Source organism: Mesorhizobium sp. M0410 (assembly GCF_040321435.1).
Taxonomy (GTDB): domain Bacteria; phylum Pseudomonadota; class Alphaproteobacteria; order Rhizobiales; family Rhizobiaceae; genus Mesorhizobium.
Window position 1 is genome coordinate 1 of the sequence record NZ_JAMYRN010000026.1, and the last position, 57,261, is coordinate 57,261.

Consider the following 57,261-nt stretch of genomic DNA (forward strand, 5'->3'; position numbering starts at 1 on the left):
AAGACGTTCCTCCATCACCGAACACTCTCTCCACGGCATCAACACCTCCCGGCAAAAACCGAAAAGTGTTACCTATGTGTCCGGTCCAAATCGTCAGCTATGTCTCGGGCCGCTCAATGTGGCCAACCCGGAGACATTAGGTAACAGCATCTCTCATCGCGCCGGTAATGGCTCAAGATGGCACGCTATGCAGCTTTCCGCCGCAATTGGCTCACGCTCAGCCACACCGCCGAAACCAGGAAGTAGAGGGCGCCTACTGCGGCATAGCCGGCCACGTTGGTGATCGATGGCGGCATCGGCATCCGCGCCTGTGCGATGAAAAACGTGCCTGCCAGTGCTGACTGCCCTCCGCTCAGGACCATCGCCCACTGCGCACCAGAGCTCTTCCAACGGCGGACAGCGGTACCGAGTTGAAGCAGGCCGGACAGGATCGCCCATAGGCCGAACACGCCCAGCACCCAGTTCATGCTCATCTTCTGCGCAACAACGACCGCGAACGTTGTCGCCACACTGACCACGACGTTGATGGCCTGGGTGCGATTCTGTCCCAATCCTCCGCTGCGCGATGCGTCGACAAAATTGGCCAGGGCATCCCATGCAGGATAAGCCACGAGCAAAACCGCCGCGACCACCCCGGAATGCTGCCCCACCGTAAAGGCAGCCGCCACCCAGACAGCCGAGAACGCCGTCCGAGCGAAGTAATAGAGCTTGAGCCATTGTTCCTGGCTGGCGCGGAAAAGATTGTTACTGTAAGCCGTCATTGGATAAACCTTTCGACTAGTAGGTAGGGACTCTCGACGAACGTCGCGGAGTGATTGCTAATTATGGTTAGTTGAGATCTAGGCTGGTATCCGGGGGGAAGCGCGGAGCCGCTCCAGGAGCGGGCCGGTCACGACGGCGAATATCTTCGGATCGCCATAGGCCCGGGCTGAGAGCATCGCGCCGTGAACGGTCGCCATGAACGCTTCAGCCTCGGCACGAGGGGTACTCATCAGTCGAAATTGGCCGTGCCGCGCACCGCGCTCCATCACCGATGTCAGCCAAGCCGACAGCGAGCGGAAATGCGCCCGGACCTCAAGGCTAACTTCCTCGGGCAGCACGGGGAGCTCGCTTGCCAACAGCGCGCAGATACAAAACGGGGCGCTGGCGTTCGCGATGCAGGCTTCCCAATACCCGGCATAGATCCGCAACTGTTCGAGCGGATCGGATTCGTGAAGTTCGACATTTGCCATCCCCGCTTCAGTTTCTTCGCGATACCGCGCAACCAGCGTCCGAACCAGATCGACCTTGCTTGGGAAATGGTGATGGATGCTCGCCTTACGGATCCCGACCACTTCAGCAATGTCGGCATAACTGAAACCGTTGTAGCCGCCAGCCACGATCAGTGAACGTGCACAAGCCAGGATGTCGTCAGAGGTGGTAGACAAGTTGCTCATGCTTTTACCTACCTTCTGGTAGGATGGCAGTCAAGCCTCCTTGCACCGCGAGTAGCGTGAATTGCGTGGCTATGGCGTAGACCTCATTCGATCTTCATTGTTTTCGGCCCGCCATCAATTCAAAAAGCTCCGGGTGTTTGTCGATCGAGGTAGCCATCCCACTTCGAGGACGAGCCAACACCCTCCGGCCGACCGGACCACCCGCTAATAGCCGTGCGGCACTAGGCGTCTGCACCGACTGCGCTATCTCCCCATCGTTAGCTTGTTCTATCGCTGGTTGAAGACTGGGAGGTTTCCATGGATCGGCGACTATTTTTGACAGGAATGTTTGGCATTGCCGGGGCCGCGGCCCTTGCAAGCACGGTTCGGCCAATCAACGCAGTGGCCGGCGTTCCAACTGCCAGAAGCGGCATTCTCGATGAACTCGAGGCGCCGGATGTCGAGACCTTCGACGACGATGAAACTCAAGCAGAGTTGCAACCAGTCTATCATCGCCGGTGGCACATGCCGCGCCGGCGCCGCCGGCGCGCTTGGAGAAGGGTCTGTCGCGTTTACTGGCGAAACGGCTATCGGCGCAGGCGGTGCTTCCGCAGGCGCGTCTGGGTCTGGTTTCGATTTTAGCAACTGGCCGGCTTGAACCCTGGCCATCGCGGCCGGGGTTTTCGCCTCAGGCGGCCGTTAGCGCCCTTAGGCAGCTTTCCTAAGGGCGCGGAGGAAGCTGACGGTGTTTGCAGGTTTCAGAGCCACCAGCCTACGACTGGACGATACGACGATTTTCGCAAGGGTCGGAGGCACCGGTCCGCCGCTGCTGCTTCTTCACGGTTTTCCAGAAACGCATCTGATGTGGAGGGATATCGCCGCAGCCTTGGCGCTCCGCTTCACGGTGGTCGCCGCCGACCTTCGAGGCTATGGGCAAAGCGGATGTCCGGTTTCCTCTGCCGATCATAGCCCATACGCCAAACGCGCCATGGCCGGCGACATGGTTCAGGCCATGAAGCAAATGGGGTTTGAGCGGTTCATGGTTGCCGGGCATGATCGTGGCGGGCGGGTTGCCTATCGCCTGGCGCTGGACCATCCCGACAACGTGCTCAAAATCGCCGTCCTCGACATCATCCCCACCGCCGCAACATGGGATCGGGCGGATGCCAGACTGGTGCTTGGCTTCTGGCCCTGGAGCCTTCTTGCCCAGCCGGAGCCCCTGCCGGAGCGTCTGATCGGCGCGGCTCCCGATGCCGTCGTCGACGATGCAATAACGCAGTGGGGATCGTCGGCGAAAATGGTCTCCAAAGAGGTCAGGAACGCCTATGTTGATGCGCTTCGCGATCCCGCGCATATTCATGCCATCTGCGAAGAGTATCGCGCCGCTGCGACGATCGATCGTGAACATGACGCGTTGGACCGCGCAAACGGTCGTCGCATCGACTGTCCGCTACTGGCGCTATGGAGTGGCGAAGGCGCCCTGGAGAACTGGTATGCGCAAGAAGGCGGGCCGCTGGCCATCTGGAGGAAATGGGCCGACAGAGTGGCAGGACGCGCTGTCCAAGGCGGGCACTTTTTCCCGGAAGAGCACCCCGACAAGACGGCAGCGGCTCTCTCGGAATTCTTTGAAGACAAACAGGTCGGTCAGCACAGGGTATTGTAGAGGTCACATGCTTCAGTTACGCGGAACCTCGGGAGCGCTTCGCCGCCTGAGATCGAGAACCTCCGGAAATGCGCCCGTCCGGCATCAATGTGCTTGATAAGGGAATGAAGGCGATCTCCACGGCCGCGCCTCTGATATGCAGCCTCATGTTTGTCGGAAGTTGCGCATCGCCTTTGCCGGCATCCTTTGATGCTGCGAAATACGACAAGATGAGTTGCGTCGAGCTCAACGTGGCGATGGGCGCTGTCGCCGACGAAATGTCGGCGACAGCCATCGCTCGTGGCAAAGTCGTCCACACCAACATTCCGGGCTGGCTGTTGGGAGGGCAGCGTGTCGCCTCGACCGTGGCTGCCCGCCAAAGTGCGAAGATCGAGCGCTTGCGGCAGCAGGAGGCTGCGATTGCGGCGGCGAGACGAAGCCGGTGCTGATTGCGTCACTGAAGTGGGTCTTCAGCCCGCCACCCCGGATTGATGCGCAGCGATCGCGCCGAGGAATATCTCGCCGAAATCCTTGAGCTTGGCGGCGCCGACGCCGTTGACCGCGGCGAAGGCGTCCAGATCACGCGGGCAGCGTTCGGCCATATCGATCAGCGTACGATCCGAAAAGATCACGAAGGCCGGCACCTGGCGTTCCCGGGCAAGACGCAGCCGCACAGCCTTGAGCGCGGCCAGCAGCGCCGAATCCAGACCTTCCGTGCCCGCTGCGATATCCTCAGGACGTATCTTGCCTCGCGATGACTGGCGCGCGTCCACGCGATACCGGAACGAGGCCTCGCCCCGGGCCAGCGCACGGCCCTTCTCGGCAATGGCGAGGCCGCCATGGCCGGCTGAGTCCAATGTCAGGAACCCTCCCGCGACGAGTTGGCGGAGCAGCGACAGCAAGAAACTCTTTTTATGCGCCACACCGGTGCCGAAGCTGGCAAGCCTGTGGTGGTTCCTGTCCAGGACCTTCTCGGTCTCATGGCCGAGCAGGACATCGACGACATGGGCGACGCCGAAGCGCTCGCCGGTCTGTGCGATCGCCGCCAGGATGAGCCGTGCCTCCGCCTCGCCATCCGCATGCGGCGCCTGGTCGAGGCAGTTGTCGCAATTGCCGCAAGGCGAAGCACTTTCGCCGAAATAGCCAAGCAGGATCTGACGGCGGCACTGCGTCGTCTCGCAATAACCGATCAGCGTTTCGAGCCGGCCATGCGCGCGCCTTTTGTGCTCAGCCGGTGCGTCCTCGTCTTCGATGAAAAGCCGGCGCATGCGGATATCGCCGAGACCGAACAGCATATGTGCCTCGGCCGCCCGCCCGTCGCGGCCCGCCCGCCCGATTTCCTGATAATAGGCCTCCAAGCTGCCCGGCAGGTCGGTGTGGAAGACATAGGCGACGTCCGGCTTGTCGATCCCCATGCCGAAGGCGATGGTCGCCACCATCACCACGCCGGACAAGGTCATGAAAGCGTTTTGATTCGCTTCACGCGCGTCCTTGCTCATGCCGGCATGATAGGCGAGCGCGCGTACGCCGTTCCGCTCGAGGAACGCCGCCATCTCTTCGGTCTTTTTGCGTGACAGGCAATAGACGATCCCGCTGCGGCCGGCATGGCGCTGCACGAAGTTTAGCAATTGGCGCTTGCTGTCCTGCTTGGGCTCAATGCCTAGCTTGATGTTCGGCCGGTCGAAGCCGAGCACCACGGTATCGACGCGCCCGTCGAACAGTTGCGCGGCAATGTCGGTGCGCGTCGTCTCGTCCGCCGTCGCCGTCAACGCAATGATCGGCACTTTCGGGAAGATATCACGTAGTCTCGACAATTCTTCGTATTCGCGCCGGAACGCCGGTCCCCATTGGGAGATGCAATGTGCCTCGTCGATGGCGATCAGCCGGACATCGAGCTTGGTCAACGCCTCGAGCATTCGCACGGTCATTAGCCGCTCCGGTGCAAGATAGAGCAGGCGCGTCTGGCCTGCCGCGACACGGCGCCATGCAGCGACATTGGCATCGCGGTCGAGCGAGGAATTGATCGTATCGGCCGCCACGCCGGCAAGGCGCAATGCGGCGACCTGATCCTGCATCAGGGCCACCAGCGGCGAAACGACAATTGTGAGCCCGCCCAGCACCAGTGCCGGGACCTGGTAGCAGAGCGATTTGCCGGCGCCGGTCGGCATGACAGCCAGCACATGATGCCCGGCCAGTAGCGCCTCCATCACGGCCGCCTGGCCGAGACGAAAGTCATCGAAGCCGAATACATCCTTCAGGACGCGCCGCTTGGAATCCTCTGTCGGGATGCTCGCTGCTACCTGCATTACAGAACTTTCGGGGATACGACCTGCCGAAATTCCCCGGCGAATCGCCAGGTGATTGCCTGGACAGCAGATTCGAACATTTATCGACCCCTCTGGTCCTGTCCGCGGCACCGCCTGAGGCGAACTTCTCACTCATTGGCCGATATGAGGCCGTCGTTCCAGCCCCTATTCGCTTTGACTGTGAATATCGCACCGCTTCGGAGCGGTTAATCCTATCTTCACCATCATTCGGCAGGTTCAGGTTCTGCGGTGATGTTTTGAGTACCGCGGCGCCACAAGCGCCCAGGCAACACGCCCGCGTCTCTCCGGAGGCGCGGGTTTTTTCGTTCTGAGAACCGGCTGCCTGATCTTCGGGCCCGCAGCTCAGTCGAGGAAATCGGCGCGGTGCGGCGTGAAGCTGTCGACCAGCCGTCCCGCCTGCAGCGCCTTGACGCCATGGACAAGGTTGGAAGGAACGATGAAGCTGCTGCCGGTTTCCAGGATCTCGGTCCTGCCGTCGATGGTCACTTCGAAGCGGCCTTCGGCGACGTAGCTTGCCTGGACATGCGGGTGCGAATGCAGCGCGCCGACCCCGCCCTTGTCGAAACCGAACTCGACCATCATCAGTTCGTCGGTGTGCAGGAGCACGCGCCGGCGGTTGCCATCCGGCGTCGGCGTCCACGCAGCCTCGCCGGCATGCGAGAAGATTTTGGTTCCGGTCATCGTCAGACTCTCATCGTCGCTGTTCATCGCGCCAGCCAGCCGCCATCCACCGGCACCACCGCGCCATGCATATAGTTCGACGCCGGCGCCAGCAGGAAGACGGCTGCGTCGCCGATGTCTTCCGGCGCGCCCCAGCGTCCGGCCGGGATGCGCGCCAGGATCGAGGCGCTGCGGTCGGGATCGGCGCGCAGCGCCTCGGTGTTGTTGGTCTCGATATAGCCCGGCGCAATGCCGTTGACATTGATGCCCTTTGCCGCCCATTCGCAGGCAAGCAGCCGGGTGATGCCGAGCACGCCATGTTTGGAGGCGGTGTAGGAGGCGACGCGGATGCCGCCCTGGAAACTCAGCACCGAGGCGATGTTGACGATCTTGCCGCGCCGCCCCGGCTCGGCAAGTACGCGCCTGGCAAAACTCTGGCTGAGGAAGAACACCGTCTTCAGATTGACGCCCATGACGTCGTCCCAGTCGGCTTCGGTGAGGTCGACCGCATCGGCACGCCGGATGATGCCGGCATTGTTGACCAGGCCATCGAGCGGTCCGGTGCCGTCCCAGACGCGGTCAAGCATCGCCTGGGCAGCTGCATCATCACCAAGATCGCAGCGGACCGCCTCGAAGCGGCCGCCGACAGCCGCAATCTTCTCCGCCGTCTCGTCCATCGCCGACCGGCCGACGCCGACGACCGCGCCGCCGGCGCGCGCGATCGACACGGCGATGCCCTGGCCGATGCCGGTATTGGCGCCGGTGACGAGGATGCGCTTGCCGGCAAGGCTGAAGGCCGAGAGATCGCTCACTTGAGCTCCTCCATCGCCACCAGGTCGACATCGGTATAGTCGACATTATCGCCGGCCATCGCCCAGATGAAGGCGTAGTTGGAGGTGCCGGCGCCCGAATGGATCGACCATCCCGGCGACAGCACCGCCTCCTCGTTGCGCATGACGAGATGGCGCGTTTCGTCCGGTTCGCCCATGAAGTGAAACACCCGCGCCGCCTCCGGCAGGTCGAAATAGAGATAGGCCTCCATGCGCCGGTCATGCACATGGCATGGCATGGTGTTCCAGACCGAACCGGGGGCAAGCTGCGTCATGCCGACGACAAGCTGACAGGTCTTTACCCCATCGGCATGGATGAACTGGAAGATCGAGCGCTCGTTGGAGGTCGCCTGGCTGCCGAGATCGAGCCGCTTGGCATCGCCGATGCGGATCAGCCGGTTGGGATGGCCCTGATGCGCCGGCGCGCTGAGCAGGTAGAATTTAGCCGGCGCTGCCGGATTGATCGCAGCGAACGATACCTCATCGGTGCCCATGCCGAGATAGAGCATGTCGCGCGCCTGCAACTCGTAGGATTGACCGCCGGCTTTCACGACGCCTGCACCGGCGATGTTGACGATGATCATCTCACGGCGGTCGAGAAAATTCTTGGTCCCGGTCGGCTTGATCGCCTGCAGCGGCAGCTGTGTACCGGCGGGCATGGCGCCGCCGACGATCATGCGGTCGTAATGGGTGTAGGTCAGGCCGATGCGGCCGGGCCGGAACAAGTCCTCGATCAGGAAATTGTGTCGCAGCTCGTCCGTTCCCATGGCTGCGGCAGAAACAGGATCGATGGCGAAGCGGGAGGTGAAGTCCGTATGATTGTCAGTGTGATTCATTGCTGTCCCATGGGGCTGCCTCAATTGCTTATTCAGTTGCCGCGGCCTTGACCGAGTCGGCATAAAAAATCTGGCGCGCGTGCAGGCGCTCGCGATAGCGCTGCTGGCTGGCACCGAGATGCGCGCGCATCGCCTCCCGCGCCGCTTCGGCATCGCCTGCCGAGATGGCGTTGAGGATCATCAGGTGTTCGCGCTGCAGGCCGCGCTGGTAGGCGTCGGACTGTGCGAACTCGGTCGACCAGGGCGAGGTCACATCGCAAGGAATGGCGCGCCGGCCGAGCACGTCGAGCATCTCGACATAGAACGGATTGTTGGTGGCGCTGGCGATTGCGCGGTGGAAGGCAAGGTCGGCCGGTCCAGTCGGCTCGCTGTTGAGGAGCAGCCGTTCGAACTCGAAGAAGGCTTCCTGGATTGCCGCTTCCTGCGCGGCGTTGCGCCGGATGGCGGCGAGCCCGGCGGATTCGATTTCGATCGCCAACCTGACTTCGAGCACGTTGAGGGCGATCGAATCCTTGCTGCCCATCTCTGCTGCCAGAGCACCGAACGCTGTCGAGATATGCTCGGTGACGAAGACGCCGGCGCCTTGGCGCGGTTCGACGAGGCCGTCCGCGGCAAGCTTGGCCAGCGCCTCGCGTATCACGGTGCGGCTGACCCCGAAGGTTTCCGTCAGCTGGCCCTCGGTCGGCAGCTTTTGCCCAGGCTGGATCTCGCCCGCCTGCAGCTGCTTGCGGATCGCCGCAACGACGGTTTCCGAAAGTTTCGGTCTTCGTTCGACGCGGAGGCCAGCTGCGGTGTCCGAGGCCATGTCGCACCTCCTATTTGAAGACGCTCGGCAGCCACAGCGAAATGGCCGGAATGTAAGTGACGAGCCCCAGCACCACGAGGCCTGCGCCATAGAACGGCCAGATCGAGCGCATCGATTCCCACACGGATATCTTGCCCACTGCGCATGCCACGAACTGCACTGCGCCCACCGGCGGCGTGTTCAGCCCAATGCCGAAATTGAGGATCATGATGACGCCGAAATGCACCGGATCGACGCCGTAGGCCTGCGCCACGGGCAGGAAGATCGGCGTGCAAATGATGATCGTCGGCCCCATGTCCATGAAGGTGCCGAGGAACAGCATCAAGAGGTTGAGCAGCAGAAGCACGACCAGCGGATCGTCCGAGATCGCATTCATGGAGGCGATGAGCGCTGCCGGCACTTTCAGGAAGGCCATCAGCCACGAGAACGCCGCCGCCATGCCGATGATGAGCAGCACCATGGCAGTGGTGCGCACGGCGCCATGGGTGGCATGAACGAACCCTTCCCAGGTCATCTGCCGGTAAACGAAGACGGTCACGAGCAGCGCATAGATGACGGCGATACAGGAACTCTCGGTGGCGGTGAAGACGCCCGATCGCACGCCGCCGAAGATGATCGCGATCAGCAGCAGGCCGGGCACGGCGACGGCGAAAAGATGCGCGACCGCGGTGAAGCCCGGAAACGCCTCGGTCGGATAGCCGCGGGAGCGCGCCACGATATAGGCGGTGACCATCAGCGACAGGGCCAGTAGCAGGCCCGGGATGATACCGGCCGTGAACAGATCGGCGATGGAGATCTTTCCGCCTGCCGAGATCGAGTAGATGATCATGTTGTGCGACGGCGGCAGGAGCAGTGCGATCAGCGCCGCCATCGACGTGACATTGACGGCGTAGTCCGCTCCATATCCGCGCGCCTTCATCTGCGGGATCATCAGGCCGCCTACCGCCGCTGCCTCCGCCACCGCTGAGCCGGAAATGCCGCCGAACAGTGTAGCGGTGGCGATGTTGACCTGGCCGAGGCCGCCGCGCAAATGGCCGACGAGCGAGCCAGCGAAGGCAACGATCTTGCTGGCGATGCCGCCGCGCACCATCAAATCGCCGGCGTAGATGAAAAACGGAATGGCCAGCAGCGAAAAGACGCTCATGCCGGAATTCAGGCGCTGGAACACGATGAGCGGCGGCAGGCCCATATAGAGGACGGTGGCGAGGCTTGCGACGCCCAGGCAGAAAGCGATCGGCGTGCCGATAAGCATCAGCAGGGTGAAGACGCCGAAGAGAATCCACAGTTCCATGGCGTCAGACCTTCACGTTGGCGGTGTCGAGTTCGGCCGCGACTTCGGCCGGCGGCAGTTCATCGAGGGCATCGTCGATCGGCGCGCCGGAGAGGCGAAGCACGATGCGCTCCAGCGTGAAGAGCACGATGAGCGCGCCTCCCGCGACAAGCGGGACATAGTCCCAGCCCCCCGATATGCCGAGTGACGGCAAGACGGAGCCCCAGGTCAATGCGACCAGCTGGCTGCCATACCAGATCATGCCGATGCCGAAGGCGAGCGCGACAAGATCCGAAATCATCCGCAGCCAGCGCTTGCCGCCTTTCGGCAGCACGTAGAGCAGTACATCGAAGCCAAGATGGTAGTTCTCGCGCACACCGACGGCAGCGCCGAGGAAAATGAACCAGCTCATCAGCATCACCGAGCCCGGCTCAGTCCAGCTCGGCGAACGGTTCAGAACATAGCGGCCGAACACCTGCCAGGCGACGAAGGCGGTCATCAGCACCAGCCCGATGCCGGCGATCGACAGCGCCGCCGTGCTGACGCGCGACATCACTTGCGCGACGCCGGACAGAAGCGGTCTTGGTTTTGGGCTGGAAGTCACCGGTTTTCTCCGCAAGAGGATGGCGGCGCGGAATGTCCGCGCCGCCGCTTGATCACTGCACGGCCTTGATGGCTTCGACCATGGCCTTCAGCTTGTCGTCCTTGACGTGCTTCTCGTAGACCGGCCCCATCGCGTCGATGAAGGGCTGCTTGTCCGGCGTCGTGATCTGCGAACCCGCCGCCTCGACCTTGGCGCGCGATTCCTTGACCTTGGCGGTCCACAGCTCGCGCTGCTTGGCGACGCTTTCCTTGGCGGCCGCCTTGAAGATCGCCTGGTCTTCCGGCGTCAGCTTGTCCCAGCTCGACTTCGCCATGACGAAGGCTTCCGGCACCATCGTGTGCTCGTCGAGCGAATAATACTTGGCGACTTCCGCATGCTTGGCGGTGTCGTAGCTCGGAAAATTATTCTCCGCGCCGTCGATGACCCCGGTCTCGATCGCCGAATACACTTCGCCATACGGCATCGGCGTCGCGTTGGCGCCGAGTGCCGCCACCATGTCGACGAAGATGTCGGACTGGATGACGCGAAACTTCATGCCGGCCATATCGGCTACGGTGTTGATCGGCTTCTTCGAATTGTAGAAGGAGCGGGCACCGCCGTCGTAGAAGGCGAGCAGCACCAGCCCGACCTGGTCGAACGCCGCCGCGATCTGGTCGCCGATCGCCCCGTCCATGACCTTGTGCATATGGTCTTCCGAACGGAAGATGTAGGGCAGCGAGGGCACGGTGGTCTCGGGGATGAGCCCGTTGAACGGCGCCATCGAAACACGGTTGAGATCGATCACGCCGGTGCGCACCTGCTCGATCGTGTCCTTTTCCTCGCCAAGTTGCGCGGAAGGATAGATCTCGACCACATAGCGGCCGGCCGTGCGCTCCTTCACCAGCTCGCCGAAATATTTGACCGCCTCGACCGTCGGATAGCCATCCGGGTGGGTGTCGGACGAGCGCAGGACCGTCTGGGCGCTTGCCGATCCGGCCAGCAGTGCGGCGGCAACTAGCGTAGCTCCCGCCAGTCTAGAAAAATGCAGCATTGGTTTCCTCCCGTTTTTGAAACGATGGCGGCAAGCGCCGTTAGAGCCGGTACGCCTTTTTCGCGAGCGTATAGGCAAGTTCCTGCGCCAGCTCGTGCGCCTCGTCTTCGCCGAGCCGATGCTCAGTGACGAGACGCGCCAAAAAAGCGCAATCGACCCGGCGCGCCACATCGTGGCGGGCCGGTATGGATGGAAAGGCGCGGGTGTCGTCGTTGAAACCGACGGTGTTGTAGAAACCAGCCGTTTCGGTGGTCATCTCACGGAACCTGCGCATGCCTTCGGGGCTGTCGTGGAACCACCAGGCCGGCCCGAGCTTCAATGCCGGGTAGACGCCGGCGAGCGGCGCCAGCTCGCGCGCATAACTGGTCTCGTCGAGGGTGAAGAGGATGATGGTGAGGTCGCGTTCCAGCCCGACGCAGTCGAGCAGCGGCTTCAGCGCCGTCACATAATCGGTTCGGGTCGGGATGTCGAAGCCTTTGTCCCTGCCGAACTTCTGAAAGATAGAAGGCGAATGATTGCGCCAGGAGCCGGGATGGATCTGCAGGACCAGCCCGTCGTCGCGGCTCATCTTGGCCATCTCGGTCAGCATCTGGGCGCGAAACAGTTTTCGCTCGCGCTCGTCGTCCGAGCCCCGGCGGATACGGTTGAACAGCTCCGCGGCGGCGGCATCCGAAAGATTAGCGGTGTCGGCCGTCGGATGGCCGTGATCGGAGGACGTCGCACCGAAACTCTTGAAGAAGGCGCGCCGCTGGCGATGCGCATCGAGATAGCCGGCCCAAGTGCCGGTGTCGCAGCCGGTGATGTCGCCAAGTCGGTCGAGATTGGCCGAAAAACCTTCGAAATCGGGATCGACGACCGCATCCGGCCGATAGGCGGTAACGACGCGGCCCTCCCAGCCGCTGTCGCGGATCATCTGGTGCCATCTGAGATCGTCGAGCGCACCTTCGGTCGTCGCGATGACCTCGATGTTGAAGCGCTCGAACAGCGCCCGAGGGCGATAGTCTTCACGCTGCAGCAGCGTCGCGATCGTGTCGTAGTGGCGGTCGGCTGTCTTGGCATTCAGCGGCTCGTCGATGCCGAACAGATGGGCGAGCGCATGGTCGAACCACAGCCGGGTCGGCGTACCCCGAAACAGGTAATAATGCTTGGCGAAGCGCCGCCAGATCGTTCTGCCGTCGGTCTCCACCGGCGAGCCGTCAAGCGTCGGCACTCCAAGCTCCTCAAGCCGAACGCCCTGGCTGAACAGCATGCGGAAAATGTAGTGGTCCGGCACGATCAGCAATTGCGCCGGATCGGGAAACGCCTCGTTGAGCGCATACCAGCGCGGATCGGTGTGGCCGTGCGGGCTGACGATCGGCAGATCCTTGACCGCGGCGTAGAGATCGCGGGCCAGCGAAAGCGAGCGCGCCTCGGCGGCAAACAGCAAATCCGGATCCGTCAATGCGGCCACGTAGATCCTCCCAACACGGACATCGGTAGGGTTGGAAAGAAATAATGTCAACATACAAAAACTGGGTTGTTGTATGATGACTTTTCGTCGGCCATTGCCCATTGTGCGTGACGGCATCGGGTGTTACGCCGCCTGCCAGCAGGGACCCAACAATCTCGATCAGACACGTGGCGCAATGACCAACAGACGCCTTTCCAACAGCACGCTGACGGCACTGCCGGCTTCGGTCGCGGTTCCGCGCTACGCCCGCGGCGGCGTCGCACCGGGCATCGTCCATCTCGGCGTCGGTGCGTTCCATCGCGCCCATCAGGCGGCCTATGTCGACGACTGCCTGGCGGCGGGAGAGGCGGACTGGGGCATTGTCGGCGTGTCCTTGCGCAGTCCAGACACGCGCGACGCCCTGGCGCCGCAGGATGGCCTCTACACGCTGGCGATCAGGAGCAGCATCGGCGAAGAGCTGCGCGTCATCGGTTCGATCCTGTCGATGCTGGTGGCGCCGGAAGATCCAGCTGCGGTGCTCGCCGCTCTGACAGATCAGCGCACCCGCATCGTCACGCTCACGATCACAGAAAAGGCTTATCTGAGAACAGCCGGCGGCGGTCTGGACAGCACCCATCCGGACATCGTCCATGATTTGGCTAACCCGCAAATGCCACGGACGGCGCATGGTTTTCTCACCGAAGCGCTGTCGCGCCGCCGTTTCGCCGGCATCAAGCCTTTCACCGTGCTCTGCTGCGACAACCTTCCGGCCAATGGCGCCACGCTGCACCGCCTGCTGGTCGAATTCGCGGCACTGCGCGATCCCGGCCTTGCCGGGCACATCGCCGACGGCGTCGCCTTCCCGTCGAGCATGGTCGACCGCATCGTGCCGGCGACCACCGATACCGACCGGGCGCGTATCGCCGTCGAGCTCGGCATCGAGGATGCCTGGCCGGTGATGACCGAGCCGTTCTGCCAGTGGGTGGTCGAGGATGATTTCCCGGCAGGCAGGCCGATCTGGGAAAAGTTCGGCGTCACCATGGTCGGCGACGTCGGGCCCTTCGAGGACATGAAGCTGCGGCTGCTCAACGGTTCGCATTCGGCAATCGCCTATCTCGGCCTGCTCAGCGGCTACGACACGGTCGACCGCGCCTTTGCCAATCAGGCGATCCGGCAATTCGTCGACGGACTATGGGCCGAGGCCATCCCGACACTGCCGCAGGACGCCGGGCTCGATACGGCCGGCTACACGGCCCAGCTCGCCGAACGCTATTCGAACACCGCGCTCGCCCATCGCACGGCGCAGATCGCCAATGACGGCAGCCAGAAGCTGCCGCAGCGCATAGTCGCCTCGGCCCTCGATCGACTGAGCGCCGGTGACCCGCCCGCGCATCTCATGTTGGTGGTGGCGGCCTGGATCGCCGCTTGCGAGGCGCGCGGCAAAACCTTGCCGGAAGCCCATTTTACCGACCCGATCGACACTCCGCTCACGGCGCTCGGCAGCCGGCCGGCTGATGAAACGGTGACAGCGATATTCGATCTCGCCGGCTTCGCCAAAGACCATTCCCACCGCATGACACTGATCGATCTGACGGCAGCCCATCTCGAGCGCCTGCGGCGGGGCGGACCTGCCGCTGCCTTCGTGGCGCTTGGCATAGGGAGTGAGAAGCCATGAGACAAACCTGGCGCTGGTTCGGGCCAGACTATCCGGTGACGCTTGCCCATGTCCGTCAAGCCGGCGCCGTCGGCATCGTCAGCGCGCTGCATCACCTCAATGACGGCCGCGCCTGGCCGGCGGACGAGATCGCCAGGCGCAAGGCCGACATCGAGGCAGCGTGCCTGACCTGGGATGTGGTCGAAAGCATTGTCGTCCATGAGGACATCAAGACCCGCAGCGGCAACTGGCGCACCCTGATCGACAATTACAAGGCGTCGGTCCGCTCCGTCGCCGCCGCCGGGATCAATACCGTCTGCTATAATTTCATGGCGATCACCGACTGGACGCGCACAGACCTCGATTATCCCATGCCGCATGGCGGCACGGCGCTGCGCTTCGATGTCGTCGAGCTCTGCGCCTATGACGTCTTCATCCTTGAGCGAGAAGGGGCGGAGGCCGATCACCCGCCGGCCCGCGTCGAGGCCGCGCGTGTGCGACTGCAAGGGATGAGCGACAGCGACAAGGCAAGGCTGGAGCGCAACCTGATCGGCTGGGTTCCGGCGCGCGAATTCATCTTCGATCGGGCAAGCTTCCGCCGTGCCCTCGACCTCTACAAGGACATCTCAACCGAAGGTCTGCGCGAAAACCTGTTTGCCTTCCTGCGCGAGATCGTGCCGGTGGCCGAAGAGGCCGGCGTCAGGATGGCGATCCATCCCGACGATCCACCTTTTTCGCTGTTCGGCCTGCCGCGCATCGTTTCCAACGCCAATGATGCCCGCGCGCTGCTCGACGCCGTCGCTTCGCCGGCCAACGGGTTGACGCTGTGCACCGGCTCCTACGGGGCGGGCGCGCAGAACGATCTGCCGACGATGGCCAAGGCCTTCGCCGAAAACATCCATTTCGCCCATCTGCGCAACGTCACCAAGGAGCCAGACGGCTCCTTCCACGAAGCCGAGCACCTCGACGGCGACACCGACATGGTGGCGGTCGTGTCGGCGCTGATTGGCGAAGAGCGGCGGCGCAAGGCGGCAGGCAGGGCGGACTGGCAGATCCCGATGCGTCCGGACCATGGCCACGCGATCGTCGACGACATCGGCAAAAAGGTGAACCCCGGCTATTCCTGCATCGGCCGCCTGAAGGGCCTCGCCGAACTGCGCGGCGTCATGCGCGCAGTAGAGGCACTGACGGTGTGACCAGCCCCCCTTCTCCCCTTGTGGGAGAAGGTGGCCGAGCGGAGCTCGGTCGGATGAGGGGTGCTCCAGGGATCGCCGCCGTCTCGTTTCTTCCAACACCCCTCAACCGTCTCGGCGCTGCGCGCCGATCCACCTTCTCCCACAAGGGGAGAAGGCAGGGGGCGCCTGTTAAGCCGGCAACAGCGCGCCTTCAAGCGTCGTAAGCTGGTTGAGGAACTGCTCGGCCTTGCTGCGGGTCTGGTCGTCCTTGGCGTCGGCGGCGTCTTCCCTGGCCTCCTGGATGCGGCGGGCAAGGTCGGCGCGGTCGATGTCGCCCACGGCCACAGCCGATTCGGCGAGCAGCGTGCAGCCGGCCGGAACGATGTCGGCAAAGCCGCCGAACACCACATAGCGCTCTTCCTTGCCGGAAACGGTCTTCAGCGTGACGACGCCGGGCTTGATCGTGGTCATGACGGGTGCGTGATGCGCCATGACAGTCATCTCGCCTTCGGCGCCCGGAATGACGACGGATTCGACCTGCTCGGAAACCAAGAGGCGCTCCGGCGAGACCAGTTCGAATTTGAAAGCTTCAGGCATGATCAATTTAGCGACTGGTGAATGGTGAATGGTGAATGGTCAGAAAGAATGACCTTCACTCAGCCCCCGATTTCCTATCCGCTACTCCCCATTCACAATTCACTATTGACCATTCACCATCAGGCCGCTTCAGCGGCCAGGCGCTGTGCCTTCTCGACCGCTTCCTCGATGCCGCCGACCATGTAGAAGGCGGCCTCCGGCAGATGGTCGTAATCGCCGTTGCAAAGGCCCTTGAAGCCCTTGATGGTGTCGGCGAGGTCGACCAGCTTGCCCGGTGCGCCGGTGAACACTTCGGCGACGAAGAAGGGCTGCGACAGGAAGCGCTCGATCTTGCGAGCGCGGGCCACGGTCTGCTTATCCTCTTCCGACAGCTCGTCCATGCCCAGGATGGCGATGATGTCCTGCAGCGACTTGTAGCGCTGAAGGATCGACTGCACCTGGCGGGCGACCTGATAATGCTCTTCGCCGACAACCATCGGGTCGAGCATGCGCGAGGTCGAATCGAGCGGATCGACCGCCGGATAGATGCCCTTTTCCGAAATCGCGCGGTTGAGCACGGTCGTCGCGTCGAGGTGGGCGAACGAGGTCGCCGGTGCAGGGTCGGTCAGGTCGTCGGCCGGCACATAGATCGCCTGCACCGAGGTGATCGAACCCTTGGTCGTCGTGGTGATACGCTCCTGTAGCGCACCCATGTCGGTAGCCAGCGTCGGCTGGTAGCCCACGGCCGAAGGAATGCGGCCGAGCAGCGCCGACACTTCCGAGCCCGCCTGCGTGAAACGGAAGATGTTGTCTACGAAGAACAGCACGTCCTGGCCCTGATCGCGGAAATATTCGGCAACCGTCAGCCCGGTCAGGCCGACGCGGGCGCGGGCGCCCGGCGGCTCGTTCATCTGGCCATAGACGAGCGCGGCCTTGGAGCCTTCGCCGCCGCCCTTCTTGTTGACGCCGGACTCGATGAACTCGTGATAGAGGTCGTTGCCTTCGCGGGTGCGCTCGCCGACGCCGGCGAACACCGAGAAGCCGCCATGCGCCTTGGCGACGTTGTTGATCAGTTCCTGGATCAGCACCGTCTTGCCGACGCCGGCGCCGCCGAACAGGCCGATCTTGCCGCCGCGGGCATAGGGGGCCAGCAGGTCGAGCACCTTGATGCCGGTGACCAGGATCTGCGCTTCCGTCGACTGCTCGACATAGGTCGGCGCCGGCTGATGGATCGAGCGCATCTCGATGCCGTCGACCGGGCCTGCCTCGTCGACCGGCTCGCCGATGACGTTGATGATGCGGCCGAGCATGCCCGGGCCGACCGGCACGGTGATCGGTGCACCGGTATCATAGACGTCCTGGCCGCGGACCAGACCTTCGGTCGAGTCCATGGCGATGCAGCGCACGGTGTTTTCGCCCAGATGCTGGGCCACCTCTAGCACCAGGCGATTGCCGACGTTGATCGTCTCAAGCGCGTTCAGGATCGCCGGCAGATGTTCGCCGAACTGGACGTCGACAACGGCGCCGATGACCTGGCGAACCTTGCCTGCCAGGCCGGTTTTCTTGATGGTGGCGGCCGGCGCATTCACAGCGGCGACCTTGGTTGCTGCCGCTTTCTTGGCCGGAGCGGCCTTTGCTGCTGCTGGTGCCGCGGCCTTCGGGGCTGCCGTCTTCGGGGTCGCTGCTTTCGCCATCGTCCTTACCCTTTTCGTCTCTTTGTTTCTCACACGCTTGAGGTCGATGACCTCCTTGTGAGCGTGCCTAGAGCGCCTCGGCGCCCGAAATGATTTCGATCAATTCCTTGGTGATCTGCGCCTGCCGCTGGCGGTTGTAGGTGATCGACAATTTGTTGATCATGTCGCCGGCGTTGCGCGTCGCATTGTCCATGGCGCTCATCTTGGCGCCCATCTCGCCGGCAGCATTCTCGAGCAGCGCGCGAAAAACCTGCACGGAAATGTTGCGCGGGATGAGATCGGAGAGGATCTCGCCCGGCTCCGGCTCGTATTCGTAGACAGCGCTGCCGCCGTCCCTCACTTCCGCGCCAGCCGCAGGCGCGCCCGCCGGGACAATTTGCTGCGCCGTCGGGATCTGGCTGATCACCGACTTGAACTGCGAATAGAACAGCGTGCAGATGTCGAAGCCGCCTTCGTTGAACAGGTGGATCACCTTCTTGGCGATGGCATCGGCATTGACAAAGCCCAGCGTCTTGACCTCGCGCAGGTCGACACGCTCGATGATCAGCGCCCCGTAGTCGCGGCGCAATATGTCGAACCCCTTCTTGCCGACGCAGATGATCTTGACCTGCTTGCCGTCTGCCAGAAGCTTGCGGATGTGGTCGCGGGCAAAGCGGGCGATCTGCGAATTGAAGCCGCCGCACAGACCGCGTTCGGCCGTGCAGACGACAAGCAGATGCACGTCGTCCTTGCCGGTGCCGGTCATCAGCGCCGGGGCATCGCCGCCGCCGCCGATCGCCTGGGTGATATTGGCCAGCACCGCGCCCATGCGCTCCGAATAGGGACGCGCCGCTTCCGCCGCTTCCTGCGCGCGACGCAGCTTCGCCGCGGCGACCATCTGCATCGCCTTGGTGATCTTCTGCGTCGCCTTGACCGAGGCGATACGGTTACGAAGGTCTTTTAACGAAGGCATGCTTTAAACCTGATCCCGTCCGTCCTGCTCAAGCAAAGGTCTTGGCGAAGGCGTCGATTTCTGCCTTCAGCCTGGCGCGCAGATCGTCGGACAGCGCCTTCTCCTTGCGGATGCCGTCGAGCACGTCCTTGCCGGCCGAGCGCATATGCGACAACAGACCATGCTCGAACTTGCCGACCTGGTTGACCGCCAGCTTGTCGAGATAGCCGTTGACGCCGGCGAAGATCACCGCGACCTGCTCCTCGACTTTGAGCGGCGAGAATTGCGGCTGCTTCAACAGCTCGGTCAGACGCGAGCCGCGGTTGAGCAGGCGTTGCGTGGCGGCGTCGAGATCGGAGCCGAACTGCGCGAAAGCAGCCATTTCGCGGTACTGCGCGAGCTCGCCCTTGATCGACCCGGCAACCTGCTTCATCGCCTTGATCTGCGCCGAGGAACCGACGCGCGACACCGAAAGGCCGACATTGACCGCCGGGCGCACGCCCTGGAAGAACAGATTGGTTTCCAGGAAGATCTGGCCGTCGGTGATCGAGATGACGTTGGTCGGGATATAGGCCGACACGTCGTTGGCCTGCGTTTCGATGATCGGCAGCGCAGTCAGAGACCCACCGCCATTTTCGTCATTGAGCTTGGCGGCGCGCTCGAGCAGGCGCGAGTGCAGGTAGAAGACGTCGCCGGGATAGGCCTCGCGGCCCGGCGGACGGCGCAGCAGCAGCGACATCTGGCGATAGGCGACGGCCTGCTTCGACAGGTCGTCGTAGCTGATCAGCGCGTGCATGCCGTTGTCGCGGAAATATTCGCCCATGGTGCAGGCGGTGAACGGCGCCAGGAACTGCATCGGCGCCGGATCGGAGGCGGTCGCGGCGATGATGATCGAATAGTCGAGCGCGCCGCGCTCTTCCAGGACCTTGACGAACTGCGCCACCGTCGAGCGCTTCTGGCCGACGGCGACATAGACGCAGTACAGCTTTTCCTTCTCAGGGCCGTTGTCGTGCACCGATTTCTGGTTGAGCATGGTGTCGAGGATGATCGCGGTCTTGCCGGTCTGGCGGTCGCCGATGACCAGCTCGCGCTGGCCGCGGCCGACCGGGATCAGCGCGTCGATGGCCTTGAGGCCAGTCGACATCGGCTCGTTCACCGATTTGCGCGGGATGATGCCGGGCGCCTTGACGTCGACGCGCTTGCGTTCGGTGGCCTGGATCGGGCCTTTGCCGTCGATCGGGTTGCCGAGCGCGTCGACGACGCGGCCGAGCAGGCCCATGCCGACGGGCGCATCGACGATGGCGCCGGTGCGCTTGACGGTGTCGCCTTCCTTGATGTCGCGGTCGGCGCCGAAGATGACGACGCCGACATTGTCGGCTTCGAGGTTGAGCGCCATGCCGCGGATGCCGCCGGGGAACTCGACCATCTCGCCGGCCTGGACATTGTCGAGGCCGTAGACGCGGGCGATACCGTCACCGACGGACAGCACCTGGCCGACTTCGGAGACCTCGGCCTCCTTGCCGAAATTCTTGATCTGGTCTTTCAGAATTGCGGAAATTTCCGCGGCGCGGATGTCCATCAGCCGACCTCTTTCAGTGCAAGCTTGAGCGAATTGAGTTTGGTTTTGAGCGACGTATCGATCTGGCGCGAGCCGATCTTGACCACCAGTCCGCCGAGCAGCGACGGATCGACGGTGACCGTGATCGCCACGTCCTTGCCGGCGACGCTTTTCAGCGCTGCTTTCAGCTCGGTTTCCTGGGCAGGCGTCAGCGCATGCGCCGAGGTGACCTCGGCAGCGGTCTCGCCGCGGTGTTCGGCGGCGATCTGGCGGAACGCCTTGATCATGCCGGGCACGGCGAACAGCCGGCGATTCTGGGCAACGACGCGCAGGAAATTGCCGGTGAGGCCGGTAATCCCTGCTCTGTCGGCGATCGCGGCGATCGCCTTGGCCTGGTCCTCGCTGGAGAAGACAGGGCTCCTGATCAGCCGCGAAAGGTCAGCGCTGCCTTCGAGCATCGTTTCGAACCTGTTGAGGTCGGCCTCGACGCCGGCGACCGAATTGGCCTGCAGCGCGAGTTCGAACAGCGAACCCGCATAGCGTTCTGCGACACCTGAGATTGGCGATGACGATTGGGCCACGGACCGTCTTTTCTCTTGTCTGACAGGCCGCAGATTGTTGGCGCGAGCAAAAACTCTGGCTAAATCTTTGACCTTACTGCATTTTTCCAAGCACGGAGGCGCGGCTTCCGCTATCCCCGGTCGAAAGTCGATTGCCGTCTAGCACAGGCATTTTCAGACCGCAATGCGTCGTCCGGCATGGTTTTCAGGCACTATTGTCGCATCCGCCGGGCGAGTTCAGCAACCAACCCCGGATTGATCCCTGATTCAGGGCAAAAAGCCGAAGGCGAAGGCAAGCGGCAGCGCCGCCAGCACCAGCTCGACGACGATGGAAGCCCAGTTGAACGGCGTGTTGGCGCCGTCCGACATCATCGACAGCAGCCGGCCGAAGGCGGTGAACAGCCAGGAGAAGCCGAGCGCCATATAGAGCAGCGGCTGCGCCAAGAGGATGCAGCACAGGCTGACACCGAGATAGAAGCCCGACATCCTGCCGCGACCTTCGGCGATCGCCGCCGCCTTCTCGGGCTTGACCTGCAGCCTGAGAATCCGGAACGCCAGCCCTGGCGCCAGGAACAGCAGCAGCCCGAAAAGCAAGGTCACGACGGCGCTTGACCATGCCAGCCACTCGCCCTGGCTCATCGGCCATGGAAACGCAAATTCCATCCTTGTCCCCTCGTAAATGGATATTCAAAATTTTCGGGCATTCTAGCGAAGCAAGAGACATGCGCCAGATGGGCCGTCGCAATTTACGGGGCGTCAGCCCAACGCGAGCGCCGTTGTATCGACCGGGCTAACAGGACGTTACACAACGGGCTGTTTTTTTCTGCACAATTCCTATATTGTGACTACATGAGACCACAAGAGGTTCCGCGCATGAAGACGATGCAACTACGAGAGGCAAAGGCCAGCCTTTCCGCGCTCGTGGAGGCTGCTGAGAACGGTGAGCCCACGGTTATCACCAAGCACGGCAAGCCCGCAGTCATGGTGGTGCCAATCGGTGAGGGACGGAAACTTTATCCGCAGAACAGCCAAAAAGACTTCGTGGATTTCCTGCTTCAGTATCCAGGCGGCATCGAGCTTGAGCGAAACGAATCGCCGTCGCGGGAAGTGGAGTTTTGACCGGCTATCTGCTTGATACGTCTTTTCTCTCGGCATTTGCACCTGGTCGGCCTCTGCTTCCGGCACACGTGCAGAACTGGGTTGCCGAACAAGGAGAACGCGGCTCTTGGCAGCTCTCGTCGATCGTCATCTTGGAGGTGGAACGAGGAATCGCGAAACTGAAGCGGGCGGGCGGGCATATGAAGGCAGAGCGCATCAATGAGTGGTTCGAAAGGTTGCTTCTAGAGTTCAACCAGCGCATCCTTCCCATCGATTTAGCAATCGCGCGAGAAGCCGGAAAACTGGAAGACGCCACTATCGCCAGAGGCGCCAATCCGGGTCTGGCGGACGTTCTGATCGCAGCTACTGCCCGTTTGCACGGCCTGTCAGTTTTGACGGCCAACACCCGGCATTTTGCGATTCTCGACGTGCCTTACCTGAACCCATTCACCGAACGCGACTCGAAAGGGTAATTCGACAGCTTACAAAAAGCTCTGCGGGTCGATGTCGACCTGGACTCGCACCGAGCCCCTTATCTTCGGTCCCTCGGCCAACATGGTGCGAATGAACCCTTGCATGTCGGCGCGCCGCTCGCCCTGGATCAGCAGGCGAAAGCGATGGCGGCCGCCGATCAATGACAGCGGCGCCTCGGCCGGGCCGAGCACGAACAGGTCGGTGGCTTGCGGCGCGGCGCGGCGCAGGCCACGGGCGTGCCCTTCGGCTTCGGCCCGTGTCGCCGCGCTGACGATGACGCCGGCGAGCCTGCCGAAGGGCGGCAGCCCCGCCCGCTCACGCTCGGCGATCTCGCGCTCGTAGAAGGCCTCGGCATCGCCTGAGACGATCGCGCGCATCACCGGGTGGTCGGGTTGGAAGGTCTGCAGCAGGCCGAGGCTTTTCTTGCCGGTGCGACCGGCGCGGCCGGTCACCTGGCTGAGCAGTTGGAAGGTGCGCTCGGCGGCGCGCGGGTCGCCATTGGCAAGGCCGAGATCGGCATCGACCACACCGACCAGCGTCATGTTGGGGAAGTTGTGGCCCTTGGCGACGAGTTGCGTGCCGATGACGATGTCGGCCTCGCCATTGGCGATGGCTTCAAGCTCGAGCCGCAGCCGCCGCACGCCGCCCATCAGGTCCGACGACAAGACGATGGTGCGGGCATCGGGGAAATGCGCGACGACCTCCTCGGCGATGCGCTCGACGCCTGGCCCGCAGGCGACCAGATGATCGAGCGTGCCGCATTCCGGACAGGCTTCGGGCCGGCGTTCATTGTGCCCGCAGTGGTGGCAGACGAGCTGGCCGCGAAAGCGGTGCTCGACCAGCCAGGCCGAGCAGACCGGACAGCCGAAGCGGTGGCCGCAGACCCGGCAGAGCGTCAGCGGCGCATAGCCGCGCCGGTTGAGGAACAGCAGCGACTGTTCCTTTCTTTCCAGCGTCTGCCGCATATGGCCGAGCAGCACCGGCGACAGGAAGCCGCCGCGTGCCGGCGGCGCGCGGCGCATGTCGACCGTCTTGAGATCGGGAAGTGCCGCCTCGGCAAAGCGCGCCGAAAGCACCGCCCTGCTGTAGCGGCCCTGGCTGGCATTGACCCGGCTTTCGACCGACGGTGTCGCCGAAGCGAGCACGACCGGAAAACCGCCGATATGGCCGCGCACCACGGCCATGTCGCGCGCGTTGTAAAAGACGCGATCCTCCTGCTTGTAGGCGGGATCGTGCTCTTCGTCGACGACGATCAATCCAAGCTCCCTGAATGGCAGGAATAGCGCCGAGCGCGCGCCTGCGACGACCCGCACGCCGCCTTCCGCTACCTGCCGCCAGACCTTTTCGCGCATCCTTGGCGGCAGGTCCGAGTGCCACTCCGCCGGCTTGGCGCCGAACCGCTCCTGGAAGCGTTCGAGGAAGGCATGGGTCAGCGCAATTTCCGGCAGCAGGATCAGCACCTGCTTGCCGCGATCGAGCGCGGCCGCGACCGCCTCGAAATAGACCTCCGTCTTGCCGGATCCGGTTACACCGTCGAGCAGGGTGACCCCGAATGTACCGGTCGCGACATTGGCGCGCAGCGTCTCGGCGGCATCGCTCTGGTCGGGCATCAGTGAAGGCACGGCGTAGCCGGGATCGGGTGCTGCGACCACCGGCCGCGGCGGGATCATCACCGTCTGGAATACGCCCTGCGCCCGCAGCCCGTCCACCACCGTCGACGACACGCCTGCCGCATGCGCCAGGCCGGATCGCGTCCAGGCAAGTCCGCCTTCGGCCGTCTCCAGCACGCGCGTCCTCGCCTCCGTCATCCGGTCGGGCTTGGCGAAGGTGCGCTGCAGCCCTTCGATCCACGGCTCCGGATCGAACGCCTCCGGCGCCCTGAGCAGCATGCGCGCCACCATGCCGGGCGGCGACAGCGTGTACTGCGCCACCCAATCGACAAAACGCCGCATCGCGCGGTCGATCGGCGGGCAGTCGAAAACCTGCTCGATCGGCCGCAATTTCTTCGCGTCGACCTTTTCGACGGCGCCGTCCCAGACGATGCCGGCGACCTGGCGGGGCCCAAGCGGAACGCGCACGATCGAGCCCGGCACCACGCGCATGCCAGCCGGCACGGCATAGGTGTAGGGGCGCTCGGCGGGCATCGGCACCAGCACCGGTGCGGCCGCGACAAAGGGCGAATCTTCGATCATGAGGCGTGACCTTGCCCCGACTTTGGTCTAGATCAAAGTCCGACCCCGAATGTGCATGACGTGCACATGAAAAATCTTCAGGAGACCGCCATGAAATTTTTTGTCGACACCGCCGATGTCAAGGAAATCCGCGAGCTGAACGATTTGGGGCTGCTCGACGGCGTAACCACCAATCCGTCGCTGATCCTGAAATCCGGCGGCAAGATCGCCGACGTCACAAGAGAGATCTGCGAGATCGTCAAGGGCCCAGTCTCGGCCGAAGTCGTCGCCACCGAATACAAGGACATGATGGCGGAGGCCAAGATCCTGGCCAGGATCGCCGACAATGTCTGCATCAAGGTGCCGCTGACGCTCGATGGCCTGAGAGCCTGCAAGGACATCCGGTCGGACGGCCGCATGGTCAACGTCACGCTGTGCTTCTCGGCCACCCAGGCGCTGCTCGCCGCCAAGGCCGGCGCCTCCTTCATCTCGCCCTTCGTCGGCCGCATCGACGACAGCGGCTGGGACGGCATGGAGCTGATTGCCGATATCCGCACCATCTACGACAATTATGACTTCCAGACCGAGATCCTGACCGCTTCTGTGCGCACCGTGAACCATGTCAAGCAGGCGGCGCTGATCGGTGCCGATGTCATCACCGCGCCGCCGGCGACGCTCAAGGCACTGGTCAAACACCCGCTGACCGACAAGGGCCTGGAACTGTTCCTCGCCGACTGGGCAAAGACCGGGCAGAAGATCGGCTGAAGCGACTATCCTACGAACAAAAAAAGGCCGAGCAATCGGCCTTTTTTTTGCAGATTGCGCACTCCGGAAAGACCTAGCTTGCCGCCGGCTTGCCGTGCTTGATCAGATCCTGAGCGATCGACAGCCGCAGCACATCTGCCAGCTCGCGCGCCGCACGGTTCTCGGCGTCGATCTGGGCTCGGTATGACGCGAATTCCTGGCGCGGCCTGTCGTATGACGACGGAATCGAGCGCTTGCCCCTCGCTATGACCGTGCCCGTCTTGGCATCGCTGAGCACATAGTTGGCGGTCAGCGTTACAGTGCCGGCGGTCGGCTCGTCCTCGTCTGTCGTGACCTGCTCGATTGCCGCCGATTCGACGAGTTCGGAGACGCCGAGATCAAGCGAATAGACCGGCGAAGCCGGCTCGCCGGCGCCCCGGCCGAGCGCGAAGATCAAATTGTTGCGGACCTGCTGGGCGTAGCGGGTCTTGACCGGCTTGACCGAGATCGATGCCAGCTCGGCAGCAGCGCCGACCTGCGAGCCGGCGATCAGCGGCGCGCTCGAATAGAGCGGCCGCACCGTGCAGGCGGAAACCAGCGCCACCGAGGCGAGCAGCCCGCAAAGCACGACGCGGCGCAGCGTCAGCTCTGTCTTTCGCGGATCAGGCAACGACATTAACGATCCTCTGCGGCACGATGATCACCTTGCGCGGCGCCTTACCTTCGAGCGCTCTCTGCACGAAGTCGAGGGCCAGAACCGCTTTTTCGACCGCACCTTGGTCCGCGTCGCGGGCAATTGTCAAATCGCCGCGCTTCTTGCCGTTGACCTGCACCGGCAGCACGATCTCGGCGTCGACGACAAGCGAGGGATCGTAGACCGGCCAGGGCCGTTCGGCGACAAGGTCGGTGCCGCCGAGCGTCTGCCAGCACTCCTCGGCCAGATGCGGCATGACCGGCGCGATCAGGTGCACCAGGATCTCGACGGCCTCACGGCAGGCCGCTTGCAGCGCCGGACCGGCCTTGCCCTCTGCCGCCTCGTTGAGCGGTACAGTCAAGGCATTGGCGAGCTCATAGATGCGGGCGATGGCGCGGTTGAAGGCGAGCTTTTCGATATCCTCACCGACCGATTTCAGGATCTTGTGCGCGGCCTTGGACACTGTCCCGGCCTCGCCGTCCTTCGCCGCCTCTGGCCGGACTCCGGCGAGCGATTCGGCAGCCGTCGACACCAGGCGCCAGATGCGCTGGATGAAGCGGTGCGCGCCGGCCGCGCCCTCGTCGGTCCATTCGACATCGCGTTCGGGCGGCGAGTCCGACAGCATGAACCAGCGCGCCGTATCGGCGCCGTAGCCGTCGGTGATCTCTTCCGGACTCACCGTATTCTTCTTCGACTTCGACATTTTTTCGAGCGGACCGATCACCGCCTCTTCGCCGGTGGCGATTTCGAAGGCGCGGCGCTTTCCGTCGGCGTCTTCCAGCCTGACCTCGCTTGGCGCAAGCCAGCGGCCGTTCGAGGCGCCGCCAACCCGATAGGTCTCGTGCACCACCATGCCTTGCGTGAACAGGCCCCTGAACGGCTCGGCGAGATCGACATGGCCGGTCTCGCGCATGGCGCGGGTGAAAAAGCGCGAATAGAGCAAATGCAGGATCGCATGCTCAATACCGCCAATATACTGGTCAACCGGCAGCCATTCAGTCGCGGCCTCGGGATCGGTCGGATCATTTGCCCACGGCGCGGTGAAGCGAGCGAAATACCACGAAGAATCGACAAATGTGTCCATCGTGTCGGTTTCTCGCCGCGCATCCTTGCCGCAACGCGGGCATTTGACGCGCCGCCATGTCGGATGGCGATCGAGCGGATTGCCCGGCCGGTCGAACTCGATGTCGTCCGGCAGCTTGACCGGCAGGTCGGCTTTCGGCACCGGCACCACGCCGCAATCCTCGCAATGGATCATCGGGATCGGGCAGCCCCAATAGCGCTGGCGCGAAATGCCCCAGTCGCGCAGGCGGAAGTTCACCTTGCGCTCGGCCATCGGCCGGTTGCCGATGGTCTTTTGTTCCAGCAGCTTCGCCACCTCGTCGAACGCCTGATCCGGCTTCATGCCGTCGAGGAAGCGCGAATTGATCATCACGCCGTCGCCGACATAGGCCTCATCGATGACCTGGAAGCTCCCTTGATTCTCGCCCTCCGGCATCACCACCGGAATGACCGGCAGGCCGTATCTGTTGGCGAAGTCGAGGTCGCGCTGGTCACCGGACGGACAGCCGAAGATGGCGCCGGTGCCGTAGTCCATCAGCACGAAATTGGCGACGTAGACGGGCAGCGTCCACTTCTCGTCGAACGGATGGACGACGCGAATGCCGGTATCGAAGCCCTTCTTCTCGGCCGTCTCCAGAGCCGCCACCGAGGTGCCCATATGGCGGACCTCGTCGATGAACTTTGCCAGCGCCGGATTGTCTTCGGCGGCCTTTTTGGCCAGCGGATGGTCGGCGGCAATCGCCATAAAGGAGGCGCCGAAGATGGTGTCAGGCCTTGTCGTATAGATTTCGAGCTCATGCTCGCCGGCTGCTGGCTTGGCCAGCGGCCAGCGGATCAGCAGACCTTCCGAACGGCCGATCCAGTTCGCCTGCATCAGCTTCACTTTTTCCGGCCAGTCGTCGAGTTGATCGAGCGAATCCAGCAGGTCCTGCGCGTAGTCGGTGATCTTGAAGAACCACTGCGTCAGCTCGCGCTGTTCCACCAGCGCGCCCGAGCGCCAGCCGCGTCCGTCGATGACCTGCTCGTTGGCAAGCACCGTCATGTCCTCCGGATCCCAGTTGACCTTGGAGGATTTGCGCGTCACCAGCCCCTTCTCGACGAAATCGAGGAACAGCATCTGCTGGCGGTGATAGTAATCGACATCGCAGGTGGCGAACTCGCGCGCCCAATCGAGCGACAGGCCCATGACCTTGAGTTGCTCGCGCATAGCGGCGATGTTCTGATAGGTCCAGTCCTTGGGATGGACCTTGTTCTGCATCGCCGCGTTTTCGGCTGGCATGCCAAAGGCGTCCCAGCCCATCGGGTGCAGCACGTTGAAACCCTTGGCCCGCTTGTAGCGCGCCACCACGTCGCCCATCGTATAGTTGCGGGTATGGCCGATATGGATGCGCCCCGACGGATAGGGGAACATCTCCAGCACGTAATATTTCGGGCGCGGGTCGTCATTGTCGGCTTCGAACAGCTTCTTTGCGTCCCAGGCCTTCTGCCATTTGGGCTCTGACGCGCGCGGATTGTATCGTTCGGTTGCCATCGGGTGTTTTTCACTTAAAAGCATGCGCGAACCGCCGGACAATGCCCGGGCGGCTCAGGAAATGTCGTCGCGGTGTTCACCATGGATTGCCGGACCCGTCAACTGCGGCGATCCGGCGAAAAGCCAAACACAGGCAGGATATAGGCATGGCGAGCGCCGTCGAACAGCTTTTCACGGTCAAGGCAAGGATCGCTGCCGCCGAGCGCGAGGCAGGACGCGACGCCGGAGCGGTGGCGCTGGTCGCGGTCTCGAAAACCTTCGACGCCGCCGATATCCGCCCCGTTATCGAGGCCGGCCAGCGCGTCTTCGGCGAAAACCGGGTCCAGGAAGCACAAGCCAAATGGCCGGCACTGCGGACGGCGTTTCCCGACGTCGAGCTGCATCTGATCGGTCCGCTGCAATCGAACAAGGCGAAGGAAGCGGTGGCATTGTTCGACGTCATCGAAACCGTCGACCGTGAAAAGATCGCCGCCGAACTCGCCAAGGAGATCGCCAGGCAAGGCCGGTCACCAAGGCTGTATGTCCAGGTCAACACCGGCTCCGAGCCGCAAAAGGCCGGCATCGAGCCGCGCGAGGCTGTCGCCTTCGTGGCCCGCTGCCGCTCGGTTCACGGCCTCGCCATCGAAGGGCTGATGTGCATTCCGCCGGCCGGCGAGAACCCCGGTCCGCATTTCGCGCTGCTGGAAAAGCTTGGGCTTGAGGCCGGCGTCGACAAGTTCTCCATGGGCATGTCCGGCGACTACGAAACCGCGATCGCCTTCGGCGCGACTAGTGTCAGGGTTGGATCGGCGATTTTCGGCGCCAGATGAGGCGCAGCCGGCCTTAGGCCACAGGCTAACATTGACTAAGCCAGCATATAGAAACGGAACGTTTCGTTCCTATATGGGTCGAGTTATTCTCAACCCGTCTGGAGCCACCATGCGTTACAATCAACTTGGAAATACGGGGATGTTCGTCTCCGAACTTTGCCTCGGCACGATGACGTTCGGCGCGGCCGGCGAGAACGCCCAATGGGGCCTGATCGCCAGCCTCGACCAGAAGGGCGTTGACCAGATCGTTGCCCGCTCGCTCGCCGCCGGCGTCAATTTCTTCGACACGGCGGATGTCTATTCCTTTGGCGCCTCGGAACGGCTTCTCGGCCAGTCGCTCAGGAACCTTGGCGTCAACCGGCAGGACGTGATCATCGCCACCAAGGTTCATGGCGCCATGGGTGGAGGCCCGAACCAGCGTGGTTCCTCGCGCGGCCACATCATGGATTCGGTCGAAGGCAGCCTCGAACGGCTGCAGCTGGATCATATCGATCTCTACCAGCTGCACGGCACCGACACGGTGACGCCGATCGACGAAACGCTGCGGGCGCTCGACGACCTGGTTGCCGCCGGCAAGGTCCGCTATGTCGGCGTCTCGAACTGGCAGGCCTGGCGCATAGCCAAGGCGCTGGGTATTGCCGAGCGCAAAGGCTTTGCCCGCTTCGAGACCGTGCAGTCGTATTATTCGATCGCCGGCCGCGATCTCGAGCGCGAGATCGTGCCGCTGCTCAACGAGGAGAAGCTCGGGCTGATGGTCTGGTCGCCGATGGCTGGCGGCCTGCTCTCCGGCAAATACGGACCGGGCGCCCCCGGCAATGGCGAGGGCCGCCGCGCCAGCTTCAATTTCCCGCCGGTCAATGAGGACCGTGCCTGGGCAGCAGTCGCCGTCATGCGCGAGATCGCCGCCAAGCACGGCGTCAGCGTCGCTACGGTGGCGCTCGGCTATGTTCTGGCCAAGCCATTCGTGATGAGCGTCATCATCGGCGCCAGCCGCACGGAGCAGCTGGAACAGAACCTTGCAGCCACCGAGTTGCAGCTCGATGCCGATGATCTTGTTCGCCTCGACGAAGCCAGTGCCCTGCCCGCCGAATATCCGGGCTGGATGCTGGAGCGTCAGGCGGCCGGCCGGCGGCCGGCGCCCTTTGCGCCGAAATAGTAACTCAATCTTACCTTCTTACCTTCGTTGCTTCGGGAGCCGGCAGGCTCCCGATCGTTTTGGGCTCAGTTCAGCCGGACAGTCTCGACCAAAAAGTCCAAAAAGGCCCGCACCCGCGCCGGCAGATGCTTGCCATGGCCGACATAGACGGCGTGGGTAAGTTCCTCGTCGCCGGGGTTGAACTCTTCCAGCAGCGGCAGGAGCCGGCCGGCGGCAATGTCGGCCTCCACATGCCAGCTTGCCAGCCGGGCGATGCCCGCCCCCGACAGCGCCATCAGCCGCATCGCCTCGCCGTCGCTGACCAGCGTATTTCCGGCGATCGACAGGCTGATCGGCTTGCCGACCGCATCGATAAAAGGCCAGCCCTCGAGGTGGCGTACGAAACGGAAGCCCATCCGGTTGTGACGATCGAGATCGGCGGGCGTCACGGGCGTGCCACGCGCTTCGAGATACGATGGCGCCGCAACGACGACCACCCGGCTCTGTCCGAGCTTGCGCGCCACCAGCCGTGATTCGCCGAGCGGCCCGGCCCGGATGGCGACGTCAGCACGCTCCTCCATCAGGTCGATGACATCGTCGGTCAACACCAGATCGACCGAGATTTCGGGGTAGCGCTCCAGAAAACGCGGCAAAAGCGGGATCAGCCGATGCTGCCCGAAAGGCACGTAGCTGTTGATCCGCAGCCGGCCACGCGGCGCGGCACCCGCCGCCGCCTCGCGCTCGGCCGCTGCCATGTCGGCCAGGATACGCACGCCGCTGTCGAAAAAGGCCGCCCCCTCCGGCGTCAGTTGCAGCCTGCGCGTCGAACGGCTGACCAGCCGCGCGCCGAGCCGTGCCTCCAGCCGCGCGATCAGCTTGCTCACCGCCGACGGGGTCATCCGCAACGCACGGGCAGCGGCCGAAAAGCTGCCCGCCTCGACCACGCGGACGAACACTTCGATCTCGCCGGAGCGGTTGATGTCGGGTCTGGTCATTGGTGAATCTATTTCACAGACGATGTGCCCGATGCAAGGCTGGTTCACAGCACATCGCGACACGATCTTCCGAATTGGGGCGTGGGAGGAACACGGCGCCCGTCGTCAAAACTGGTCGTCATCGAAGTGGGAACCGCCATGCCCCTTGCTCTTTACGCTCTTGCCGCCGGTGCGTTCGGCATCGGCGTCACCGAATTCGTCATCATGGGCCTGCTGCTCGACGTCAGCACCGATCTCGACGTCTCGATCTCAGCTGCCGGCCAGCTTATTTCCGGCTATGCGCTCGGCGTTGTCATCGGCGCGCCGCTGCTGACGATCGCAACCGGCCGTTGGCCGCGCAAGACCGTGCTTCTGTCGCTGATGGCGATCTTCACGCTGGGCAACCTCGCCTGTGCGCTTGCCCCAGACTACTGGACGCTGATGGGTGCGCGCGTGCTGACCGCCTTCGCCCACGGCACCTTCTTCGGCGTTGGCTCGGTCGTGGCGACCGGGCTGGTGGCGCCCAACAAGAAAGCTTCGGCGATCGCCCTGATGTTCACCGGCCTGACCATCGCCAACATCCTCGGCGTGCCTTTCGGCACTTGGCTCGGCCAGGCCTTCGGCTGGCGCGCGACGTTCTGGGCGGTGACCCTGGTCGGCATCGCCGCCTCCGCCATCATTCTCTTGGTGGTGCCGCGCAGCCGAACAGAACCTGAGAAGAGCAATTTGCGTGCCGATCTCGCCGTGCTCGGCCGCACGCCCGTCCTGCTTGGCTTTGCCACCACCGTGCTTGGCTATGCCGGCGTCTTTGCCGTCTTTACCTACATCGCTCCGTTGCTGACCGAGATCACCGGTTTTGAGGAAGCAGCGGTGTCGCCTATCCTGCTGGTCTTCGGCGGCGGCCTCATCGCCGGCAACATCGCCGGCGGCAAGTTCGCCGACCGCCGGCTGCTACCTTCCGTTCTCGGCAGTCTCGTCGTCCTGGCGCTGGTGCTCGGCACCATGACGTTCGCCCTGCACAGCCAGGTCATGGCCGTTATCTATGTCGGCCTGCTCGGCGCCGCCGCCTTCGCCACCGTGGCGCCACTGCAGATGTGGGTGCTGGAAAAGGCACAAGGCGCCGGCCAGAGCCTCGCCTCGTCCTTCAACATCGCCGCCTTCAACCTCGGCAACGCGGCCGGCGCCTGGCTCGGCGGCGTGGTCATCGCGCACGGTCCCGGCCTCGGCGCCGTCACCTGGGTCGCGGCCCTGTTGCCGCTTTCAGCGCTTGCCGTGGCGGCGTTTGCTCTGCGCCTCGACCGAGACCCTGCCCTCTCCACACCGGAAATCGCGCCGTCATAGAACGGCAAACCTCAACCAATCCTTGAAACAGCCATCCTTCCACAAGGAGCAAACCCATGGATTATCGAAATCTTGGCGCATCAGGCCTGAAGGTCCCGGCACTCTCGTTCGGCGCTGGAACCTTCGGCGGCTCAGGCCCGCTGTTCGGCGCCTGGGGCAACAGCGATGCGACGGAAGCACGGCGGCTGGTCGACATCTGCCTAGAGGCCGGCGTCAACCTGTTCGACACCGCCGATGTCTATTCGATTGGCGCTTCCGAACAAGTGCTCGGCGCTGCCATCAGGGGCCGCCGCGACGCCGTGCTGATCTCGACCAAGACCTCGCTGCCGATGGGCGACGGTCCCAACGATGCCGGCTCGTCACGTTCACGCCTGATCAAGGCCGTCGAAGACGCGCTGAAGCGTATTGGAACCGATTACATCGACCTGCTGCAACTGCACGCCTTTGATGCCGCAACACCGATCGAGGAGGTGCTGTCGACGCTGGACGGTCTCGTGCGCGCCGGCAAGCTGCGTTATGTCGGCGTCTCCAATTTTTCCGGCTGGCAAGTGATGAAGTCGCTCGGCCTGGCGGATAGATATGGCTATCCCCGATACGTCGCCCATCAGGTCTACTACTCGCTGGTCGGACGCGATTATGAATGGGAGTTGATGCCGCTCGGCCTCGACCAGGGTGTCGGTGCGCTGGTGTGGAGCCCACTCGGCTGGGGCCGCCTGACCGGCAAGATCCGCCGTGGCCAGAAGCTGCCTGAGAAAAGCCGGCTGCACGACACCGCAAGCTTCGGACCGCCCGTCGAGGATGAGCATCTCTATCGGGTCGTCGACGCGCTTGATGTTGTCGCCGAGGAAACCGGCAAGACCATACCGCAGATCGCCATTAATTGGCTGCTGCAGCGGCCGACCGTCGCCTCCGTCATCATTGGCGCGCGCAACGAGGAGCAGTTGCGCCAGAATCTCGGCGCCGTCGGCTGGTCCTTGACAGCCGAGCAGATGAAGAAGCTCGACACGGCAAGTGAGGTCACCGCACCCTACCCGTATTTTCCCTATCGCCGGCAGGAGGGGTTTGCCCGGCTGAACGCGCCCGCAGTCTGACGCTCCAAAAGCTGGCGGCGGCTCCCGGGCTGCCGCCCCGGCTAATGCAGCACGAACTCGCCGTCGACCTTGCGCCATTCGTTCGGCGCGATCAGCTTCTGGTGCGTGTAGCTCACCGAATGCAGCGGGCCTTCGAGCTCGGCCTTCCAGAATTCGATGAAGCGGATCAGCACCGGAAATTTCGGGGCGATGTCGTAATCCTGCCAGATGAAGCTCTGCAGCAGATGCGGATGATCGGGAAAGTGATAAAGAATCTTGGCCGTGGTCAAGCCATAGCCCTTGAGCATCAGGTCCATTTCTGAATGGTCGCGCATTGCGGTCCCCTGGTTGATTCTCCTTCCTCCCAGCCTGAAATTGTGCACCCCATTTGCTTATTCGTCTATTGATATTTCTGCGATCAAACCAGATTCCTCCCGCAAAAACATGCGCTTAGCAGCCGCCTCACGAGAGTGCTGACACCACCCGGCAAGGCACCTGCGGCATCCCGCCGCGCGAATCCAACGTCTAATGTTGCCGTCACCGCCGAACTGTTAATAATGCGCGCGAATTCGCGGCCGCATCGCTGCGATCCTGCCGGCGGTCAAGCCGGCGGTTTGGTTTTGGGGAGGAAGGCGAAGAAATGTCCGATGTTCATGTCCATCGCGTCCAGCCGGCGTGGAAGAAGAACGCGCTGATTGACAATGACACCTACCTGAAATGGTACGCCGACAGCGTCAAGAACCCGGACAAGTTCTGGGGCACGCACGGCAAGCGCATCGACTGGTTCAAGCCCTACAGCAAGGTCAAGAACACGTCCTTCGACGGCAAGGTTTCGATCAAATGGTTCGAGGATGGCCAGACAAACGTTTCCTGGAACTGCATCGACCGGCATCTGAAGAAGCGCGGCGAACAGACCGCCATCATCTGGGAAGGCGACAACCCCTACGACGACAGGAAGATCACCTATAACGAACTTCACGCACATGTCTGCCGCCTCGCCAATGTGATGAAGAAGCACGGCGTCAAGAAGGGCGACCGCGTCACCATCTACATGCCGATGATCCCGGAGGCCGCTTATGCGATGCTCGCCTGCACGCGCATCGGCGCCATTCATTCGGTCGTCTTCGGCGGCTTTTCGCCGGACGCGCTGGCCGGACGCATCGACGACTGCAAGTCGACCTTCGTCATTACCGCCGACGAAGGCCTGCGCGGCGGCAAGACTATCCCGCTGAAGGACAACACCGACAAGGCGATCGAGATCGCCGCCAAGGCCGGAACGAAAGTCGAAAAGGTCTTGGTCGTGCGCCGCACCGGCGGCAAGACCGGCTGGGCCGCCGGGCGCGACGTCTGGTACCATGACGAGGTCGCCACGGTTAAGGCCGAATGCAAGCCCGAGAAGATGAATGCCGAGGACCCGCTGTTCATCCTCTACACATCCGGCTCGACCGGCAAGCCGAAGGGCGTGCTGCACACCACCGCCGGCTATCTCGTCTATGTCTCGATGACCCACCAATATGTATTCGACTATCATGACGGCGACATCTACTGGTGCACCGCAGATGTCGGCTGGGTCACCGGTCACAGCTATATCGTCTACGGGCCGCTCGCCAACGGCGCCACCACGCTGATGTTCGAAGGCGTGCCGAACTACCCGTCGCAGTCGCGTTTCTGGGACGTGATCGACAAGCACAAGGTCAACATCTTCTACACGGCGCCGACGGCGTTGCGTGCGCTGATGGGCGCCGGCGATGCCCATGTCACCAAAACGTCGCGCAAGTCGCTGCGCGTGCTGGGCACCGTCGGCGAGCCGATCAATCCGGAAGCCTGGGAGTGGTATTTCAACGTCGTCGGCAACGGCAAGGTGCCGATCGTCGACACCTGGTGGCAGACCGAGACCGGCGGCATCATGATCACGCCGGTTCCGGGCGCCACCCACCTCAAGGCGGGTTCGGCGACGCGGCCCTTCTTTGGCGTCAAGCCGCAGCTGGTCGACGCCGACGGCAAGGTACTGGAAGGCGAAGCCAGCGGCAATCTTTGCATTGCCGACTCATGGCCGGGCCAGATGCGCACCGTCTATGGCGATCACGACCGCTTCGTGCAGACCTATTTCTCGACTTACAAGGGCAGGTACTTCACCGGCGACGGCTGCCGCCGCGATGCTGACGGCTACTACTGGATCACCGGCCGGGTCGACGACGTCATCAACGTCTCCGGCCACCGCATGGGCACCGCCGAGGTCGAATCGGCGCTGGTTTCGCATGAGAAGGTCTCGGAGGCCGCCGTCGTCGGCTACCCGCACGATATCAAGGGCCAGGGCATCTACTGCTATGTCACGCTGATGGCCGGCGAGACGCCAAGCGAGGAATTGCGCCAGGAGCTCGTCGTCCATGTCCGCAAGGAGATCGGCGCCATCGCTTCGCCCGACAAGATCCAGTTCGCGCCCGGCCTGCCGAAGACCCGTTCCGGCAAGATCATGCGGCGCATCCTGCGCAAGATCGCCGAGGATGATTTTGCCGCGCTCGGCGACACCTCGACGCTCGCCGATCCGGCAGTCGTCGACGACCTGATCGCCAACCGGCAAAACAAGAAGGGCTGATGCAACCCGCATTGGGCGCCGTCACCGAGCTTTGGCGCTATCCCGCGAGCTCGCTCGCCGGCGAGTTTCAGGAGGCGATCTCCGTCGACTGGTATACCGTCGAAGGCGACCGCCTGTTTGGTCTTGTCGATACCTCGACCGATGAAATCGCACGGCCCGACCGCGAAGCGAAATGGCACAAGGTGCCCCGCATCCGCACCCGGCTGTCGCAGGCCGGCAGGCTGGAGGTCGCCATCCCCGACGGACGCTGGCTTTCGGCACCTGGCGCGCAAAGTGATCGCGCGGTTTCCGCGTATCTCGGCTTTGCGGCTTCCATCCGGCCGTTCCGCCGGGAAAATGCGGCTCCGGATTACGCCGGCCCTCTGCTGACGGAACGCTATGTCAAAGCCCCTATTCATCTGCTGACCACCGCCTCACTGGCGCGTTTGAAAGTGCTGCATCCAGAGGGCACCGCCGACGCGCGCCGCTTCCGCCCCAACATCGTCGTCGATATGCCGGAGGTCGAGGGGTCGTTCCCCGAGACGGAATGGATCGGGCGCAAGCTGGCAATCGGCGACCTGCTCCTGACCATCTCCGAGCCGTGCCGCCGCTGCGGCTTCACCATCATTGGCCAGGACGGGTTGGACCACGACCCGGCAATCCTGCGCAGCCTGGTCCGCCACAACGCCCATAATCTCGGCGTCTACTGCACCGTCGATCGACCGGCCCGCGTCGAGATCGGCGCCACGATGCGCCTCCTGTAGCTATCGGTACAAATCCGCCCGCGTCGGCGGCAGGCCGCTCGGCCCACGCGCGCGCCTTGTGGCGACGGTCTGGAAAACCTGCGCCGATGCACGTTCGAAAGTAATCGAGCAGCCGGTGAGATAAAGCAGCCAGAGCCGCGCCTTGGCTTCGCCGACCTCAGCGATGGCTTCGTCAAAACGTGCGTGGAGACGCTCTGCCCATAGCCTGCAGGTGCGCGCATAGTGCTCGCGCAAGTTTTCGACGTCGTAGACGAGGAAGCCGTGCGCCTCGAGATTGCCGAGCGTCATGCCGATCGTATCGAGTTCGCCGCCCGGAAAAATGTATTTGATCAGCGCCTTGAATTCCGGCCCCTTTCGCAGCGTCTTCTTCAAGCTGCCCTTGTCGCGCCGGGTGATGGCGTGGTGCAGATAGATGCCGCCGGGCTTGAGCAGGCGATGGATCCTCGAGAAATAGGCCGCATGGTTGGCAAGCCCCAGATGCTCGAACATGCCGATCGACGAGATCTTGTCGAAGGAGCCGGACAGCTCGGCATAGGACTTGATCTCGATGGTGATGCGGTCCTCCAGCCCCGCGGCGCGGATGCGTTCGCGGGCGAGCTCGGTCTGTGCCTCCGACAGCGAAACACCGTGGCCGACGACGCCATAATTCTTCACCGCATGGATGAGCATCGCTCCCCAGCCGCAGCCGATGTCGAGCAGTTTTTCGCCGGGCTTCAGCCGAAGCTTGCGGCAGATATGGTCGAGCTTGTCTCTTTGGGCCTGATCGATATCGTTGGCGAAATCCTTGAAATAGCCGCAGCTATAGACCATGCGCTCGTCGAGGAAGAGCCGGTAGAATGCGTTGGAAATATCGTAGTGATGCTGGATTGCCTCCCGGCTCGAACCGCTGACGAAAGGATTGCGGCCGGAAAGATCGGTTCGCGCCGTCATCTGTTTTCGCGAAAACAGCACCGCCGGCAGGTCGCGCAGGATCGCCAGCTTCGGCAACGTCTTGAGCTTCGTCCTGAGCTTGCCGTGCGTGGGCAAGGCGTAGAAATCAAACAGCGATCCGTCTTCGACGTCGACCGCCTTGGCAATCCACATCTCGATCAGCGTCGATAAAGAGGGCCGACGTACGATCTGCCAGACGATGTCCTGGTCGTTGATAGTGAGCACCGGGCCGGTAGCCGGGCCGATCCGCTCGCCTGTCCACAGCCTCACCGCGAAACCCGGTTTCAGCGTTTCGATGACCGTCCGAACAATCCGGGCCGCTCTTTCGGCTGCCTCCATCCCCATCCTCCCTTACCCGGCAAAAAGCGGCCCGGAACAATCGCGGCTCGATCTTGCCTGCCGGATCGGCCGGCCGCAAGCCGCCCGAGTGCACAAGCACGCTTGTTCAGGATTTTCGAGTGCCCCGCCTTGCCATTTGCCGGATGACACCCCATCATGAGCAAGTGTTCAACAAATCGAAAGGAGGTGATCCGATGTCGAGTGATTTCGTTTTCCAGAACGTGGCCTCAGCGGATCGCACTTTCGGGAAGCAGTCTTCCCGTTAAGGCGCGAGATGCGCGGCTGGCGACCAACCGTCGCAGCCAGGAGCCGCGCCATGGACGGAAACACGGAAGGCCGCCGACTTCGCAAGAAGCGGCGGCCTTTTCCTTTTTGGGCTGTTGTCCCTTATTTGGTTACGCTCAACATCTCGACGTTGCGCGCTATGTCCTGGAAAGCCTGGTTGAGTTCGGTTCCATTGGCAGCTTGGTAGAAGTGCTTGATCTTGGTGGTGTCCGGGCTCGCGCAATCCTGGAGCGTCGCCTTGGCATTCGTTTCGTTTAGGTCAAATCCAATAGTGAAGATCTCGATGCCCTTGTCGCGCATGGCAGCGCAAAGTTTCTTGGCTGCCGTGCGGGTCGGCTCCTTGCCGGCGTCATTGTAAACGTCGCTCACCGTGCTCGCATCGAAGTAGGACAGGTTGAATTCGCCGTCGGTCATCAGGATCGCGATTTTGGCGACCTTTTTTGGATCCATCTTGGCCGGCCGCTGCGAAGTCCTCATTATGCTCCCCCAGCTCTCCGAGAGCATGTACCAGGTCCACTGCACGCCGATATGGCCGGCAGTGCCGCCGGAGGCGACGAAATTCTTGATGACCGTCTTGAGCGCCGTCGCATCGGCCGTCAGCGGCATCAGCGTGGCGGCCGGGCAGGCGGCGGTGCCGGTTTGCCAGGCGAAGGACGACAGCAGGTAGTCGCGGTTGACCATGCTGGCGTCGGGGCCTGCGTCCGAATACTGGTAGGTCCCCTTGCGTTCTGTGGCGCAATTATCGGGACGGATGAAGCCCGAGACATACTGCACGGCGTCATTGGCCGGCGCCTGTTTGCGTTGGCTGGCGGTGGTTTCCACATAGACGCTGCTGGTGGCAAGTGTACCGGCATTCACCGAATTGGCATAAGGCACGATGGCAACCCGCACGCGCGGTTTGGACGGGTCCTGACCGCCCAGGAAGCTGTCGACAGCATTCGCCGCAGCCGTCCGCAGATCGATGATTTTCTGGCCTGCCATCGAGCCGGTAACATCGAGCATCATCGCGACTTCGATCTGCTTGTCCGAATAGAGAGCCGTCGTCGATGCGGGAACGCGCTGCATGCTACCCGTGCTGAAAAGCGGGAAATAATAGCTGACATTGACATGAACGTCCGCCTGAACGGTCTTGGCGATTCGGTCGACAGTCAGTTTGTCGAGAACGATCTGATTGTCCTGCAGGATACCCGCCGTGCTGTTGGCATCGAGAAAGGCCTGCACCGATTTGCTGGCGTCAGCCTCGCTGATGACGCTGGTCGTCAGGTCGCGGGCCGTCGAGGTGACCGCAGCATCGACGACGCCTTGCAGGCTCGATTTCACATTGTAGAGTTGGGAGACGTTGACGGCAAAGCCGACGCTCAGCGCCAGTACTGAGCCGATTATACCAAACAGCACCGCGAAATTTCCGCTGCGATCCCCGGCAAACCCGCCGATCGCCTGAACAAGACCCCCGAAACGCCGCATTCCTTCCGCCTCCATTCGCTACAGCCTGCAGCTGTCCGAACGCGCATTGCAGGAATCCGGCCGGATCGCGCCGCCGGGCGCGGGAAAGCGAGCGCCCCCCGCTCAGGGCATTGTTTCCAAACGGTTTCGAGCGGCGACAAGGTAAACAGCCGGTAAACGAAAGCCGCGTCGGCGCAGCTTTGTTCACAAAGCGCTTACCACGATCCGGCTCGCAATTCGGAACGGCCGGACTGCGTCCCGATCCGGTACAGAAGAGATGTCTCGAACCGGATCAGCACGACCGCGATGGCGGGACGTGGAAACACGGCTGTGGATGTCTCCGGGAGGATTAGGCCAGCACCCGTGCGGTGACGGTCCTGTCGAGGCCGCGATAGGGCGGCCTGAACAGGTTGCCTTCCTGCTCGTAGGTCCAGACCTTGAACAGGCTGAGCCGGTGCGGGCCGAAACTGTGCAACAGCGGCACATCGGTGGCGTCGCGGCCACGCGCAATGACGACACGGCCGATTCTCGGCACGTTGTGGCGGGGATCGAACGTGTACCACTTGCCGTCGAGGAACACTTCCATCCAGGCCGAGAAGTCCATCGGCGCCGGATCCGCGGGCACGCCGATATCGCCGAGATAGCCGTTCACGTAGCGGGCCGGGATATTCATGCAGCGGCAGAGCGTGATCGCCAGATGGGCAAAGTCGCGGCAGACGCCGACGCGTTCCTCATGCGCCTGCGCCGCCGTGCGGGTCGAGCGCGCATAACCGTAGCCGAAGGACAGGCGGTTGTGGACATAGTCGACGATCGCCTGCACCCGCGCCCAGCCCGGCGGAAGCTGGCCGAACAGTTGCCAGGCCAGGTCGCCGAGATGGTCGGTCTCGCAGTAACGGCTGCCGAGCAGATAGCCGAGCACCTCGTCCGGCAATTCGGCGACCGGAACTTCCCTGGCCAGCGTGTTGACTTCGTCCGCCTCACCGCTGTCCTCGACCACCGCGTCATAGAGGATGCGAAAGCTTCCGGCCGGCGCCGTGAAGCGGCGGCAGCTATTGCCGAAAAGATCGTGGTAGACCCTGGTCGGGACCGACGGCGAGGTCAGCACGCGCGTCTGCCGCTTGATGTCGACCTGGCGATCCCTGTGGATCTCGAGCAGCGAAACAATCGGCGTGGCTGCAGCGCATTCAATGCCAATTTCATAGCCGAGCCTGATCAGCATCGCCGTCCCCCTACGATCGTCATGGAAGATAGTGCTGGTCAACGCAGGAGAGTGCGCGGCGGTTCCTTGCGAACGTCGAAAACGACGCCTCGCGGCTTCCCATACGGACGCGGCAACGTTACGGTCGATCGACACGCGTCCTTCGAAAATAATCCCTCCAGGATGACCCGGGAAAACCGATGTTTGCAGGCAGAAAATTTGCGGCCTTCCTGTTCGATATGGACGGCACGATTCTCAATTCGATTGCCGCGGCGGAAAGGGTCTGGGCAGCTTGGGCGCGTCGGCAAGGTCTTGACGTCGCCGCATTCCTGCCGACCATCCACGGCGTGCGGGCGATCGAGACCATCGGCCGGCTGGCGCTGCCAGGCGTCGATCCTGCCCGCGAAGCCGATGCGCTTTTGCAGGCCGAGGCAGCCGATGTCGAGGGCATTCGCCCGATCGCCGGCGCCGCGGCGTTCCTCGCATCGCTGCCGCCTGGGAGTTGGGCGATCGCCACCTCCGCGCCGCGCGAACTCGCCCTGCTGCGCCTGCAGGCCGCCGGCATTCCGGCTCCCGCCGTGATCGTTGCGGCGGAGGACGTGGCCCGCGGCAAGCCGGCGCCCGACTGCTTCCGGCTGGCGGCCGAACGGCTCGGCGTCGATGTGCGCGACTGCCTTGTCTTCGAGGACGCGCCGGCCGGCATAGCGGCAGCCGAAGCCGCGGGCGCCGCAATCGTGGTGATCAGCGCCACGCACCGGCATCCTTTGCAGACGCCGCATGCCGCTATCGCCGGCTATGACGCGATCGGCATCGCCGTCGATGCCAGCGGCTGGATTGCCATCGAAGCGGAGCGGACGGCGCAGCCTGCGTAGTTTGGCGCCCTGCCTGGGCTAAAAGTCGCTGGTCAGGCCCTTGATCTCCCAGTCGCCGTAGCGGCCAGGCTCCTTGCCGCCGCGCCCGCCGATCTCCCTCGGCAGCGTGGCTTCCGTCTCGCGATATTTTTGCCGCCGGGCCTCGGCCTCCGCCAAAGCGCGCCGGGCTGCCGGCGTCAGCGCCTTTTGCGGCGCGTGGTGAGCCTGTGTTTTGTTGGATTCGTCGATCATGCGATCTTCCGGTAGATTGAAACGGGCCCCCGATTGAAACGAGAACCGCTGTTTCCCATCATATAGCGATGGGTCCACAAGGGATCGACCCCTTTGTTGGGCAGAACGGAGCAGACAATGAACACCCTTCGCACCGCCATGCTTTTGGCCGCAATGACGGCCCTGTTCATGGGCGTCGGTTATCTGGTCGGCGGATCCGGCGGCATGATGATCGCTTTGCTGATCGCTGCCGGCACCAATCTGTTCAGCTATTGGAACGCCGACAAGATGGTGCTGGCGATGCACCGAGCGATCGAGGTCGACGAAAGCAACGCGCCTGAATATTACGCCATCGTGCAGGGCCTCGCCCGACGCGCCGGTCTGCCGATGCCGAGGACCTATCTCATCGACAATCCGCAGCCCAATGCCTTCGCCACCGGCCGCAATCCGCAAAATGCCGCTGTCGCCGCCAGCACTGGCCTGCTCGAGCGGCTATCGCATGAAGAAGTCGCGGCGGTGATGGCGCACGAGCTCGCCCATGTGCAGCACCGCGATACGCTGACCATGACGATCGTCGCCACCTTCGCCGGCGCAATTTCGATGCTCGGCAACTTCGCCTTCTTCTTCGGCGGTAACCGCGACAACAACAATTCCTTCGGCATCGTCGGCGTGCTGGTGGCAATGATCGTCGCGCCTTTGGCCGCCATGATCGTGCAGATGGCGGTGAGCCGCACTCGCGAATACGAGGCCGACCGGCGCGGTGCCGAAATCTGTGGACACCCGCTGTGGCTCGCCTCGGCGCTTGACAAGATCGCCCGTGGCGCCGAACGCATCCGCAACCCGGATGCCGAGCGCAATCCGGCAACCGCCCATCTCTTCATCATCAATCCTCTTTCCGGCGAGCGCATGGACAATTTGTTCTCCACCCACCCGAGCACCGAAAACCGCATCGCCGCCCTGCAGCGGATGGCGCAACAGATGGCCGGCGCACCCGAAGCGGCCGCGACGCCAAGCCCGGCGCCGGACGGGATCGGGCAGCAGCCGTCGGGTCCGTGGGAAAGGGCCGCCCGGCCCGAAAGGCCGGCCGAGCCGGCCAGGCCGAAACCCAATCCCTGGGGACGCAATCCGACCGGGCCTAAAGGTCCGTGGTCGTGACGAGCGCGACAGACAAAAAAGGCGGGATCTCGCTGGCGGAAATACGCGATCTTTGTGCAAGGCACTGGAACCCTATCGGCATACCGATGGCGAACATGGAAACATCAAGTGAACTGGAATTTCGTCCGCTTCCTGAAAACGAATATGACACCTATCTCCACCACATCGTCCGACTTGTCGGGGATGGTGCATCTCCAAAGCAAGTCGCGGACTATGTTGACAAGGTTGAGAAAGACTACATTCAGGTGACCTCACCCCTAGGAAGCAAAGAAGATTTTGTCAGCGCCATATTTAAACTAGTCAACCGATCGCCGGCACAATGAGGCCAACTCACAGTGAGGCTTCAGAAGCTCGCGGTCTCGCCGCGCGCAAGGCAGCCGCGCGGCTGCTTGCCGCCGTCATCGACGCGAGAACGCCGCTCGACGGGCTGACCGACCATGAAAACGGCCATCCGCAATACAAGGCGCTCGACCTGCGCGACCGCGCCCTGGTGCGCGCCATTCTGGTCACCGCGCTGCGCTACCGCATGACCATATCAGGCCTGTTGGCCCGCCGCCTGGAAAAGCCGCTGCCGCCCAACGCCACGGCGCTTTCGCACATCTTGCATGTGGCGGCGGCGCAGATCCTGTTCCTCGATGTTCCCGACAGCGCCGCCGTCGACCTCGCCGTGACGCATGCCAAGTCCGATCCGCGCACGGCGCGCTTTTCCGGCCTCGTCAACGGCGTACTGCGTACGTTGGCGCGGGCCAAGCAGGATGAGCTCGCGGCGGCGGTTGCGGCCACCGACGAGGCGCCAAAATGGTTTTCCGACCGTTTGAAAACGGTCTACGGCCTCGACAAGACCAGGCAGATACTGCTCGCCCATCGCCACGAGGCGCCGGTCGATTTCACCGTCAAGTCGGACCCGGCGCTGTGGGCCGAACGGCTCGGTGGCTTCGTCTTGCCGACCGGCACGGTGCGGGTCGAAAAGCTCAGCGCTTCCGTGACCGAACTGCCCGGCTTTGGGGAAGGCGCCTGGTGGGTTCAGGACGCGGCGGCCAGCCTGCCGGCCCGGCTGTTCGGCGACATCAATGGTTTGCGAATCGCCGACCTCTGTGCCGCGCCGGGCGGCAAGACCGCCCAGTTGATCCTCGCCGGCGCCCACGTCACCGCCCTCGACATGTCCAAAACGCGGCTGGCACGGCTGACGCAGAACCTCGAACGGCTCGGCCTGGCCGCGGAGATAGTGCAGGCCGATCTGCTCAAATACGAGCCGAAGGACCGCTTCGACGCCGTCCTCCTCGACGCACCTTGCTCTTCGACCGGCACGGTGCGCCGGCATCCCGACGTCCCCTGGACGAAGACGGCGGCCGACGTCGAAAAACTGGCCGACCTGCAACGCCGGCTGCTTGCCCGGGCCGTCACCCTGGTCAAGCCTGGCGGACGCATCGTCTTTTCCAACTGTTCGCTCGATCCGCTCGAAGGCGAAGAGCTTTATCGCGGCTTTCTCGCCGGCAATGCGGAAATCATCGACGACCCGCTTCGGCCGGGTGAGATCGCTGGCATCGACCCGTTCCTGACGCTGCAAGGCACGTTGCGCACCACGCCTGCCGACCTGGAGCTTGGCTCCCCTGCCCGTTCCGGGCTGGACGGCTTCTTCGCCGCCCGCATGCGCAGAGCCGGCTAAGGGCCGATCTCGAAGCGCGTCCGGCCTTGTGGGGCGAAGAGGCACGGAAAACAGGCTGAACGGCCACGCTGCCGCGGAATTCGCCTTCGCACAAGTTCTTGAATCATATAAACTTGTGCCTGGGTGAGGATGATCAGGAGAGATTTTGGCAATCGCTGCCGGTAACACGACGCGTCTGTGGACGCTTGTCGCGAGGGAGTTCTGGCGCAAGGCGCGCCGGCGCTTGCGTGCCGGGCCACTCTATCGCTGGCGCTACTCAGGCCGCACGCCGGAGCGCGTCCTGATCGCCCCGCCGGACCTGCGCCTCGCCGATCCTCAGATCGCGCTCGAGATCTATTACGGCCGCTATCCGCTTTCGGGGCATCTGGTCGAGACCGGCGGCAAATCGCCCTTCCAGATCGACGTGCCCAATCCCGGCTGGCAAAAGACGCTGCATGGCTTTCGCTGGCTGCGCCACATGCGTGCCGCGCGTACCGAGCTCGCCGCCGCCAACGCGCGGGCGTTGGTTTCCGACTGGATTGCAATCCATGGCAGCCATATTTCCGGCGTCGCCTGGGAGCCCGGCACGACGGCCAAGCGCGTCATTGCCTGGCTGCAGCATTCCTCGATCGTGTTGCAGGGCGCCGAATTTCCGTTCTACCGCGCCTTCCTGAAATCGCTTGCCGTCCAGATCCGCTATCTGCGCGCCATGGCGCGCGAGATGCCGGACGGCAAGGACAGGCTGCGCGCGCGCATTGCGCTGGCCTTTGCCGCTTTGTCGCTGCCGGCGCCGGCCTCGGCGCTGCGCGGTGCCACCCGCAGTCTCGCCGAGGAGATCGACCGCCAGATCCTGCCTGACGGCGGCCATATCTCGCGCAATCCGATGGCCGTGCTTGAAATCCTCGCCGACCTTCTGCCGTTGCGCCAGACATACGCCAATCAGGCCGAGACACCGCCGGCCGCCCTGATCGGCGCCATCGACCGGATGCTGCCGGCGCTGCGCTTCTTTCGCCATCAGGATGGCAGCCTTGCCCGCTTCAACGGCATGGGCGCCACCATCCACGACCGTATCGCCAGCATCCTGCATCACGACGACACCGCCGGCGCACCATTGCTGCACGCGCCGCATTCGGGTTATGAGCGCCTGTCGATGGGGGGTGTCACCGTGATCGCCGATACCGGACCGCCGCCGCCCGTCGACGTGTCCAATGCCGCTCACGCCGGGTGCCTCGCCTTCGAATTGTCGTCGGGCCGCCAGCACTATATCGTCAACGCCGGCATAGACACCTATGGCGCCGCCGAGTTCCGGCCGCTTGCCCGCGCCACCGCCGCCCATTCGACCGCCACCATCAACGACACGTCGTCGGCGCGCTTCAACCACTCCCTGCGCGTCAACGACCTGCTCGGCACGCCTTTGATCGGCGGACCGCAGCATGTGCCTTGCAAGCGCACCGACCAGAAGGGCAGCCAGGGCTTCATCGCCCGCCATGACGGCTATGGGGCGCGCTTCGGCTTCCTGCATGAGCGCGAGCTGAAATTATCGACCGAAGGCAATGTGCTTGCCGGCAGGGACCGCTTCCTGCGGCCGGGCGGCGCCTCTATCCGCAACAATGGCCGTGATTTCGTCACGGTGCGTTTCCATGTCCATCCCGACATAAACCTGCTCCAGGATGAGCATGACCGTCTGGTGCTGGCCGCCGACCATGCCGACACCTGGGTGTTTACCTCCACCGAAGTGGCACCCGAGGTCGAGGAATCGATCTATTTCGCCGGGCTCGGCGGCCCGCGCCGCAGCCGGCAGATCGTGCTTGCGTTCAAAGCCTCGGAGATTTCCGAGGTCCACTGGCAATTGACGCGGACTACTATCGGTGGTCATCCGGAAAAAGCTGAAGCCAGTGGCAACGGCAAACACTGATCAAGCCTTGCTGCTTGATTTCCGGGCCTCATGTGCTACGGCCCGCGGACGCTCTCCAACCAGAACTGGAAAGGCCGCCAGCCCATGGCCGTCGCCGCCAAGAACATTCCCGCGCCCGACCTTGTTCCGATCCGTCGCGCGCTGCTCTCCGTCTTCGACAAGACCGGCCTGATCGACTTCGCCAAGGCGCTGGCTTCGGCCGGCGTCGAGCTGGTTTCGACCGGCGGCACCGCAAAGGCGATCGCCGAGGCCGGCATGGCCGTGCGCGACGTATCCGAGCTCACCGGCTTTCCCGAGATCATGGACGGCCGCGTCAAGACGCTGCACCCGTCGGTGCATGGCGCACTGCTCGGCGTGCGCGACGATCCCGAGCACGCCGCTGCGATGCGCGACCACGGTATCGAGCCTATAGATCTCGTCGTCTCCAATCTCTATCCATTCGAAGAGGTGCGCCGCTCCGGCGCCGACTACGCGGCGATCGTCGAGAACATCGATATTGGCGGCCCGGCGATGATCCGTGCCTCGGCCAAGAACCACGCCTATGTCGGTATCGTCACCGACCCTGACGACTATGCCTCGGTGCTCAACGCGCTGGAGATGAATTTCGGCTCGCTGTCGCTGGATTTCCGCAAGAAGCTGGCAGCCAAGGCCTTTGCCCGTACTGCCACCTACGATGCGGCGATCTCGGGATGGTTCGCCGAGGCGCTCGAGATCGAGCATCCGACATGGCGCGCCTTCGGCGGCAAGCTGCAATCGGTGATGCGCTATGGCGAAAACCCGCATCAGGGCGCCGGCTTCTATGTCAATGGCGACAGGCGGCCGGGCGTCGCTACGGCGCGCCAGCTTCAGGGCAAGCAGCTTTCCTACAACAACATCAACGACACCGACGCCGCCTTCGAGCTGGTCGGCGAATTCGATCCGACCCGCTCCGCCGCAATTGCCATCATCAAGCACGCCAACCCGTGCGGCGTCGCCGAAGCCGCTTCGCTGCACGCGGCCTATGCCAAGGCGCTGGCCTGCGATCCGGTCTCTGCCTTCGGCGGCATCGTCGCCATGAACCGCATCCTCGACGCCGGAACCGCCGAAGAGATCGTCAAGACCTTTACCGAAGTGATCATCGCACCAGAGGCGTCCGAGGAAGCAGTCCGCATCATTGCCGCCAAGAAGAATCTACGCCTGCTGGTTACCGGCGGCCTGCCCGACCCGCGCGCGGCGGGCCTTGGCTTGAAATCGGTTGCCGGCGGCTTGCTGGTCCAGGGCCGCGACAATGCGGTGATCGATGACCTCGACCTGAAAGTGGTGACCAGCCGCGCTCCGACGCCGGCCGAATTGGCCGATCTGAAATTCGCCTTTCGCGTGGCAAAGCACGTCAAGTCGAACGCCATCGTCTATGCCAGGGATGGCGCTACAGTCGGCATCGGCGCCGGCCAGATGAGCCGGGTCGATTCCTCGCGCATCGCCGCGCGCAAGGCGCTCGACGCGGCCGAGGCTGCCGGTCTGACGGAGCCTTTGACCAAGGGCTCTGTCGTCGCCTCGGATGCCTTTTTCCCGTTCGCGGATGGGCTTTTGTCGGCAATCGAAGCCGGCGCCACCGCCGTCATCCAGCCCGGCGGCTCGATGCGCGACGACGATGTCATCGCCGCCGCCGATGCTCACGGCATCGCCATGGTGTTTACCGGCGTGAGGCATTTCAGGCATTGAACTCCCTCCCTTCCCTCTGTGGGAGAAGGGACGAGCAGATCACTCCGCCGGCCGATCCGCCGGATAGGGCGTGCCGATCAGGATCGCCATGCCCGCTCCGAGGAACAGCACGATCGCCGCCATGCCGAGCCGCGCCGAGCCGCTGGCCAGGGTGATCGTGGCCACCATGAAAGGTGCGGCAAAACTGGTTGCTCGGCCGGCCAGCGCATAGATGCCGAAATAGCGGCCCGATTCGGCCGCGGAGACGCTGCGCGCCATGTAGGAGCGCGACGATGCCTGCACCGGCCCGAAAGCAAGCCCGATCAGCAGGCCGTAGAAAATGTAGGCTTTTTCCGCCGCCGTGCCGAACAATCCGCCGCCGTCCAGTCCGGGCATCACCCAGGCGCCGAACAGCGTATAGCCCGGGCCGGTCGAGACGATGCCGAGCGTGGCGATGCTCAGCATGACCAGCGAAATCATCACTATGGACTTGGAACCCAGCGCCGTGTCGAGGCGTGCGGCAACCAGGCATCCGACTATGGCGACGACGTTGAGGATGATGCCGAACAGGCCGATCTCGGTAATCGACCAATGGAACATTGCCGCCGCAAACGTTCCGCCCAACGCCAGCAGCGCGTTGACGCCGTCCTGATAGATCATGCGGGCGACGAGAAAGCGAAAAATGCCGCTGCGCTTGCGCACTTCGGCCAGCGTCGACTTCAGTTCCGACAGTCCCTCGCGCACCGCCGGCCCGATTGGAATGCCTTTGATTGCATCCGGCGTGAAGAAGAACATCGGCAGGATGAACAGGAAATACCAGGCCGCCGACAACGGTCCGGTGGCGCGCGCGTCCTCGCCGAGCCTGGGATCGAGGCCGAAGATCGGGTCCAGCCCAACAACGGTCTTGCCGGTTTCAGGCGAGCCGGCCATGACGGTAACGACAAAGATCAGTGCGATCATGCCGCCGAGATAGCCGAGCCCCCAGGCCATGTTCGAGATCCTGCCGATGTCGCTCTTCGGCACCAGGCGGGGCATCATCGAATCATTGAACACGGTCGAGAATTCCGCCGCGACCGACGCCAGCGAGAACAACGCCACGACCAGAAAAAGATCAGAGCCGGGCGCGGCGAACCACAGCAGGGTGAGGCAGGTGATCTTGACCGCGGCGAAGAAGGCTATCCACGGCTTTCGCGGTCCGGTCTGGTCGGCAATCGAACCGAGGACCGGCGACAAAACGGCAATGATGAGGCCGGCGGCGGCAATGCCGTAGCCCCAGGCCGCTTGCCCGGTCTCGGGATTGCTGGCCATGCGCGAGACGAAATAAGGACCGAAGATGAAGGTAGTGACGACCGTGAAAAACGGCTGTGCCGCCCAGTCGAACAGCATCCATCCCCAGATGCCGCGTCCCGACGCCCGCTGCACTGCCATCTCAGCCATGTCCCCTCCGCTGGAGCTTGCTCAATGCCGATCGAATCGGAATGACGCTCCGTCTTGTTGTTGAGCACGATCTTGTCCAAAAGCCGATCGTTAGGTTCGGCATCATGCTCCGGCGCTCCCCAAAGCAGCGCGCCGTTCGCTCTATCGCGCAGTTCTTCCCGGCAATCCCGCGCGATATGGAAGACGTCTCACAGCCCCGTCAGATCGCTCATCAGGCCGGACGCCACCGACAGCCGCGACACGGTGATGTCGCCGCCCTCGGTCAGCGCCTGCAGCCGCTCGCGGATGCGTCCGACCCGTTCGCCGCCGGCCTCCAGCCATGCCGTCACCGGATCCGCCGCCTCGGCATGGCTGGTGAGTGCCGCCACGGCGATGCCGCGCCTGGCCGCGCCGATCGTGTCGGTGGCACGGGAAAGCGCCAGTTGATCGTAATAATCCGAGGGGGTGATCGAGCGCGCCGCATCTTCGACGCGCGGGATGCGGAAGACATCGCTGACCGCGAAAAACGCCTTGGCAGCAGCGACGATGCCAGCATTCGCCGTCCGCGCCGTCAGGGCAATGTCGGGGATGAGTTCCGCCACATCGGTCAACGCCAGTTGTTCGGCAAGGCTCCCCGGCGCGCCGCCCTTCGACAGATTGTGCCGCCGCTCTTCGATCCGCTCGCGCGAGAAGGCCGGCAGCAGCGAAACCAGCTTCGACTCCAGCGCCTTGCGCGCGTCCTGCAACTCGGCGATCCGCTGCCCGAGCGGCGCGGTGCCGGCATCGTTCTTCAGGTACCAGCCGCTCGTCACATAGATCAGCCGGCTGACCGCCTGATAAAGGTCGAGCTGGATCTGCCCGTCGATTTGGTTGTCGAGCGCGTCGATCTGGCGATAGAGCGCCGGCAGCGCAAATCCATCCCGAACCACGGCGAAGGTGCGCACGACATCGGCGGCACTGCGGCCGGTTGTTTCCTGCAGCCTGTTGACGAAGGACGGACCGCCGCGATTGACCAGATCATTGGCGACGACACGGGCGATGATCTCGCGGCGCAGCCGATGGCCGTGGATTTCTCCCGCATATCTCTTTGCCATGCGATCGGGGAAATAGCCCATGAGATCACGGTCGAAATGCGGATCGTCGGGCACGTCGCTGGCGACGATATCGGAAAACAGCGCGATCTTGGCATAGGCAAGCAGCACGCCGAGCTCGGCCCGGGTCAGCGGCTCGCCGCGCGTCTCGCGCTCGACAAGGGCCGCCGGCGACGGCAGCGCCTCGACGGCACGGTCGAGCAGTCCGCGCGCCTCCAGCGCCGCCATGAAGCGGCTCTGATGGGCGATGTCGGCGAGGCCCCGCTTGCGGGCAAGCGACAGCGCCAGCGTCTGCTGGTAATTGTTGGACAGCACCAGGGCGCTGACCTCATTGGTCATCTCGGCCAGCAATTTGTTGCGCGCCGGCCGGGTCAACGATCCCTTGCGCATCGCGGAAGCCAGCGCGATCTTGATGTTGACCTCGACGTCGGAACAGTTCACGCCGCCCGAATTGTCGATCGCGTCTGAGTTGCAGCGGCCGCCATTCAATCCGAATTCGATGCGCGCCCGCTGCGTGACGCCGAGATTGGCGCCCTCGCCGATCACCTTGGCGCGCAGGTCGAGCGCGGTGATGCGGATCGCGTCATTGGCACGGTCGCCGACATCCTGGTTGGTCTCGCCCGATGCTCTGACATAGGTGCCGATGCCGCCGAACCACAAAAGGTCTGCCGGCGCCTTGAGGATGGCACTCATGATCTCGACCGGCGTGGCCGTTGTCTTGCCGAGGCCGATCGCTGCAGCCGCGGCGGCCGGCAAGGTGATCGACTTCTGGCTGCGCGAGACGATGATGCCACCTTCGGACAGCTTCGTCTTGTCGTAATCCTGCCAGCTTGAGCGGGCGAGAGCGAACATACGCCGGCGCTCGGCCATCGAAGCCGCCATGTCGGGATCGGGATCGATGAAGATGTCGCGATGATCGAAGGCGGCGATCAGTCGGGTCTGCTCCGACAGCAGCATGCCGTTGCCGAACACGTCGCCTGACATGTCGCCAACGCCGACGACGGTGAACGGAGTGGTTTGGATGTCGCGGTTCATCTCGCGAAAATGCCGCTTGACCGCTTCCCAGGCGCCCTTGGCGGTGATGCCCATCTTCTTGTGGTCGTAACCGGCCGAACCGCCGCTGGCGAAAGCGTCGTCGAGCCAGAAGCCGTGCTTTTCACTGATGGCGTTGGCGATGTCCGAGAAGGTCGCCGTGCCCTTGTCCGCGGCGACGACGAAATAGGGATCGTCCTGGTCGCGCCGCACCACGCCCGCCGGCGGGATGACGCCGTCCAGGCCGATATTGTCGGTGATCGACAACAGGCTGGAAACGTAATTCTTGTAGGCGGCTGTGCCGGCCTCGAAAATGGCGTCGCGCCCGGCGCTCATCGGCAGCTTTTTCGGGTAGAAACCGCCCTTGGCGCCAACCGGCACGATCACCGCATTCTTGACCTGCTGTGCCTTGACCAGGCCGAGCACTTCGGTGCGATAGTCCTGGGCACGGTCCGACCAGCGCAGGCCGCCGCGCGCGACTGGGCCGAAGCGCAGATGCACACCCTCGACCTCAGAGCCATAGACGAAGATCTCCCGCCATGGCCGCGGCGCCGGCAGCCCGTCCACCGATTGCGAATCGAGCTTGATCGCCAGCGATTGGCCTTTCTCTTTCGTATCGGCAACGAAATGATTGGTGCGCAGCGAGGCCTCGATCAGGTTCAGATAACGGCGGATGATGGTGTCGTCATCAATGTTGGGAACGTCTTCCAGCGCATCCGTGATCTTGGCCTTCAAATGTTTGGCCTGGACGACACCTTCCGTTTCCGCCGTCGGGCCGAGGCGGGCGACGAACAGCGCATGCAGGCCGCGGGCGATCTCGGGATAGCGATTGAGCGCGGCGGCGATGAAATCCTGGCTCTGCGGGATACCGGCCTGCTGCAGATAGCGGCCATAGGCGCGCAGGACGGTGATCTCGCCTGACCACAGGCCGGCGGTCTGGGCAAGGCCGTTATAGCCGTCATTGTCGACATCGCCGCGCCAGACGGAAAGGAACGCATCCTCGAACAGCGCGCCGCCATTGCCGAGGTCGATCGGCCTGCCGTAGCTGTTCTCGAGTTCCATGTCGTGGATGAAGACCATGCCGGATTGATTGTCGCCGACCTCGAAAGTGCGCTCGCTGATGACGCGGAAACCAATGTTTTCCAGCACCGGCACGCGCCGCGACAGCGCCACCGGGCTGCCGTGGTGATAGATCTTCAGCGCAGCCTGATGCGGCTTCTGGACGGCGTGACGGTAATAGTCGATGGCGATCGGATTTGACGCATCGAGCTTGGCGATGCGCCCGGCGTCGGCCAGCGCCACGGCCGGCGGAAAACTGTCGCGATAGCTTTCCGAAAAACGCGAGGCGATGGCCGTGAGTCTCGCATCGGCGCCGGTCTCTGTCGCGGTCTCGCGCAGTGCATCGTCCCAGGTCCGTACGATGTCGCGGATCGCCGCCTCGATCGTCGCCTGCTCGACCTTCGGCGTCTTGCCGCCGGAGCGGCCGATGATGAAATGGACACGCGCCAGCCCGCCTTCCGGGAACGCCGGATAATAGGCCGACAGCCGGCCTTCGAAGACGGTCTTCAGATACGTGCCGATCTTCTCACGCACGACGCTGTCGTAGCGGTCGCGCGGCACGAAGACGAGCACGGAGACGAAGCGGTCGAACTGGTCGACACGCACCAATGCCCTGACGCGCGGCCGCTCGATCAAGCCCAGGATGGCTTCGGCATGCTTGCGCAGGATCGGCACCGGAACCTGGAACAGCTCGTCGCGCGGATAGCTCTCCAGCACGTTGATCAATGCCTTGCCGGAATGGTCGCTTGGATTGAAGCCGGATTTGGCGATGACGGTTTCCGCCTTCGAGCGCAGATAGGGGATTTTCATCACCGAGCGCGTATAGGCAGTCGACGTGAACAGGCCGACGATGCGGAGCTCGCCCGAAAGCACGCCTTTGCCGGTGTAGGTCTTGACGCCGATGTAGTCGAGGTAGATGCGCCGGTGCACCGATGACTTGGCGTTGGCCTTGGTGACAATCAGCGGTTCCGGCCCATGCAGGAAAGCGCGGATTTCCGGCGTCGTGCTTACCGCTTCGGTGCCGCGCCTGAGCACCAGCACGTCGGGATCGGAAAGGATGCCGAGGCCGGGCTTTTCGGCCCGCTCGAGCATGCCGCTCGTCTCGCCGCCGGTGTAGTTGAATTCGCGCATGCCGAGAAAGGTGAAATTGTCGTCGCGCAGCCATTCGAGGAAGGCGATCGCCTCGGTGACATGGGCCTTGTCGAGCGGCACTGGCGAGTAGCGGAATTCCGAGATCGCCTGGTCGAGGCGGGCGAGCATCGGCTTCCAGTCGGTGACGGCGGCGCGCACTTGGCCGAGCAGCTTGGTCAGGCGTGCGGCCAGACCTTCAGCCTGCTCGGCCGAAAGGCGGCCGATATGGACATGGATGACGCTCAGCCGGTCATGGCTGTGGTCGCCCTTGGCATAACCCCCGTCGCCGAGGATTTCCTCGACGCCGTTTTTGCCGTGCCTGACGACTATGACCGGGTGGGTAACCAGCAGCGGCTCGCCCGCGCTCTCGGTGATTTCGCCGAGGACGGAATCAAACAGGAACGGCATGTTGTCGTTGACGACGGTGATCACCGTCATCGGCCGGCCCTGGCGGACGACACCGGAATCGACGTCTATAGCAACGACGCAGTCGTCCTTCTTGTGCCTGGCCACTGCGCGGCCGGCGAGTTCGGCAGCGCGTTCGAGATCGATGACGTCGTAGGCGGCGACATCTTCGGCCGGAGCTCGGGCCAGCAGGTAGTCGGCAAGCCTGCCGGGCTTTTCGCCACCCGCGGCTTCACCCCTCGTCAGGCCGGCTTTTTTCAACCGGCTCGCTGACTTTACACTGGCCATGAGTCCCTCCCGTCGCATGTTTTTGCGGCTATGCTAACAGATGACGGGTATTTGGCGACAAAGGTTTGACGGCTTGCGACGAAATGTCGGAATTCACCGGCAGCCTGGCGAAAAACGAGGAGAAATCCGCCATGACGGACAAAATCACCGCGCTTGACCTGGCACCGGCGGAGCTGAGCGACGCGACCAAGGCCTATTTCGCCAAATGCCGGGAGAAACTCGGCCTCGTTCCCAATGTGCTACTCGCCTATGCCTTCGACGAGAAGAAGCTGCGCGCTTTCACCGACATGTACAATGATTTGATGCTGGGTGAATCCGGCCTGTCGAAACTCGAGCGCGAGATGATCGCGGTCGCCGTCTCTTCGGTCAACCATTGCTACTATTGCCTGGCCGCGCATGGCGCGGCGGTGCGCCAGCTTTCCGGCGACCCCGCCTTCGGCGAGATGATGGTGATGAATTTTCGCGCCGCCAAGCTGTCGGACAGGCAACGCGCCATGCTCGAATTCGCGGTGAAGCTGACCGAGCAACCGGCAAAGATCGTCGAAGCGGACCGGGCGGCGCTGCGGCAAGTCGGCTTTTCCGACCGCGACATATGGGATGTCGCCTCGACCGCGGCATTCTTCAACATGTCGAACCGGCTGGCATCGGCAATCGATATGCGGCCGAACGATGAATACCACGCGATGGCGCGATAGGGCACCGCTGTTGCGAGCCAACCGCACATTATATTAGCTACTTCGCATTCTCGTTGCTTGTTTGCCGGTTTGGTCAGATGATCGGCATGCGGCATGACCGCATGCCGGTTCGATGCCGCCGATCAGAGGAGGAGAACATGGCGAAATTTCTCTACGTCTATCATGGCTCAGGCAAGATGCCGACCGAGGAGGCCGAACGGAAGGCAGCGATGGATGCCTGGACCGGCTGGTACGGCAAGCTCGGCTCAGCGGTGGTCGACGGTGGCAATCCAGTCGGCATGTCGAAGACCGTGCTGCCTGGCGGCAAGGTCGAGAACAACGGCGGCAGCAATCCGACCGCTGGTTACACCATCATCGAAGCAAAAGACATCGACGATGCCGTCGGCAAGGCCAAGGATTGTCCTATCTTGACCGACCCAGCCTTTAGTATCGAGATCGCGCCGATCATCGAAATGGGTTGACGCGCCGGCTCAGGACCGCGCCGCGATCGCCGCCGCAGCGCCGGCCATGGTGCCGGCGCTGATGCGGTTGGCGATCTTCATCGCCCGCTTGCTTCTCAAGAGCTTGCGCGCCTGCGATGCGGCGAGCACCCAGGTCAAATCGATGGCGACCAGGACCACTGCCATGGTCGCCGTCAGCTCGACCCAGCCGACCACGCTGACCGAACCGAGGTCGATGATGGTCGGCAGCAGCGCCAGATAGAACATCATGATCTTGGGGTTGCCGAGCGTCACAGCCATGTCGGCAAAGAACAGCTTGGCAGGAGAATCTTCGCGCGGCAGCGAACCTTCCTTCGCCTCGACCGGTGCCGTCCACATCTTCCAGGCAAGCCAGCCGAGATAGCTGACGCCGGCCCACTTCACGACGACAAAGGCATAATGGAACGTCTGCGCCACCACGGCGAGGCCAAACACCGCCAGAGACAGCCAGATCGCTTCGCCGATCCACATCGCAAGCAGGAACGGAAACACGTCGCGGAAGCCCTTTGCGATGACCCGCGCCACAAGAGCGGCAATCGACGGGCCGGGCGAGCC

At 63.4% G+C, this 57,261-nt stretch carries 49 protein-coding genes and 1 pseudogene (1 of these 50 only partly in view); 21 read left to right on the top strand and 29 right to left on the bottom strand.

From position 1 onward, the window contains the following. Positions 1-185: 185 nt before the first annotated feature. Positions 186-761: a DUF308 domain-containing protein gene (locus NKI63_RS26395; protein ID WP_352613299.1), complete on the bottom strand. Its 576-nt coding sequence runs from the start codon at positions 759-761 to the stop codon at positions 186-188. 78 nt (positions 762-839) lie between these two features. Next, positions 840-1,436 carry a TetR/AcrR family transcriptional regulator gene (locus NKI63_RS26400; RefSeq protein WP_352823910.1) on the bottom strand — a complete coding sequence of 199 codons (597 nt, stop codon included), beginning with the start codon at positions 1,434-1,436 and terminating at the stop codon, positions 840-842. Positions 1,437-2,160: 724 nt separating this feature from the next. Here NKI63_RS26400 and NKI63_RS26405 point away from each other — a divergent pair. Next, on the top strand, positions 2,161-3,078 hold the full coding sequence (locus NKI63_RS26405; protein WP_352823911.1) for an alpha/beta fold hydrolase: 918 nt from the start codon (positions 2,161-2,163) through the stop codon (positions 3,076-3,078). Between the two features lie 68 nt (positions 3,079-3,146). After that, complete coding sequence (locus tag NKI63_RS26410) at positions 3,147-3,506, top strand: hypothetical protein (RefSeq protein WP_352823912.1); 360 nt, start codon at positions 3,147-3,149, stop codon at positions 3,504-3,506. Between the two features lie 21 nt (positions 3,507-3,527). Here the strand turns inward: NKI63_RS26410 and recQ are convergent, their stop codons facing one another. The 9 genes from recQ to uxaC form a co-directional block, all read right to left on the bottom strand. After that, positions 3,528-5,363: a DNA helicase RecQ gene (gene recQ / locus NKI63_RS26415; RefSeq protein ID WP_352823913.1), complete on the bottom strand. Its 1,836-nt coding sequence runs from the start codon at positions 5,361-5,363 to the stop codon at positions 3,528-3,530. A 363-nt stretch (positions 5,364-5,726) separates the two neighbouring features. Next, the gene (locus NKI63_RS26420; protein WP_352450889.1) at positions 5,727-6,065 is read right to left on the bottom strand and encodes a cupin domain-containing protein; all 339 of its coding nucleotides are present in this window, start codon (positions 6,063-6,065) and stop codon (positions 5,727-5,729) included. Positions 6,066-6,088: 23 nt separating this feature from the next. Beyond that, on the bottom strand, positions 6,089-6,856 hold the full coding sequence (kduD, locus tag NKI63_RS26425; protein WP_352823914.1) for a 2-dehydro-3-deoxy-D-gluconate 5-dehydrogenase KduD: 768 nt from the start codon (positions 6,854-6,856) through the stop codon (positions 6,089-6,091). Beyond that, positions 6,853-7,710, bottom strand: a complete 858-nt coding sequence (gene kduI, locus NKI63_RS26430) for a 5-dehydro-4-deoxy-D-glucuronate isomerase (RefSeq protein WP_352823915.1) — start codon at positions 7,708-7,710, stop codon at positions 6,853-6,855. The genes kduD and kduI overlap by 4 nt, the downstream gene beginning before the upstream one ends. Positions 7,711-7,738: 28 nt before the next feature. Next, positions 7,739-8,515 (bottom strand): FadR/GntR family transcriptional regulator, encoded by a 777-nt coding sequence (locus NKI63_RS26435; RefSeq protein ID WP_352823916.1) that lies wholly within the window; start codon positions 8,513-8,515, stop codon positions 7,739-7,741. 10 nt (positions 8,516-8,525) lie between these two features. Further along, the gene (locus NKI63_RS26440) at positions 8,526-9,806 is read right to left on the bottom strand and encodes a TRAP transporter large permease (RefSeq protein WP_352823917.1); all 1,281 of its coding nucleotides are present in this window, start codon (positions 9,804-9,806) and stop codon (positions 8,526-8,528) included. 4 nt (positions 9,807-9,810) lie between these two features. Beyond that, on the bottom strand, positions 9,811-10,338 hold the full coding sequence (locus tag NKI63_RS26445; protein ID WP_023719697.1) for a TRAP transporter small permease: 528 nt from the start codon (positions 10,336-10,338) through the stop codon (positions 9,811-9,813). A gap of 103 nt (positions 10,339-10,441) precedes the next feature. Continuing rightward, positions 10,442-11,419 (bottom strand): TRAP transporter substrate-binding protein, encoded by a 978-nt coding sequence (locus NKI63_RS26450; RefSeq protein WP_254820460.1) that lies wholly within the window; start codon positions 11,417-11,419, stop codon positions 10,442-10,444. Positions 11,420-11,459: 40 nt separating this feature from the next. Next, entirely contained in the window at positions 11,460-12,869 is a 1,410-nt protein-coding gene (uxaC, locus tag NKI63_RS26455) for a glucuronate isomerase (protein ID WP_352823918.1), read from the bottom strand. A 175-nt stretch (positions 12,870-13,044) separates the two neighbouring features. Here uxaC and NKI63_RS26460 point away from each other — a divergent pair, with 175 nt between their 5' ends. Together NKI63_RS26460 and uxuA are read left to right on the top strand one after the other, a co-directional pair. Then, a complete protein-coding gene (locus NKI63_RS26460; RefSeq protein WP_352823919.1) occupies positions 13,045-14,523 on the top strand; it encodes a mannitol dehydrogenase family protein in 1,479 nt (492 codons plus the stop codon). Beyond that, positions 14,520-15,698 (top strand): mannonate dehydratase, encoded by a 1,179-nt coding sequence (gene uxuA / locus NKI63_RS26465; protein WP_352823920.1) that lies wholly within the window; start codon positions 14,520-14,522, stop codon positions 15,696-15,698. The genes NKI63_RS26460 and uxuA overlap by 4 nt, the downstream gene beginning before the upstream one ends. A 168-nt stretch (positions 15,699-15,866) precedes the next feature. Here uxuA and NKI63_RS26470 read toward each other — a convergent pair whose 3' ends face one another. From NKI63_RS26470 to NKI63_RS26495, 6 genes are all read right to left on the bottom strand, one after another. Continuing rightward, positions 15,867-16,274 carry a F0F1 ATP synthase subunit epsilon gene (locus NKI63_RS26470; protein ID WP_352504890.1) on the bottom strand — a complete coding sequence of 136 codons (408 nt, stop codon included), beginning with the start codon at positions 16,272-16,274 and terminating at the stop codon, positions 15,867-15,869. A gap of 119 nt (positions 16,275-16,393) precedes the next feature. Next, positions 16,394-17,947 carry a F0F1 ATP synthase subunit beta gene (gene atpD / locus NKI63_RS26475; protein WP_352504889.1) on the bottom strand — a complete coding sequence of 518 codons (1,554 nt, stop codon included), beginning with the start codon at positions 17,945-17,947 and terminating at the stop codon, positions 16,394-16,396. A gap of 67 nt (positions 17,948-18,014) precedes the next feature. Beyond that, complete coding sequence (locus tag NKI63_RS26480) at positions 18,015-18,899, bottom strand: F0F1 ATP synthase subunit gamma (RefSeq protein ID WP_352504888.1); 885 nt, start codon at positions 18,897-18,899, stop codon at positions 18,015-18,017. A gap of 28 nt (positions 18,900-18,927) precedes the next feature. Next, positions 18,928-20,457 (bottom strand): F0F1 ATP synthase subunit alpha, encoded by a 1,530-nt coding sequence (gene atpA, locus NKI63_RS26485; protein ID WP_352450899.1) that lies wholly within the window; start codon positions 20,455-20,457, stop codon positions 18,928-18,930. Then, entirely contained in the window at positions 20,457-21,017 is a 561-nt protein-coding gene (locus tag NKI63_RS26490) for a F0F1 ATP synthase subunit delta (RefSeq protein WP_352504886.1), read from the bottom strand. The genes atpA and NKI63_RS26490 overlap by 1 nt, the downstream gene beginning before the upstream one ends. Before the next feature lie 246 nt (positions 21,018-21,263). After that, positions 21,264-21,659, bottom strand: a complete 396-nt coding sequence (locus NKI63_RS26495; RefSeq protein ID WP_352500793.1) for an AGROH133_08824 family phage infection protein — start codon at positions 21,657-21,659, stop codon at positions 21,264-21,266. 210 nt (positions 21,660-21,869) lie between these two features. Between NKI63_RS26495 and NKI63_RS26500 the strand changes: the two genes are divergently transcribed. Further along, the gene (locus NKI63_RS26500; RefSeq protein WP_254018681.1) at positions 21,870-22,115 is read left to right on the top strand and encodes a type II toxin-antitoxin system Phd/YefM family antitoxin; all 246 of its coding nucleotides are present in this window, start codon (positions 21,870-21,872) and stop codon (positions 22,113-22,115) included. Next, positions 22,112-22,567: a type II toxin-antitoxin system VapC family toxin gene (locus NKI63_RS26505; protein ID WP_352823921.1), complete on the top strand. Its 456-nt coding sequence runs from the start codon at positions 22,112-22,114 to the stop codon at positions 22,565-22,567. The genes NKI63_RS26500 and NKI63_RS26505 overlap by 4 nt, the downstream gene beginning before the upstream one ends. A 9-nt stretch (positions 22,568-22,576) precedes the next feature. Here NKI63_RS26505 and NKI63_RS26510 read toward each other — a convergent pair whose 3' ends face one another. Beyond that, positions 22,577-24,760 carry a primosomal protein N' gene (locus NKI63_RS26510; RefSeq protein ID WP_352504885.1) on the bottom strand — a complete coding sequence of 728 codons (2,184 nt, stop codon included), beginning with the start codon at positions 24,758-24,760 and terminating at the stop codon, positions 22,577-22,579. A 90-nt stretch (positions 24,761-24,850) separates the two neighbouring features. On the opposite strand from NKI63_RS26510, the gene fsa reads away from it, so the two are divergent. Further along, on the top strand, positions 24,851-25,504 hold the full coding sequence (fsa, locus tag NKI63_RS26515) for a fructose-6-phosphate aldolase (protein ID WP_023678103.1): 654 nt from the start codon (positions 24,851-24,853) through the stop codon (positions 25,502-25,504). Positions 25,505-25,577: 73 nt separating this feature from the next. On the opposite strand, the gene NKI63_RS26520 is transcribed toward fsa, so the two are convergent. Both NKI63_RS26520 and leuS read right to left on the bottom strand, forming a co-directional pair. After that, positions 25,578-26,159, bottom strand: coding sequence for an LPS assembly lipoprotein LptE (locus tag NKI63_RS26520; protein WP_352504883.1), 582 nt, complete (start codon positions 26,157-26,159; stop codon positions 25,578-25,580). After that, on the bottom strand, positions 26,146-28,770 hold the full coding sequence (gene leuS, locus NKI63_RS26525) for a leucine--tRNA ligase (protein ID WP_352687079.1): 2,625 nt from the start codon (positions 28,768-28,770) through the stop codon (positions 26,146-26,148). Before leuS ends, NKI63_RS26520 begins: the two co-directional genes overlap by 14 nt. A gap of 146 nt (positions 28,771-28,916) precedes the next feature. Here leuS and NKI63_RS26530 point away from each other — a divergent pair, with 146 nt between their 5' ends. Continuing rightward, complete coding sequence (locus NKI63_RS26530) at positions 28,917-29,579, top strand: YggS family pyridoxal phosphate-dependent enzyme (RefSeq protein ID WP_352504881.1); 663 nt, start codon at positions 28,917-28,919, stop codon at positions 29,577-29,579. Positions 29,580-29,688: 109 nt separating this feature from the next. Next, positions 29,689-30,735 carry an aldo/keto reductase gene (locus NKI63_RS26535; protein WP_352504880.1) on the top strand — a complete coding sequence of 349 codons (1,047 nt, stop codon included), beginning with the start codon at positions 29,689-29,691 and terminating at the stop codon, positions 30,733-30,735. 65 nt (positions 30,736-30,800) lie between these two features. On the opposite strand, the gene NKI63_RS26540 is transcribed toward NKI63_RS26535, so the two are convergent. After that, positions 30,801-31,709, bottom strand: coding sequence for a LysR family transcriptional regulator (locus NKI63_RS26540; protein ID WP_352504879.1), 909 nt, complete (start codon positions 31,707-31,709; stop codon positions 30,801-30,803). Between the two features lie 138 nt (positions 31,710-31,847). On the opposite strand from NKI63_RS26540, the gene NKI63_RS26545 reads away from it, so the two are divergent. Together NKI63_RS26545 and NKI63_RS26550 are read left to right on the top strand one after the other, a co-directional pair. Then, complete coding sequence (locus NKI63_RS26545; protein ID WP_352687073.1) at positions 31,848-33,029, top strand: MFS transporter; 1,182 nt, start codon at positions 31,848-31,850, stop codon at positions 33,027-33,029. A gap of 56 nt (positions 33,030-33,085) precedes the next feature. Next, complete coding sequence (locus tag NKI63_RS26550) at positions 33,086-34,120, top strand: aldo/keto reductase (RefSeq protein ID WP_352504877.1); 1,035 nt, start codon at positions 33,086-33,088, stop codon at positions 34,118-34,120. 41 nt (positions 34,121-34,161) lie between these two features. Here NKI63_RS26550 and NKI63_RS26555 read toward each other — a convergent pair whose 3' ends face one another. Then, complete coding sequence (locus tag NKI63_RS26555; RefSeq protein WP_254820441.1) at positions 34,162-34,434, bottom strand: usg protein; 273 nt, start codon at positions 34,432-34,434, stop codon at positions 34,162-34,164. Positions 34,435-34,739: 305 nt separating this feature from the next. On the opposite strand from NKI63_RS26555, the gene acs reads away from it, so the two are divergent. Together acs and NKI63_RS26565 are read left to right on the top strand one after the other, a co-directional pair. Next, positions 34,740-36,695 carry an acetate--CoA ligase gene (gene acs, locus NKI63_RS26560; protein ID WP_352504876.1) on the top strand — a complete coding sequence of 652 codons (1,956 nt, stop codon included), beginning with the start codon at positions 34,740-34,742 and terminating at the stop codon, positions 36,693-36,695. Further along, the gene (locus tag NKI63_RS26565) at positions 36,695-37,438 is read left to right on the top strand and encodes an MOSC domain-containing protein (protein WP_352504875.1); all 744 of its coding nucleotides are present in this window, start codon (positions 36,695-36,697) and stop codon (positions 37,436-37,438) included. Before acs ends, NKI63_RS26565 begins: the two co-directional genes overlap by 1 nt. Here NKI63_RS26565 and NKI63_RS26570 read toward each other — a convergent pair whose 3' ends face one another. From NKI63_RS26570 to NKI63_RS26580, 3 genes are all read right to left on the bottom strand, one after another. Next, the gene (locus tag NKI63_RS26570) at positions 37,439-38,707 is read right to left on the bottom strand and encodes a class I SAM-dependent methyltransferase (RefSeq protein ID WP_352504874.1); all 1,269 of its coding nucleotides are present in this window, start codon (positions 38,705-38,707) and stop codon (positions 37,439-37,441) included. It abuts the gene before it with no gap. A gap of 387 nt (positions 38,708-39,094) precedes the next feature. Continuing rightward, positions 39,095-40,456 (bottom strand): pilus assembly protein TadG-related protein, encoded by a 1,362-nt coding sequence (locus NKI63_RS26575; protein WP_352479566.1) that lies wholly within the window; start codon positions 40,454-40,456, stop codon positions 39,095-39,097. A 328-nt stretch (positions 40,457-40,784) separates the two neighbouring features. Continuing rightward, positions 40,785-41,654: a transglutaminase-like domain-containing protein gene (locus tag NKI63_RS26580; protein WP_352504873.1), complete on the bottom strand. Its 870-nt coding sequence runs from the start codon at positions 41,652-41,654 to the stop codon at positions 40,785-40,787. A 179-nt stretch (positions 41,655-41,833) separates the two neighbouring features. Here NKI63_RS26580 and NKI63_RS26585 point away from each other — a divergent pair, with 179 nt between their 5' ends. Further along, a complete protein-coding gene (locus NKI63_RS26585) occupies positions 41,834-42,505 on the top strand; it encodes an HAD-IA family hydrolase (RefSeq protein ID WP_352687068.1) in 672 nt (223 codons plus the stop codon). 18 nt (positions 42,506-42,523) lie between these two features. On the opposite strand, the gene NKI63_RS26590 is transcribed toward NKI63_RS26585, so the two are convergent. After that, a complete protein-coding gene (locus tag NKI63_RS26590) occupies positions 42,524-42,736 on the bottom strand; it encodes a DUF1674 domain-containing protein (protein WP_352504871.1) in 213 nt (70 codons plus the stop codon). Positions 42,737-42,853: 117 nt separating this feature from the next. On the opposite strand from NKI63_RS26590, the gene htpX reads away from it, so the two are divergent. The 5 genes from htpX (at position 42,854) to purH (ending at position 49,131) form a co-directional block, all read left to right on the top strand. After that, positions 42,854-43,870, top strand: coding sequence for a zinc metalloprotease HtpX (gene htpX, locus NKI63_RS26595; protein ID WP_352504870.1), 1,017 nt, complete (start codon positions 42,854-42,856; stop codon positions 43,868-43,870). Beyond that, a complete protein-coding gene (locus NKI63_RS26600; RefSeq protein WP_352504869.1) occupies positions 43,867-44,193 on the top strand; it encodes a hypothetical protein in 327 nt (108 codons plus the stop codon). Before htpX ends, NKI63_RS26600 begins: the two co-directional genes overlap by 4 nt. Then, the gene (locus NKI63_RS26605) at positions 44,190-45,536 is read left to right on the top strand and encodes an RsmB/NOP family class I SAM-dependent RNA methyltransferase (RefSeq protein WP_352823922.1); all 1,347 of its coding nucleotides are present in this window, start codon (positions 44,190-44,192) and stop codon (positions 45,534-45,536) included. Before NKI63_RS26600 ends, NKI63_RS26605 begins: the two co-directional genes overlap by 4 nt. A 145-nt stretch (positions 45,537-45,681) precedes the next feature. Continuing rightward, positions 45,682-47,430 carry a heparinase II/III family protein gene (locus NKI63_RS26610; RefSeq protein WP_352504867.1) on the top strand — a complete coding sequence of 583 codons (1,749 nt, stop codon included), beginning with the start codon at positions 45,682-45,684 and terminating at the stop codon, positions 47,428-47,430. Between the two features lie 84 nt (positions 47,431-47,514). Further along, positions 47,515-49,131, top strand: a complete 1,617-nt coding sequence (gene purH / locus NKI63_RS26615) for a bifunctional phosphoribosylaminoimidazolecarboxamide formyltransferase/IMP cyclohydrolase (protein ID WP_352687063.1) — start codon at positions 47,515-47,517, stop codon at positions 49,129-49,131. Positions 49,132-49,170: 39 nt separating this feature from the next. Here purH and NKI63_RS26620 read toward each other — a convergent pair whose 3' ends face one another. Together NKI63_RS26620 and NKI63_RS26625 are read right to left on the bottom strand one after the other, a co-directional pair. After that, complete coding sequence (locus NKI63_RS26620; RefSeq protein WP_352504865.1) at positions 49,171-50,547, bottom strand: MFS transporter; 1,377 nt, start codon at positions 50,545-50,547, stop codon at positions 49,171-49,173. Positions 50,548-50,735: 188 nt separating this feature from the next. After that, a complete protein-coding gene (locus NKI63_RS26625) occupies positions 50,736-55,532 on the bottom strand; it encodes an NAD-glutamate dehydrogenase (RefSeq protein WP_352504864.1) in 4,797 nt (1,598 codons plus the stop codon). A 131-nt stretch (positions 55,533-55,663) separates the two neighbouring features. Between NKI63_RS26625 and NKI63_RS26630 the strand changes: the two genes are divergently transcribed. Continuing rightward, positions 55,664-56,227, top strand: a complete 564-nt coding sequence (locus NKI63_RS26630; protein WP_254817739.1) for a peroxidase-related enzyme — start codon at positions 55,664-55,666, stop codon at positions 56,225-56,227. A 137-nt stretch (positions 56,228-56,364) separates the two neighbouring features. Then, positions 56,365-56,688, top strand: a complete 324-nt coding sequence (locus NKI63_RS26635; RefSeq protein WP_254817740.1) for a YciI family protein — start codon at positions 56,365-56,367, stop codon at positions 56,686-56,688. Positions 56,689-56,697: 9 nt separating this feature from the next. Here the strand turns inward: NKI63_RS26635 and NKI63_RS26640 are convergent. After that, positions 56,698-57,261, bottom strand: a pseudogene (locus NKI63_RS26640) (LysE family translocator); it runs 44 nt beyond the window's last position.

What these genes read in the sequence shown, in the direction of transcription:
- NKI63_RS26530 (WP_352504881.1), top strand. Translation starts at nt 28,917, where the DNA reads ATGGCGAGCGCCGTCGAACAGCTTTTCACGGTCAAGGCAAGGATCGCT.
- NKI63_RS26535 (WP_352504880.1), top strand. Translation starts at nt 29,689, where the DNA reads ATGCGTTACAATCAACTTGGAAATACGGGGATGTTCGTCTCCGAACTT.
- NKI63_RS26420 (WP_352450889.1), bottom strand. Translation starts at nt 6,065, where the DNA reads ATGACCGGAACCAAAATCTTCTCGCATGCCGGCGAGGCTGCGTGGACG.
- NKI63_RS26585 (WP_352687068.1), top strand. Translation starts at nt 41,834, where the DNA reads ATGTTTGCAGGCAGAAAATTTGCGGCCTTCCTGTTCGATATGGACGGC.
- NKI63_RS26555 (WP_254820441.1), bottom strand. Translation starts at nt 34,434, where the DNA reads ATGCGCGACCATTCAGAAATGGACCTGATGCTCAAGGGCTATGGCTTG.
- NKI63_RS26400 (WP_352823910.1), bottom strand. Translation starts at nt 1,436, where the DNA reads ATGAGCAACTTGTCTACCACCTCTGACGACATCCTGGCTTGTGCACGT.
- NKI63_RS26550 (WP_352504877.1), top strand. Translation starts at nt 33,086, where the DNA reads ATGGATTATCGAAATCTTGGCGCATCAGGCCTGAAGGTCCCGGCACTC.
- NKI63_RS26545 (WP_352687073.1), top strand. Translation starts at nt 31,848, where the DNA reads ATGCCCCTTGCTCTTTACGCTCTTGCCGCCGGTGCGTTCGGCATCGGC.
- NKI63_RS26450 (WP_254820460.1), bottom strand. Translation starts at nt 11,419, where the DNA reads ATGCTGCATTTTTCTAGACTGGCGGGAGCTACGCTAGTTGCCGCCGCA.
- NKI63_RS26630 (WP_254817739.1), top strand. Translation starts at nt 55,664, where the DNA reads ATGACGGACAAAATCACCGCGCTTGACCTGGCACCGGCGGAGCTGAGC.
- NKI63_RS26540 (WP_352504879.1), bottom strand. Translation starts at nt 31,709, where the DNA reads ATGACCAGACCCGACATCAACCGCTCCGGCGAGATCGAAGTGTTCGTC.
- NKI63_RS26580 (WP_352504873.1), bottom strand. Translation starts at nt 41,654, where the DNA reads ATGCTGATCAGGCTCGGCTATGAAATTGGCATTGAATGCGCTGCAGCC.
- NKI63_RS26480 (WP_352504888.1), bottom strand. Translation starts at nt 18,899, where the DNA reads ATGCCTTCGTTAAAAGACCTTCGTAACCGTATCGCCTCGGTCAAGGCG.
- NKI63_RS26570 (WP_352504874.1), bottom strand. Translation starts at nt 38,707, where the DNA reads ATGGAGGCAGCCGAAAGAGCGGCCCGGATTGTTCGGACGGTCATCGAA.
- NKI63_RS26395 (WP_352613299.1), bottom strand. Translation starts at nt 761, where the DNA reads ATGACGGCTTACAGTAACAATCTTTTCCGCGCCAGCCAGGAACAATGG.
- recQ (WP_352823913.1), bottom strand. Translation starts at nt 5,363, where the DNA reads ATGCAGGTAGCAGCGAGCATCCCGACAGAGGATTCCAAGCGGCGCGTC.
- htpX (WP_352504870.1), top strand. Translation starts at nt 42,854, where the DNA reads ATGAACACCCTTCGCACCGCCATGCTTTTGGCCGCAATGACGGCCCTG.
- NKI63_RS26620 (WP_352504865.1), bottom strand. Translation starts at nt 50,547, where the DNA reads ATGGCTGAGATGGCAGTGCAGCGGGCGTCGGGACGCGGCATCTGGGGA.
- NKI63_RS26460 (WP_352823919.1), top strand. Translation starts at nt 13,045, where the DNA reads ATGACCAACAGACGCCTTTCCAACAGCACGCTGACGGCACTGCCGGCT.
- atpA (WP_352450899.1), bottom strand. Translation starts at nt 20,457, where the DNA reads ATGGACATCCGCGCCGCGGAAATTTCCGCAATTCTGAAAGACCAGATC.
- NKI63_RS26625 (WP_352504864.1), bottom strand. Translation starts at nt 55,532, where the DNA reads ATGGCCAGTGTAAAGTCAGCGAGCCGGTTGAAAAAAGCCGGCCTGACG.
- NKI63_RS26520 (WP_352504883.1), bottom strand. Translation starts at nt 26,159, where the DNA reads ATGTCGTTGCCTGATCCGCGAAAGACAGAGCTGACGCTGCGCCGCGTC.
- atpD (WP_352504889.1), bottom strand. Translation starts at nt 17,947, where the DNA reads ATGGCGAAAGCAGCGACCCCGAAGACGGCAGCCCCGAAGGCCGCGGCA.
- NKI63_RS26445 (WP_023719697.1), bottom strand. Translation starts at nt 10,338, where the DNA reads ATGTCGCGCGTCAGCACGGCGGCGCTGTCGATCGCCGGCATCGGGCTG.
- NKI63_RS26470 (WP_352504890.1), bottom strand. Translation starts at nt 16,274, where the DNA reads ATGCCTGAAGCTTTCAAATTCGAACTGGTCTCGCCGGAGCGCCTCTTG.
- NKI63_RS26410 (WP_352823912.1), top strand. Translation starts at nt 3,147, where the DNA reads ATGCGCCCGTCCGGCATCAATGTGCTTGATAAGGGAATGAAGGCGATC.
- purH (WP_352687063.1), top strand. Translation starts at nt 47,515, where the DNA reads ATGGCCGTCGCCGCCAAGAACATTCCCGCGCCCGACCTTGTTCCGATC.
- NKI63_RS26605 (WP_352823922.1), top strand. Translation starts at nt 44,190, where the DNA reads ATGAGGCCAACTCACAGTGAGGCTTCAGAAGCTCGCGGTCTCGCCGCG.
- NKI63_RS26435 (WP_352823916.1), bottom strand. Translation starts at nt 8,515, where the DNA reads ATGGCCTCGGACACCGCAGCTGGCCTCCGCGTCGAACGAAGACCGAAA.
- NKI63_RS26510 (WP_352504885.1), bottom strand. Translation starts at nt 24,760, where the DNA reads ATGATCGAAGATTCGCCCTTTGTCGCGGCCGCACCGGTGCTGGTGCCG.
- NKI63_RS26495 (WP_352500793.1), bottom strand. Translation starts at nt 21,659, where the DNA reads ATGGAATTTGCGTTTCCATGGCCGATGAGCCAGGGCGAGTGGCTGGCA.
- NKI63_RS26565 (WP_352504875.1), top strand. Translation starts at nt 36,695, where the DNA reads ATGCAACCCGCATTGGGCGCCGTCACCGAGCTTTGGCGCTATCCCGCG.
- NKI63_RS26500 (WP_254018681.1), top strand. Translation starts at nt 21,870, where the DNA reads ATGAAGACGATGCAACTACGAGAGGCAAAGGCCAGCCTTTCCGCGCTC.
- leuS (WP_352687079.1), bottom strand. Translation starts at nt 28,770, where the DNA reads ATGGCAACCGAACGATACAATCCGCGCGCGTCAGAGCCCAAATGGCAG.
- acs (WP_352504876.1), top strand. Translation starts at nt 34,740, where the DNA reads ATGTCCGATGTTCATGTCCATCGCGTCCAGCCGGCGTGGAAGAAGAAC.
- NKI63_RS26440 (WP_352823917.1), bottom strand. Translation starts at nt 9,806, where the DNA reads ATGGAACTGTGGATTCTCTTCGGCGTCTTCACCCTGCTGATGCTTATC.
- NKI63_RS26590 (WP_352504871.1), bottom strand. Translation starts at nt 42,736, where the DNA reads ATGATCGACGAATCCAACAAAACACAGGCTCACCACGCGCCGCAAAAG.
- NKI63_RS26575 (WP_352479566.1), bottom strand. Translation starts at nt 40,456, where the DNA reads ATGCGGCGTTTCGGGGGTCTTGTTCAGGCGATCGGCGGGTTTGCCGGG.
- NKI63_RS26635 (WP_254817740.1), top strand. Translation starts at nt 56,365, where the DNA reads ATGGCGAAATTTCTCTACGTCTATCATGGCTCAGGCAAGATGCCGACC.
- fsa (WP_023678103.1), top strand. Translation starts at nt 24,851, where the DNA reads ATGAAATTTTTTGTCGACACCGCCGATGTCAAGGAAATCCGCGAGCTG.
- uxuA (WP_352823920.1), top strand. Translation starts at nt 14,520, where the DNA reads ATGAGACAAACCTGGCGCTGGTTCGGGCCAGACTATCCGGTGACGCTT.
- kduI (WP_352823915.1), bottom strand. Translation starts at nt 7,710, where the DNA reads ATGAATCACACTGACAATCATACGGACTTCACCTCCCGCTTCGCCATC.